Source organism: Streptomyces sp. NPDC058985 (assembly GCF_042740985.1).
Lineage (GTDB): Bacteria > Actinomycetota > Actinomycetes > Streptomycetales > Streptomycetaceae > Streptomyces.
Genome location: NZ_JBHYJX010000029.1, coordinates 1 through 56,496 on the forward strand (window position 1 = coordinate 1; position 56,496 = coordinate 56,496).

Here is a 56,496-nt window from a genome sequence, read left to right on the forward strand (position 1 = left end):
CATCACGGTGACGCAGTGAGTTTTTCCAGCCCGACCGGCGTCTGAGGACGAGGCCGTTCAGGCCGAAGCGGGGGTCTGGGGGCGGCAGCCCCCAGCCGGCCCGCACGCACGCACGCCGGACGCCTACACAGGAACGTGCACCGTCTCCACCCGACTCGCGACCAACCGCTCGCGCTCCCGCCGCGCCGCCCGCTTCCGCAGCCGCAGGATCTGCGTGATCCCGAGCGCCTGCAAGACGAACACCGACGAGAACGCGATGCCGTAGTCGTCCCCCGTCGCGTCCAGCAGCACCCCCACCGCGAACAACGTGGTCATCGACGCCACGAAGCCCCCCATGTTCGTGATCCCGGACGCCGTCCCCTGCCGCTCCGGCGGATTGGCCGGCCGCGCGAAGTCGAAGCCGATCATCGACGCCGGCCCGCACGCCCCGAGCACGGTGCAGAGCACGACCAGCAGCCACATCGGCGCGTGGTCGGCCGGGTAGGCCAGCGTCACCGCCCACAGGACCGACGTCGCGCCCACCGTGCCGAGCGCCAGCGGCAGCCGCGCCGTGTGGTGCCGGGCGATGATCTGGCCGTAGACCAGGCCGACGGTCATGTTGGACACCACGACCAGGGTGAGCAGCGTGCCGGCCGTGGCCTGGGACAGCCCCTGCGCCTCGACCAGGAACGGCATGCCCCACAGCAGCAGGAAGACCATCGCCGGGAACTGGGTGGTGAAGTGCACCCACAGCCCCAGCCGCGTCCCCGGCTCCCGCCAGGACTGCGCGATCTGCCGCCGGACGTACGCGGCCCCCTGATGCGGCACCGGCTCCGGCTCGTGCCCCTCGGGATGGTCCTTCAGGAAGAGCAGCAGCAGGACGAAGACCACCCCACCGGCGAGCGCACTGCCCGCGAACGCGGCCGTCCAGCCGACGCCGTGCAGCAGCCGGGCGAGGACGAGGGTGGAGACCAGGTTGCCCGCCATGCCGACGAGACCGGCGAGCTGGGCGACCATCGGCCCCCGGCGGGCGGGGAACCAGCGGGTGCCCAGCCGCAGCACGCTGATGAAGGTCATCGCGTCGCCGCAGCCCAGCAGTGCCCGCGAGGCGAGCGCCATCCCGTACGACGGTGAGAAGGCGAAGCCGAGCTGACCGGCCGTGAACAGCACCACGCCGATCCCCAGCACCCGCTTGGTGCCGAGCCGGTCGACCAGCAGGCCGACGGGTATCTGCATACCGGCGTAGACCAGCAGCTGGAGGATGGAGAAGGTGGACAGCGCCGAGGCGTTGACGTGGAAGCGGTCGGCGGCGTCGAGGCCCGCGACGCCCAGCGACGTGCGGAAGATGACGGCGACGAAGTAGACGGAGACGCCGATGCCCCAGACGGCCAGCGCGCGCCGGCCGCCCGGCGGATCGCCCGGCAGTGCGGGCCCGGCCCGCCCGGCCGAGGTGGCCGTGCTCATCGGACCTCCCCCCGCGCCAGGTTCGAGAACCAGCCCACGTGGCGGCCGACGACACCGACCGCCGCCTCCGCGTCCCCCGCCCGCAGCGCGTCGAGGATCTCCTTGTGCTCGGTGAGGGTCTTGGCGATCCGGTCGGGATGCGAGTGCATGACGGCGACGCCCATGCGCAGCTGGCGGTCGCGGAGCTGGTCGTAGAGGCGGGAGAGGATCTCGTTGCCGCCGCTGCGGACGATCTCGGCGTGGAAGCAGCGGTCGGTGACGGAGGCGGCGACGAAGTCCCCGGCGGCGGCCTGCTCCTTCTGCCGGGCGAGCAGTTCCTCCAGCCGTTCGACGAGGCCCGGCGGTGCGGGTACGGCCTTCCTGGCCGCGTGCTCCTCGACCAGCAGCCGGGTCTCCACCACATCCGCGATCTCCTGGGCGGACACGGGCAGGACCAGGGCGCCCTTCTTCGGGTAGAGCCGGATCAGGCCCTCGACCTCCAGCCGGAGCAGGGCCTCGCGCACCGGCGTGCGGGAGACGCCCACGGCCTCGGCCAGCTCGCCCTCGGTGAGCAGCGTCCCGCCCTCGTAGTGGCGCTCCAGGACACCCTGCTTGACGTGGGTGTAGACGCGGTCCGCCGCGGGGGGTTGCTTCACTGCCGTGGTCATGCCGACAGGATAGATACAACAGGGACGCAAGACGGGGGCGGTCCAGCATGCGGACGTGCGGTCACCTATCAGGGGGACCCTTCACCCCACCCCTGCCGCAGAGCAACCTTCCGTGCTATTCACGAGTCGCACAGGCGCGGCCCCATCCGTACCGACCGCAACCCGGCCGCACCTCAGGGGAATTCACCACAATCGGGGTACTTGACTTGATAAACAGCATTCTGGGCAGCCGTTCCCGCAGAACCGTCGCCGTCACGCTGACCGGCGGCGTCGTCCTCGCGACCGGCGCCCTCGCCTCCGCACCCGCCCAGGCCGCCGAGCACGGGTGGAAGGCCGGCGGCGTGCGCACCGTTTCCCAGCCCACTCACTCGTGGAAGGCCAACGGCGTCCGCGCCGCCGCCCCGGCGCCGTCGATCGCCGCCAAGGGCGGCTTCGTGATGAACGACGCGAACGGCGCCTCGCTGTACACCAAAGCCGCCGACACCAAGCGCTCCACCGGCTCCACGACCAAGATCATGACCGCCAAGGTCGTGCTCGCGCAGCCGAATCTGAACCTGGACGCCAAGGTCACGATCCAGATGGCGTACAGCGACTACATCGTGTCGAAGAACGCCTCCTCCGCCCGCCTGATCGTCGGCGACAAGGTGACGGTCCGGCAGCTGCTCTACGGGCTGATGCTGCCGTCCGGCTGCGACGCGGCGTACGCGCTGGCCGACAAGTTCGGCACGGGCAGTACGCGAGCGGCCCGGGTGAAGTCGTTCATCGGCAAGATGAACTCCACCGCCAAGAGCCTCGGCCTGAAGAACACGCACTTCGACTCGTTCGACGGCATCGGCAACGGCAAGAACTACTCCACGCCGCGCGACCTGACGAAGCTCGCGAGCAGCGCGATGAAGAGTTCGGCCTTCCGCACGATCGTGAAGACCAAGAAGTACACGGCGAAGACGGTCACCAAGACGGGCGGCACCCGCACCATGGCGGCCTGGACCAACACCAACACGCTGCTGAGCAGTTACAGCGGCGCGATCGGCCTGAAGACGGGCTCGGGCCCGGAGGCCAAGTACTGCCTGGTCTTCGCGGCGACCCGGAAGGGCAAGACCGTCATCGGCACGGTGCTGGCGTCCACGTCGTCCAGCCAGCGTGCGGCCGACGCCACCAAGCTCATGAACTACGGCTTCGGCAAGCTCTGACCGGACCGGGCCGCGCGTCCCGGGCGGGGACGCGCGGCCCGGTGCTTCCCGGCTATGCCCAGCTGATCAGCCGCTTCGGCTGCTCCAGGACCGCCGCCACGTCGGCGAGGACCTTGGAGCCCAGTTCGCCGTCGACCAGGCGGTGGTCGAAGCTCAGGGCCAGGGTGGTCACCTGACGCGGCTTCACCTTGCCCTTGTGCACCCACGGCTGGAGCTTGATCGCGCCGACCGCAAGGATCGCGGACTCGCCGGGGTTGAGGATCGGCGTGCCGGTGTCGACGCCGAAGACGCCGACGTTGGTGATGGTCACCGTGCCGCCCTGCATGGCACCCGGGCTGGTCCTGCCCTCGCGGGCCGTCGAGACCAGGTCGCCCAGGGACCCCGCCAGCTGCGGCAGCGTCTGGGCGTGGGCGTCCTTGATGTTCGGGACGATCAGGCCCCGCGGGGTCGCGGCGGCGATGCCCAGGTTGACGTAGTGCTTGACCACGATCTCCTGCGCCGCCTCGTCCCAGGAGGCGTTGACGTCCGGATTGCGCTTGATCGCGACCAGCAGGGCCTTGGCGATCAGGAGGAGCGGGTTCACGCGCAGGCCCGCGTACTCCTTGTCCTGCTTCAGCTCCTCGACCAGCTTCATCGTGCGCGTCACGTCGACCGTCACGAACTCGGTGACGTGCGGCGCGGTGAACGCCGAGCCGACCATCGCCGCCGCCGTCGCCTTGCGGACACCCTTGACCGGGATCCGAGTCTCTCGCGCGGTGTCGTGCGACGCCGGCGCCACCGGTGCCGGGGCAGCCGCCACCGGGGCCGCCTGCGGTTCCGGCCGGGCCGGTGCGACGGCCGCGTGCACGTCCTCGCGCGTGATGATGCCGTCCGGGCCGGAGGGCACCACGGTCGCCAGGTCGACACCGAGGTCCTTGGCCAGCTTGCGCACCGGCGGCTTGGCCAGCGGGCGCTCACCGGGGAGCGGCGCGGCGGCCGGTGCCGGGCCGTTCCCATGGCCGTTCATCTCGGCCTGGATCGCGGCCGCCGCCGGGGCCTGCCGGTCGGCCGGGGGCTGTGCGCCCTTGCGGGGGCGGCGGCGGGTCGCGGAGGTGGAGACCCCGTACCCGACCAGGACCGGCTGGCGGCCCTCCGGCTTCTTCTCCTCCGCGTCGGCCGGCGCCTCCTCGGCCGCGGCCGGGGCCGCCTCCTGTACGGGGGCCTCGGCCGCCGCGCCGCCCACGGCGACCGCGATGATCGACGTGCCCACGTCGACGGTGGTGCCCTCGGGGAAGTGCAGCTCGCGGACCACGCCGTCGTAGGGGATGGGCAGCTCGACGGCGGCCTTGGCCGTCTCGACCTCGCACACCACCTGCCCGTCGGTGACCGTGTCACCGGGCTGGACGTACCACTTGAGGATCTCGGCCTCGGTGAGCCCCTCACCCACGTCGGGCATCTTGAACTCACGCACGGAGCTGTCCGTCATCGTCGTCACGCTCCCCTCCTCAGTACGCCAGCGAGCGGTCGACGGCATCCAGCACCCGGTCCAGGTCGGGCAGGTACTCCTCCTCCAGGCGCGCCGGCGGGTACGGGGCGTGGTAGCCGCCGACCCTCAGCACCGGGGCCTCCAGGTGGTAGAAGCAGCGCTCCGTGATCCGGGCGGCGATCTCCGCGCCCGAGCCCAGGAACACCGGTGCCTCGTGGACCACGACCAGGCGGCGGGTCTTCTCCACCGACGCCTGGATCGTGTCGAAGTCGACCGGGGAGATGGACCGCAGGTCCACCACCTCCAGCGACCTGCCCTCCTCGGCCGCCGCGTCGGCGACCTCCTGGCAGAGCTTCACCATCGGGCCGTACGCGGCCAGCGTGAGGTCGCCGCCCTCGCGCACCACGCGCGCGGTGTGCAGCGGGCCCGGGATGGCCTCCCGGTTGACCTCGGCCTTGTCCCAGTAGCGCCGCTTGGGCTCGAAGTAGATCACCGGGTCGTCGCTCTGGATGGCCTGCTGCATCATCCAGTAGGCGTCCGCCGCATTCGACGGGGAGACCACCTTCAGGCCCGCCACGTGCGCGAACAGCGCCTCGGGGGACTCGGAGTGGTGCTCGACCGCGCCGATGCCGCCGCCGTAGGGGATGCGGATGACGATCGGCATCTTGACCTTGCCCAGCGAGCGCGCGTGCATCTTGGCCAGCTGGGTGACGATCTGGTCGTAGGCCGGGAAGACGAAACCGTCGAACTGGATCTCCACCACCGGCCGATAGCCGCGCAGGGCCAGGCCGATGGCGGTGCCGACGATGCCGGACTCGGCCAGCGGGGTGTCGATGACCCGGTCCTCGCCGAAGTCCTTCTGGAGGCCGTCGGTCACCCGGAAGACACCGCCGAGCTTGCCGACGTCCTCGCCCATGATCAGGACCTTGGGGTCCGAGTCCAGTGCGCGGCGCAGCGACTCGTTGATCGCCTTGGCCAGCGCCATCTTTTCCGCTGCCATGTCAGACCCCCTCTGCCTCGGCGAACGACGCCTGGTAGGCGGCGAACTGGGCTCGCTCCTCGTCGACGAGCGCGTGCCCGTCCGCGTACACGTTCTCGAAGATGGCGAACCGGTCCGGGTCCGGCATGGCACGGACCACTTCGCGCACTCGCTTGCCCAACGCCTCGCTCTCCGCCTCCAGTTCCGCGAAGAATCCCTCGTCCGTGTGGTTTGCGGCCTCCAGGAAGCGGCGAAGACGCAGGATCGGGTCCTTCGCCTCCCAGGCGGCACGCTCGTCGTCGTGCCGGTAGCGGGAGGGGTCGTCCGAGGTGGTGTGGGCGCCCATGCGGTACGTGTACGCCTCGATGAGCGCCGGGCCCTCGCCGCGCCGCGCCCGCTCCAGTGCCCAGCGGGTGACCGCGAGGCAGGCCAGCGCGTCGTTGCCGTCGACGCGGACGCCGGGGAAGCCGAAGCCCTGGGCGCGCTGGTAGAGCGGCACCCGGGTCTGCTTCTCGTTGGACTCGGAGATCGCCCACTGGTTGTTCTGGCAGAAGAACACCACGGGGGCGTTGTAGACGGCGGCGAAGTTGAACGCCTCGCTGACGTCGCCCTGGCTGGAGGCGCCGTCGCCGAAGTAGGCGATCACGGCCGAGTCCGCGCCGTCCTTGGTGATGCCCATCGCGTAGCCCGTGGCGTGCAGCGCCTGCGAGCCGATCACGATGGTGTACAGGTGGAAGTTGTTGCCGTTGGGGTCCCAGCCGCCGTTGTTCACACCGCGGAACATCCCGAGGAGGTTGGTCGGGTCGACCCCGCGGCACCAGGCGACACCGTGCTCGCGGTAGGTCGGGAAGACGTAGTCGTCCTCGCGGGTGGCCCGACCGGAGCCGATCTGGGCGGCCTCCTGGCCGAGCAGCGAGGCCCACAGGCCCAGCTCGCCCTGGCGCTGCAGGGAGGTGGCCTCTGCGTCGAAGCGCCGGGTGAGCACCATGTCGCGGTACAGGCCGCGCAGCTCGTCGGGGGTGATGCCGTCGACGAACGAGGCGTACTCGGCGTACGGCGAGTTCTTGGCGGGCTCGACGCGCTCGCCCTCGGGGGTCAGCAGCTGCACCAGCTCCGTCTCGGAGCCCTTCTTCGCAGCGGTGCGGGTGGTGCGAGTGTTGCGTGCGGTGCGCTTGACGCCGGTCATGTCGGCTTGGGCGCCGGTGGTGCCGGCCGCCTTGCTTCCGGCGCTGCGTCGCGGCTTGCGCGCGGCAGTGCTCTCGGTCACGTGTGCTCCTCCGTCGGTCCGACCCCCGGGTTCGCCGGAAGCCAGTGCGGCTCACCTGTTCCCGGCGGTCGCACGAGGGTGGGTGCGGCCCGATCGGGGGACAGGCGTGACAGGTGCCCCGGCGAGCGCCCTGCGAACAGCACGTTACCCAGTGCTCCACATTTCTGTGAAACCCCTCCTGACCTGCGTTTTTACTCGGATTTCCAAGTAAATCGGCGAAGTGCGGAAGTTGTCCTGGTCACAGCCTCGCAGGGGGCCGGAACAACGGCACGTTATCCCGGCCACCCCGGGCACGGGAAGAGTCGGTGTGTGAGACTGACCGCGTGCGCGAAGACGGAAAAATCCGGGTATTCCTCCTCGACGACCACGAGGTGGTGCGCCGGGGGGTGCACGATCTGCTCTCGGGCGAGTCCGACATCGAGGTGGTCGGCGAGGCCGGCACGGTGGCCGACGCCGCGGCCCGGGTCATGGCCACCCGTCCGGACGTGGCGGTGCTGGACGTCCGGCTGCCCGACGGCAGCGGCGTCGAGGTGTGCCGCGACATCCGCTCCCGGGACGAGACCGTCCGCTGCCTCATGCTGACCTCCTTCGCCGACGACGAGGCCCTCTTCGACGCGATCATGGCGGGCGCCTCCGGCTACGTCCTCAAGGACATCCGGGGCGCCGAGCTGCTGAGCGCCGTACGCGGCGTGGCGGCCGGCAAGTCGCTGCTCGACCCCGCGGCCACCGCGCGGGTGCTGGAGCGGCTGCGCGACGGCGGCGCCAAGCCCGACGACCGGCTGGCCCGCCTGACCGACCAGGAGCGCCGCATCCTGGAGCTGATCGGCGAGGGGATGACCAACCGCGCGATCGGCGAGCGGCTGCACCTGGCGGAGAAGACGATCAAGAACTACGTGTCGAGTCTGCTGGCCAAGCTCGGGATGCAGCGGCGTTCCCAGGCGGCGGCCTTCGTGGCCCGCCTCGACGCGGAGAGCCGCTGAGCCGCTGAGCCGCTGAGCCGCTGAGCCGCCCCAATCGGGACTTACGTCCCCCCCTGCCGGGGCGGGCGACTCTGTCGCCGCCGCTTCCGCTCGCGCACAGTGAGTGCATGCCCACCGACGCACAGCACGCCGTAGGCCTGCTCGCCCGCACCGCCTACGGCCGTGCCGCCACGACCATGCGCGCCCTGCCCTTCCTCGCCTTCGCGCGCCACATCGTGGCCGACGCCCGGGTCCTGCTGCGCATGCCGAGGAGCTGCGGCTACCACCAGGTCTGCGCCGGCAGCGTCGTCGCGTACGGCGCCGACAACCTGAGCACCGCCGGGCCCGGCGAGAGCCTGTGGACGGCGCAGGTGGTGGGCCGGTGCGAGGCGCACGAGCCGAGCGCCGCCGAGGTCGAGCGGTTCGGGCCCGCACCGCGCCGGGTGGACGGCGAGCCGTTCGACCCGGTCTATCTGCGGATCGAGCCGCAGTTCGGTTCGGTGCACGTCACGGAGGGCACCGTCGGCACCCTGTGAGCCGGTGCCGCGGTGATCACTCGCCCGGGTTCTCGGGGTCCTCGGTGTTCTCGCCTCCGCCGGAGCCACCCGTGGGACCGCCCGTCGGATCGCTCGTCGGCGTCGTCGGATCCGTGGTCGGGTCACCCGTCGGTGTCGTCGGGTCGCCGGTCGGGTCACCCGTCGGGTCGCCGGTCGGGTCCTGCGTCTCGCTCTGCGACGGGGTGTAGGAAGGCGAGTACGACGGGGTGTAGTCCCCACCCGTGCCGCCCCCGCCGCTGCCCTGGTCCGTGCCCGGGTCGGTGCTCTCCTGCGTCTCCTCGTCGCTGGGCGACGGGCTGGGCGACTCGTCGCCGGTGCTCTCCGAGACGCTGGCGGACGGACTCTTGTCCGTGTCGGTGCCGCCCTTGCCGCCGTCGCCGTTGTTCAGGGCCAGCGCGACGCCGGCCGCGATGGCGATGACCGCGAGGACGGCCAGTATCCACAGCTTGCCGCGGCCGCTGCCCTTGTTGCCGCTGCCCTCGAAGCCTCCGTCGTCGCCCCCGTAGCGGCCGGGCAGGATCGGCTGCGGGATCTGCTGGGTGCCCGACGCGCCGTGGCCGGGGTTCGGCATCACCGACGTGCCGGCGAGACCGGCCGCCGGCGTCTGCCGGCCGTCGTGCGCCGTGACCGGGCCGGTGTTCCAGGTACCGGTGTGGCTGCCCTGCTCGTAGAGCATCTGGAGCCCGTACTGGACCAGCCCGCGCATCTCCTCGGCGGTCTGGAACCGGTCGTCGGGCTCCTTGGCCAGCGAGCGCATCACCAGGCCGTCCAGCTCCGGCGGGGTGGCGTCGGAGACCTCGGACGGCGGCGTCGGGATGTCCTGGACGTGCTGGTAGACCACGGACAGCGGGGTCTCGCCGGTGAACGGCGGGCGCAGCGCGAGCAGTTCGTAGAGCAGGCAGCCCGTCGCGTACAGGTCGGAGCGGTGGTCCACGGCCTTGCCGAGGGCCTGCTCCGGGGAGAGGTACTGCGGGGTGCCCATGACCATGCCGGTCTGCGTCATCGTCGTGGACGCGCCGTGCAGGGCGCGGGCGATGCCGAAGTCCATCACCTTCACCGCGCCGTTGTTGGTGATGATGACGTTGGCGGGCTTGATGTCGCGGTGCACGATGCCGTGCTGGTGCGAGTAGGCGAGCGCCTCCAGGACACCGGAGACGATGATCAGCGCCTGCTCGGGGCCGGGCGCCTCGGCGTTCAGGAGGAGGTCGCGGATGGTGCGGCCCTTGACGATCTCCATCACGATGTACGGCACGGACTGGCCGCCGACGAAATCCTCGCCGGAGTCGTACACGGCGACGATCGCGTGGTGGTTGAGGCCGGCCACCGACTGCGCCTCGCGCGTGAAGCGCGCCTTGGAGACCGGGTCCTCGGCCAGGTCGGCACGGAGCAGCTTGACCGCCACGGTGCGGCCCAGGCGGACGTCCTCGGCGGCGAACACCTCGGCCATGCCGCCCCGCCCGAGTCTGCGGGTCAGCCGGTAACGGCCGTCGCCGACCAGGCCGCCGTTGCCCCAGGTCTCCGGCGCGTCAGCCATACCGCCGCCATTCGCCTCGGGATCGGACGGGCCCTGGGCGCGCTGCTGCTGTGCCATCAGTCCTCGCCGTCGTTTCTGCCCGCGGTGCGCGCGGTGTTGTTACGGTCTCCGTCGGCCACGCTACAGGCTCCGCGGCGGCCTCCGGTCCGGGATGGGGGGCCGGGACCGGACATGAGACGGACCGGTCATGAAACCCTGGTTCCTCACTGTCGTGCAAATTCTGTGTACCGGCGGTACGGCGGCTGTAACGCTTCCGCGACGCTTCTTTCGCGTACGGTCACGGAACGGGCACCGCGCTTGACGTGTCAGTGCCCTCGGGCAGACTTGGCCGGGAATAGCACTTTCGATCACGAGCGCGCGGCCTGCTGCCACCGGCGCCGCGGCGCCTATGGGGGACGCAGAGACATGAGCCAGGACGCCGGACAGGGCCGGTACGCGGGGCGCGCGCTCGCCGGCGGCCGCTACCAGCTGCGCGACTTGCTCGGCGAGGGCGGTATGGCCTCCGTGCACCTGGCGTACGACTCGGTCCTCGACCGCCAGGTCGCGATCAAGACGCTCCACACCGAGCTGGGCCGGGAGCAGGCCTTCCGTGAGCGCTTCCGCCGCGAGGCCCAGGCCGTGGCCAAGCTCACGCACACCAACATCGTCTCGGTCTTCGACACCGGCGAGGACGAGCTGGACTCCATGACGACGCCGTACATCGTCATGGAGTACGTCGAGGGCCGCCCGCTGGGCTCGGTGCTCGACGAGGACGTCCGGCAGCAGGGCGCGATGCCCGCCGACAAGGCGCTGAAGATCACCGCGGACGTGCTGGCGGCCCTGGAGATCAGCCACGAGATGGGCCTGGTCCACCGGGACATCAAGCCGGGCAACGTGATGATGACCAAGCGCGGCGTGGTCAAGGTCATGGACTTCGGCATCGCCCGCGCCATGCAGTCCGGCGTCACCTCGATGACGCAGACCGGCATGGTGGTCGGCACCCCGCAGTACCTCTCGCCGGAACAGGCCCTCGGCCGCGGCGTGGACGCCCGCTCCGACCTGTACTCGGTCGGCATCATGCTGTTCCAACTGGTCACCGGGCGGCTGCCGTTCGACGCGGACTCGCCGCTGGCCATCGCGTACGCGCACGTGCAGGAGGAGCCGGTCGCCCCCTCCTCGGTCAACCGGTCGCTGCCCCCGGCGGTGGACGCGCTGGTGGCCCGCGCCCTGAAGAAGAACCCGAACGAACGCTTCCCGAGCGCCGAGGCCATGCGGGACGAGTGCCTGCGGGTGGCGCAGTCCTTCCACGCCGCCCCGCCGAGCATCGTGCCGGGCGCGGCGGCGGCGAGCGGCGCCGGTGTCGGCTCCGCGGTGTTCCCGCCGGTCGACCAGGGCACCCCGGCCCCCACCGGCCCCGTCCAGACGCCGTACCAGCCGACCCCGGCCCCGAACCCGTACGGCGGCCCGGCACCCGCCACGCACTCGCCCGCCGCCTACGGCTATCCGCAGCAGGGCGGCTACCAGACGCCCGCCCCGTACGGGCAGCACGGGCAGCACGGCCAGCAGGGCGCGTCCACCCCGCCGCCGTACAACCTGACGCCGTCGGCCCCGGCCTCCGGCGGCGCGGGCGGGGGCAGGAACAACAAGCCGGTGATCATCGGCTCGATCGTGGTCGCCGTGGTGGCCGTCGGCGGACTGGTCGGCGCGCTGCTGATGAACGGCGGCGGCGGTGAGGACCCGCAGGGCGGCGACTCCCCCAGCGCCTCCGTCTCGGCGTCGAAGGCGGCGGGATACCGCGGGCCGGACAAGGCGAAGACCATAGAGAAGGACGAGTGCACCGAGCCGGAGGAGTCGTACAACGACCCCGACAAGATCAAGGTGCCGGACTTCACGTTCAAGTACATCGGCTCGGTCAAGGAGTGCTTCAACGCCGCGGGCTGGCAGATGAAGGTCGTCGAGGTCGACGAGAACACGTACGGCGAGGGCTCGATCCGGGACCAGTTCCCGGCGGCCGGCACGGACGTCGACCCGGAGGACATGCCGGAGATCCAGCTCAAGGTCTCGACGGGCAACCCGGCCTCCGAGTGAGCGCCTGAGGCACGCGAGGGGCCCGGCAGCCGTTGCTGCGGGGCCCCTCGCACGATCGGACCAGAGGTGTCGGACCAGAGGTGTCGGACCAGAGGGTGTCGGACTAGAGGTAGGGGCCGCCCGAGCGGCCGCCCGGCTGCGGGGGCTCCTCGCCGTCCGGGGCGACCCCCGGCGGCAGGGCGCGGCGCATCTGCTCCAGCTGGGCCCGCGCGGCCATCTGCTGGGCGAACAGCGTGGTCTGGATGCCGTGGAACAGGCCCTCCAGCCAGCCGACCAGCTGCGCCTGCGCGATCCGCAGCTCCGCGTCGGTGGGGGTCGCGCCGTCCGTGAAGGGCAGCGAGAGCCGCTCCAGCTCCTCGACCAGCTCCGGGGCCAGCCCGTCCTCCAGCTCCTTCACCGAGCTGGCGTGGATCTCCTTGAGCCGGGCCCGGCTCGCCTCGTCCAGGGGCGCGACGCGCACCTCCTCCAGCAGCTGCTTGATCATGCTGCCGATCCGCATGACCTTGGCCGGCTGCTCCACCTGCTCGGTCACCGGGACCTCCCGGGAGTCGTCGTCCCCGCCGCCGCCCAGCGCCATTCCGTCCTGGCCGACGACCAGGATCTGGGGGTTCTCCGGCGACCTGTCGTTCCTCGGCATCTCCATGCCGCCATTGTCGCGCACCGGTGCGTGGCGGCCGGGCGGTGCCCCCGCCCAAAGGTGCCGCACCGCGTTCGGCTCCGCCCGAAATGCCGGAATCGCCGCCCGGTGTGAGGCTTGTTCCGTCGATTTTCCACGACGGGTTACACCGGGAGGGGGTCACGGACGTGACTCCATGGCTGCGCACACTGCGAGCGACGGGACTGGTCGGTGCACTGGGTATCGGCGCGCTGGTGTCGCCGTACGGGGTGGGGCCGGCGCACGGCGTCGCCGGGTTCGCGGCGGTGGGGGCCGCCTTTGCTCCGTCCCCCTCGGGACCGGGGCACGGTGCGGTGCCGGGGGCGGCCGCCGACGGCCCGGACGGCGCCGGGGACCAGGACGGGCGGGGCGGGCACGGACGTCCCGGGCAGTCCGGCGGGCACGAGCGCCCCGGCCGCCCGGAGCGCGCTGAGCGGCCTGAGCGGCCTGAGGCCGGTCCCGCGGCGCCTTCCGCCGGGCAGTCCCGGCCGGGGGACGGCAGGGCGCACGGTTCCGCCACGCCCTCCACCACGGCCTCGCCCTCGAAGTCCGGCGCCTCGGCGCGTTCGGCGGCCCCCGCCGCCTCCACGGCCGAGCCGTCCCGGGCGGGGAGCGTGCCGGGCGAGGGAAGGCAGCGGCCCGGCCGTGCCGGGGAGTGGAGGCCGGGCGAGGGCCGCACCCACGAGGACGCCGGCCGCAGGGCGCGGGGCGACCACGACGGCCCCGCCGAGGACCCGGCCACCGCCGAGCCGCCCGGCGAGGCCGCCCTGGTGCCCTCCGCCTCGCCGTCCGGGTCCCAGGCCGGGACCGGCACGCGTGCCGCCGCCACCGAACCCGTGCTGCGGGTCCTCCCCCTCGGCAGCGGCCTGGTCCTCATCGGCCTCGGCCTGGCCCTCGCCTTCGTGGGCCTGCGCCTGCGCCGGGGGTAGGCCCACGCCATGGCCGATCACGGCCCGTCCGCAGATCACGGCCCGCCCGCGGATCACGGCGCCGCCCGTGCCCCGCGGGCCGGCCCGGCGGATGGTGCCCCGGACGCGGGGCCCAGCGCCCCGACCCGGCGGATGGTGCCCCGGACCCGGGGCCCAGCACGCCCACCGGCGTCTGCGGCATGATCCGGCGCCGACAAGGCGACGTGGCATTCCGGCGACCAGATCCGCCGGAGGCCGCACGCACCGCGCCCGCCCAGCGACCCCACCCGCCGCAGACCCCACGCACCGCGCCCGCCCAGCGACCCCACCCGCCGCAGACCCCACGCACCGCGCCCGCCCAGCGACCCCACCCGCCGCAGACCCCACGCACCGCGCCCGCCCAGCGACCCGACCCGCCGGAAGGCCTACGCCCCGGTGACCAGCAGCACCTTGCCGATGTGGCCGCTCTCCTCCACCACCCGGTGGCCGTCGGCGGCGTCGCTCATCGGCAGTTCGCGGTCGACGACCGGGCGTACGTGGCGTCCGGCGAACAGCGGCCAGACGTGCTCCTGTACGGCGGCCACGATGGCCGCCTTCTCCTCCGGCGGGCGGGCCCGCAGCGAGGTCGCGCTCACGGCGGCGCGCTTGGCGAGGAGCGTGCCGATGTCCAGCTCGCCCTTCCGGCCGCCCTGCATACCGATGATCGCCAGCCGGCCGTTCACCGCGAGGGCCCGGACGTTGCGGTCCAGGTACTTGGCCCCCATGTTGTCGAGGATCACGTCGGCGCCCGCGCCGCCCGTCGCCTCCTTCAGCTCGGCGACGAAGTCCTGCTCCCGGTAGTTGACCAGGATGTCGGCGCCCAGTTCGGCGCAGCGCTCCAGCTTCTCCGGGGTGCCCGCCGTCACGGCGATGCGCGCGCCCACCGCCTTGGCGAGCTGGATCGCCATGGTGCCGATGCCGCTGGAGCCGCCGTGCACGAGGAGGGTCTCGCCGGGCCGCAGGTGGGCGACCATGAAGACGTTCGACCAGACGGTGCAGACCACCTCGGGCAGCGCCGCCGCCTCCTTGAGGCCGACGCCCTCAGGCACCGGCAGCAGCTGGCCGGACGGGACGACGGCCTTTTCCGCGTAGCCGCCGCCCGCGAGCAGCGCGCACACCTCGTCGCCGACGGCCCACCCGGACACGCCGGGCCCGAGCGCGGAGATCCGCCCGGAACACTCCAGGCCGGGGTACGGGGAGGCGCCGGGCGGGGGATCGTAGAACCCCTGGCGCTGCATGATGTCGGCGCGGTTGACGGCGCTGGCCGCCACCTCGACCAGGACCTCGCCGTCGCCGGGCACCGGGTCGGGGACCTCGGTCCAGACCAGCGCCTCGGGGCCGCCGGGTTCGGAAATCGTGATCGCATGCATGGGGCGACGCTACTCCTCTGGTCCCCCGTGCCCAGGTCCCCGGACCGAGCGCCCTGCGACTTTGGGACCGTCCCCGCGGAAATCCCTTCGCGCGACCGATGAGTTTGCGCGACGGTAAAGGTCTCCCCATGCGTAGCCCAAGAAGGCGGAAGGACCACCAGCATGAGCACGCACACGTCCGACCCCGCGATCGAGACCGCGGGACTGGTGAAGACGTTCGGTGAGACCCGGGCCGTGGACGGGGTGGACCTCTCGGTGCCCGCCGGCACGGTCTACGGCGTCCTCGGACCGAACGGCGCGGGAAAGACCACCACGGTGAAGATGCTCGCCACCCTGCTGCGCCCGGACGCCGGCCAGGCCCGGGTCTTCGGCCGTGACGTCGTGCACGAGGCGGACGAGGTACGCAGCCGGGTGAGCCTCACCGGTCAGTACGCCTCCGTGGACGAGGACCTCACCGGCACCGAGAACCTGATCCTGCTGGGCCGCCTCCTCGGTCACGGCAAGGCGGCCGCGCGGGAGCGGGGCGAGCAGCTGCTGGCGGCCTTCGGGCTGACGGACGCGGCGGCGAAGCAGGTCAAGCACTACTCCGGCGGCATGCGGCGGCGCATCGACATCGCCGCGTCCATCCTCAACACCCCCGACCTGCTCTTCCTGGACGAGCCCACCACCGGCCTCGACCCGCGCAGCCGCAACCAGGTGTGGGACATCGTGCGCGCGGTCGTCGCCCAGGGCACCACCGTGCTGCTGACCACGCAGTACCTCGACGAGGCCGACCAGCTGGCGTCCCGGATCGCCGTGATCGACAAGGGCAAGGTGATCGCCGAGGGCACCAAGGGCGAGCTGAAGGCGTCCGTCGGCGCCGGCTCCGTCCATCTGCGGCTGCGGGACGCCGAGGAGCGCCCGGAGGCCGAGCGGCTGCTGCGGAACCTGCTGGTCGCCGAGGTGCAGCCGGAGCCCGACCCGGTGGCCTTGAGCGCGCGCCTCAGCGCGGCGGCCAGCGACACCGCCGCCGACCAGGCCGCCAAGGCGCTCGGTGAGCTGGCACGGGCCGGCATCACCGTCGACAGCTTCTCCCTGGGACAGCCCAGCCTCGACGAGGTCTTCCTGGCGCTGACCGGACACGACACCGGCCAGAGCACCGGCCCCGACGCCGGCTCCGGCACCGACAAGAAGGACGAGGTGGCAGCATGAGCACGGCCACGAGCCCCGAGAGCAAGGAGCTCTCCCCGGTCAGCGCCGAGTCCCTGGCGGCGCTGCTGGTGGCCAAGGAGCGCCCGCCCCGGCCCAGTGCCCTGTCCACGTCCGTGACGTTCGGCTGGCGCGCGATCCTCAAGATCAAGCACGTGCCGGAGCAGCTCTTCGACGTCACCGCCTTCCCGATCATGAACCTGCTGATGTTCACGTACCTCTTCGGCGGTGCGCTGGCGGGTTCGCCCGGCGACTACATCCAGTTCGTCCTGCCGGGCATCCTCGTGATGTCGGTCGTGATGATCACGATGTACACCGGCATCTCGGTGAACGTCGACATCGAGAAGGGCGTCTTCGACCGCTTCCGCTCGCTGCCGATCTGGCGGCCCTCGGCGATGGTCGGCTACCTGCTCGGCGACGCGCTGCGCTACACCATCGCGTCCGTCGTGATGCTCGCGGTGGGCCTGCTGCTCGGCTACCGGCCCGACGGCGGGTTCGTCGGCGTGGTCGCCGGCATCGCGCTGCTGCTGGTCTTCTCGTTCGCCTTCTCGTGGATCTGGACGATGTTCGGGCTGATGCTGCGCACCGAGAAGTCGGTGATGAGCGTCAGCATGATGGTGATCTTCCCGCTCACCTTCCTGTCCAACGTCTTCGTCGACCCGAAGACCATGCCGGGCTGGCTCCAGGCCTTCGTCAACAACAGCCCGATCACCCACCTCGCGTCCGCGGTGCGCGGTCTGATGGCGGGCGAGTGGCCCGGCGTCGAGATCGCCTGGACGCTGGGCTGGGCGGGCGCGCTCCTGCTGGTCTTCGGCCCGGTCACGATGCGGCTCTACAACCGCAAGTAGCGGGTCCGCAAGCGCGAGGGGGCCGCGTCAGTCGCGGGGCCCCCTTCAGTCGCGGGGCAGCGGGCGGGCGTCGGGCGCCACTTGGGTGGACGGCGTCGCCCGCACGATCGTGATCAGCCGGTCCGTCAGCTCCAGCCCGCCGACGGCCGCGTCGTCGTACCCCAGCACCCGGTGCCCCCGCAGGACGCTCACCACCAGGTCGCTCACCTCGCGCAGGTTCTTGCCCACCTCGGACTTTATGACGGGCCGCTCGATGAGGTCGAGTCCGCTGCCCTGGCTGATCAGGTCCTCCATGACCATGCCGGCGGCGGGGCTGAGCACCGAGAGCCCGAGCAGCCGGCCCGCGGCGCTGGCGCTGGTGATCACGGCGTCGGCGCCGGACTGCTTCAGCAGCGGCGCGTTCTCCTCCTCGCGGACCGCGACCACGATCTTCGCGCCCCGGTTCATCTGCCGGGCCGTCAGCGTCACCAGTACGGCCGTGTCGTCCCGCTGGGTGGCGATGATGATCTGCTTCGCGCGGAACAGCTCGGCGCGGTTGAGCACGTCACTGCGCGTCGCGTCGCCTATCACGCCGGCGTAGCCGTGCGCCGTCGCGGCCTCGATGGCCTTCCCGCTCGGGTCGACCACCACCACCTGCTCCTTGCGCAGGCCGGTCGCGCAGACGGTCTGAATCGCCGACCTCCCCTTGGTGCCGAAACCGACGACGACGGTGTGATCGCGCAAGGTGGACCTCCAGCGGTTCAGGCGCCACTCCTCCCGAGTGCGCTCGGTGAGGGCTTCCAGCGTGGTGCCGACCAGGATGATCAGGAACATCACACGCAGGGGCGTGATGACGAAGATGTTGGTCAGCCGGGCGGCGTCGCTGACGGGTGTGATGTCGCCGTACCCGGTGGTGGAGAGGGTGACGGTGGCGTAGTAGAAGGCGTCGAGGAGATCGACCGAGCCGTCCGAGTTGTCGTTGTAGCCGTCGGCATCGGCGTAGACGATGAACGCCGTCGCGACCAGCACCACCAGGGCCAGGGAGAGCCGCTTGCCGACCTGGCGGATCGGGTGTTCCACCAGTTTCCTGGGGAGCTTCACCCGGTGGGTCACGAGATGCTCGTCCGCCTGGCGGGCGATCGCGTCCTGGCCCGGAAGTTTCACGTGAAACACACTCCGATTCCGGCGGTGGCCCAGGGCAGGTCCAGCAACTCCGCCTCCTGACCCGGCCGCGCTCCGCCCGGGGGTACGACGGCCAGCGCGCCGGCGGCCGCGATGCCGCGCAGCATGGCCGGGCCGTTGTAGTGCAGCGGCGCGGCGCCGTCCTCGCGCAGCACGACGGGGACGAGCCGGGTGTCGTAGGGGTGCCCGTGCACCGCGTCCCGCAACGGCAGCGTGTACCGCTCGGGCGCCGGGCGGGCGGCGAGCGTGCGCAGCAGCGGCTCGGCGAGGGTGAGCAGTCCGGAGACGGCGGCCAGGGGATTGCCGGGCAGCCCGACGAGGTGCTGGTCGTCCTTGAGGCGGGCCAGCAGCATCGGGTGTCCCGGGCGCACCTTGACGCCGTCCACGAGGAGGTCGGCGCCGATCCGGCTCAGGGTCGGGTGGACGTGGTCGACGGGCCCGGCGGCGGTACCGCCGGTCGTGACGATCAGGTCGGCGTCGGAGGTCGTGACGGCACGTTCCAGCGCCTCGGCGTCGTCGCCGATGCGGCGGACGGTGCGGACCTCGGCGCCCAGCGCGCGCAGCCAGTGCGGCAGCATCGGGCCGAGCGCGTCCCGGATCAGGCCGTCGTGCGGGAGGCCCCCGGTGAGCAGTTCGTCGCCGAGGACGAGGACGTCGACGCGGGGGCGGGGGACCGTGGTGAGGGTGTCGTACCCGGCGGCCGCCGCGAGGCCCAGCACGGGCGGGGTCGCGAGGGTGCCGACGGGCAGCAACTGGTCGCCGCTGCGGCACTCCTGGCCTCGCGGGCGGATGTCCTGGCCGTGGACGACCTCGCGGGTGGGGTGGAGCCGGCCCCGGTCGTCGGTGCGGCCGTGCTCGGTGCGCAGTACGGCGGTGGTGTCCGGGGGGACGCGGGCGCCGGTGGCGATCCCAGCGGCCTCGCCGTCGGTCAGGGGCGGGGCCTCCGCGTGTCCGGCCAGGACGCCCTCGTCGCGCACGGTCCAGGGGCCCGGACCGGCGACCACCCAGCCGTCCATCGCGGAGGTGTCGAAGGACGGCAGGTCGGTGAGGGCGGTCAGGGGTGCGGCCAGCGTGAGGCCGAGGGCCGCGTCGAGCGGCACGGAGACCGGGGTGCGGCGGGCGGCACGGGCGGCGGAGCGGGCGGCGCGCTCGGCGGCCGACCGGGCCTCGGGCCAGGGTGTCGCGTGGTGCTGGGACGTGGGGGAGTCGGGGGGCCCAGTGTGCCCGCCGGGGCCGTTCGAGGCGTCGTGCCGGCTGCCGGGTGTGGCGCGAGCCGCCGTCTGGCCGGGGTCGCCGTGGGAATGTGCGGGACGGCCGGGCGGATGGCCGGGATCGCCGTGCGGAGGGCCGGGGTGGCCGTGCGGGCGGCCGGGGTTCTCCTTCACGAGGGCGAGCGCCTCCTCGACGTCGAGGTCTTCCTCGTCGGCCCATGTGCCGGGGGAGGCCATCAGGCCTCCGGGCGGGCGTCGTTGGCCTCGTCCGCCCAGCGCTGGGCGAGGGCCGCGGCCTTGCGGGCGGCCTCGGCGACCGCCTCGGGACCTCCCCCGGCCCGTCCGGCGACGTAGCCGACGAGGAAGGTGGTCAGCGGGGCCGCGGGCCGGGCCACTCCGTGGGCGGCGTCACGCGCGAGGTCGAGCAGGAGGCCGGTGTCGACGTCGAGGTCGATGCCCAGCTCGTCCTTGGCTGCGGAGATCCATTCATCCAACACGTGACCATGCTCCCTGATGCGTGCCCTTGCGGTGGCGATGTCGTCCCAGGTGTCGCAGTCGAAGGAGGCGACGGCGTCGGGGACCCGGTCGAGCCGGAGGGCGCCGGTGAGGCGGCGCAGGGGCATCCCCGTGAGATCCGGAAGGCCGCCGGGGTCCTCCCGGCCTTCGCGGCCCGCCGAAGCTGCCCGGCCTTCACGGCTCGCGGGGTCTGCCCGGCCGGACCGGTCCTCGCGGCCCACGACGTCTTCCCCGCCGGACCGGTTCTCGCGATCGGCCCGGTTCTCGCGATCCGCCGGTTCCTCGCGCGCCCCCCGGCCTGCCCGGTCCCCTGCCAGTGCGGCGAGTTCGCGGCGTACCGCGGCGGCGCGATAGGCCGCCACCAAGGGCTGGTCGCGGCCGTCGGCGTCGGTGAGCAGCACACCGTCCGCCTCGCTCGCGGCGAGCGCCGACAGCAGCCGGGCGACGGTGGGTTCGCCCAGGAACGGCAGGTCGGCGGAGAGCACGACGACGTACTCGGCCGTGGTGTGCCGCAGTCCGGCCGCGAGGGCGGCGAGCGGTCCGCCACCCGGCGGGTCCTCGCGGGCCCAGGTCACCGGGCGTGCGGTGGGCCGGGGGTCGGCGACGACGACGGTGGTGCGCGCTCCGGCACAGGCGGCGAGCACCCGGTCGAGGAGCGCGCGCCCGCCCACGCGCAGGCCGGGTTTGTCGGCACCGCCGAGCCGCCGGGCGGCCCCGCCCGCGAGCACGACGGCGTCGTACCCGGCGGGGCCGGCGCCCGGCGCGGGGTCGGTGCCGGCGCCGGGATCGCCGGGGGGCTCGTAGGCGGTCACCCCCCGAGTATGGGGCCCTGCGCGATCACAGGGAACGTGGGGGAGGCCGCGCAATCAGCGGCCGCGCGGCCGCACCCGCGTCACAGGGTGCGCAGCAGCACCGCCGGCTGTTCCACGCAGTCCGCCACGTACCGCAGGAAACCGCCCGCCGTACCGCCGTCGCAGACCCGGTGGTCGAAGGTGAGCGACAGCTGGACGACCTGACGCACCGCCAACTCACCCTCGTGCACCCACGGCTTGGGGACGATGCGGCCGACGCCGAGCATCGCCGCCTCGGGGTGGTTGATGATCGGCGTGGAGCCGTCGACGCCGAACACGCCGTAGTTGTTCAGCGTGAAGGTGCCACCGGTCAGCTCACCGGGCGTCAGCCGGCCCGCGCGGGCCGCCTCGGTCAGCCGGGCGAACTCCGCGGTGAGCCCCTCGGCGTCCCGCGCGTGCGCGTCCCGGACGACCGGCACGACCAGCCCCCGGTCCGTCTGGGCGGCGAAGCCGAGGTGGACGTGGTCGAGCTGGACGACCTCCCGGGCCTGGGTGTCGACCGTGGAGTTCAGCTCCGGGAAGCGGGCCAGGGCGGCCGCGCAGATCCGGGCCAGCAGCGCGACGAGGGAGATCTTCGGACCGCCCGCGGCGTTCATCGCGGTGCGCGCCCGCATCAGCTCGGTCGCGTCGGCGTCGACCCAGCAGGTCGCGTCGGGGATCTCGCGCCGGCTGCGGGAGAGCTTGTCGGCGACGGCGCCGCGCACGCCCTTGAGGGGGGTGCGGATGCCGCCGGGGCGCGGCGCGGAGGACACGGGGGACCCGGCGAGCGGGGCGCTCGTCCCTTGGTCCGCCACGCCCGGCTGGATTGCCGTACGGCCGCCCTGGGCGGTGGCGGCGCGCAGCGCGTACTCCACGTCCGCCCGCAGGATCAGCCCGTCGGGGCCCGAGCCGGTCAGTTCGCGCAGGTCCAGGTCGTTCTGCCGGGCCAGCCTGCGGACCAGCGGGGAGATGACCGGGACGGGACCCTCCGGCTCGGCGGTGCGGACGGGCCGACCGTTCGCCGCCGCGCCTTCCCGCGGGGCGGCGGGCTCCGGAGGCACCGGACGCACCCGGCGCCGCCGCGCCGGTGCCTCCGTGGTGCCGTAGCCGACCAGGACGTTGCCGGAACCCTCGGCCTTGGGCCGCTCGGTCCCGGTCGCCGCGGACTCGGCCGTCCCGGCCCCCGCCTCCTCGCCGGCGCCGCCCGTGCCCGGGTGCCGCTCCGGACCGCCGGGGGCGGCTCCCTCGCCCACCGCGACCGTCAGCAGCGGCGCGCCGACGGGCAGCTCCGAGCCCTCGTCGCCGAAGCGGGCGGTGACCACGCCGCCGTAGGGGCAGGGCACCTCGACCATCGCCTTGGCCGTCTCGACCTCGACGACCGGCTGGTCGACGGCGACGACCTCGCCGACCTCGACCAGCCAGCGCACGATCTCCGCCTCGGTGAGCCCCTCACCGAGGTCCGGGAGCTTGAACTCCAGCACCTGTGCCATCAGCTTTCGGCCTCCCACTGCAGGCGCCCCACGGCGTCCAGGATCCGGTCCACACCGGGCAGGTGGTGGCGCTCCAGCATCGGCGGCGGGTACGGGATGTCGAACCCGGCCACACGCAGCACCGGCGCCTCCAGGTGGTGGAAGCAGCGCTCCGTGACCCGGGCCGCGATCTCCCCGCCCGGGCCCCCGAAGGAGCCCGACTCGTGGACGACGACCGCGCGTCCCGTCCGCCGCACCGAAGCGCACACCGTCTCGTCGTCGAACGGCACCAGGGAGCGCAGATCGACGACTTCGAGGTCCCAGCCCTCGGCCCGGGCCGCCTCGGCCGCCTCCATGCAGACGGCCAGCGACGGCCCGTACGTGATGAGTGTGGCGCTCCGGCCGGAACGCCGCACCACCGCGCGGCCCACCGGTTCAACGGGTGCGGGCTCCTCGGGGTTCCAGGCGTCCTTCGACCAGTACAGGCGCTTGGGTTCGAGGAAGACCACCGGGTCGTCGGAGGCGATGGACGCGCGCAGCAGCCCGTAGGCGTCGGCGACGGTCGCGGGCGTGACGACATGGAGCCCCGGAGTCGCCATGTAGTACGCCTCGGACGAGTCGCTGTGGTGCTCGACGCCGCCGATGCCGCCGCCGTAGGGGACGCGGATGGTCAGCGGCAGGGGCATCTTGCCGCGCGTGCGGTTGCGCATCTTGGTGACGTGGCTGACGACCTGCTCGAACGCCGGGTAGGCGAAGGCGTCGAACTGCATCTCCACGACCGGGCGCAGCCCGTACATCGCCATGCCGACCGCGGTGCCGAGGATGCCGGCCTCGGCGAGCGGGGTGTCCGTGCAGCGGTCCTCGCCGAACTCCTTCGCGAGGCCGTCGGTGACGCGGAAGACGCCGCCGAGGGTGCCCACGTCCTCGCCGAGGACGTGCACGGCCGGGTCGGCGGCCATGGCGTCGCGCAGCGCGCGGGTGAGGGCCTGCGCCATGGTGGCCGGCTTGGCGGCGACGGTGGTCATCGGTGCGTCCCTTCCGGGCCGGTGCCGGTCTCCGCCTCGGCGGCGGCCTCCAGCTCCGCGCGCAGCAGCGCCCGCTGCTCGCGCAGCTGCGGGGTGGGCTCGGCGTAGACGTGGGCGAACAGGTCCACCGGGTCCAGCTCCGGGTCCCGGTTCATCCGGGCGCGCAGGTCCGCGGCCATGGCCTCGGCGTCCTCGCGGGCCGCCAGGACGGCGTCCTCGTCGAGCAGGCCGCGGCCGGTCAGCTCCCGCTCCAGCAGCTCGATCGGGTCGTGCCGGCGCCAGGTCTCGACCTCGGCGTCGCCCCGGTAGCGCGTGGCGTCGTCGGCGTTGGTGTGCGCCTCCACGCGGTACGTCACCGCCTCCACCAGCGTGGGACCGCCGCCCTCGCGCGCGCGGCGCACGGCGTCGGAGAGGACCTCGTGCACGGCGGCCGCGTCGTTGCCGTCGACCAGGCGGCCCGGCATCCCGTAGCCGACGGCCTTGTGGGCCAGCGACGGGGCGGCGGTCTGCTTGGCGAGCGGGACGGAGATCGCGAAGCCGTTGTTCTGCACCAGGAAGACGACGGGCGCCTGCCAGACGGCGGCGAAGTTCAGCGCCTCGTGGAAGTCGCCCTCGCTGGTGCCGCCGTCGCCGACCATGGCGAGCGCGACCACGTCGTCGCCCTTGAGCCGGGCGGCGTGCGCGAGGCCCACGGCGTGCGGCAGCTGAGTGGCCAGCGGCGTGGACAGCGGGGCCACCCGGTGCTCGTAGGGGTCGTAACCGGTGTGCCAGTCGCCGCGCAGCAGGGTGAGCGCCTCGACGGGGTCGACGCCCCGGGCGACGACGGCGAGCGTGTCCCGGTAGCTCGGGAAGAGCCAGTCCCGCTCCTTCAGGGCCAGCGCGACGGCGATCTCGCACGCCTCCTGACCTGTGCTGGAGGGATAGACGGCCAGTCGGCCCTGCTTGGTCAGCGCCGTCGCCTGCGCGTTGTACCGCCGGCCGTGGACCAGCCGGGCGTAGAGCGTGCGCAGCAGCTCGGGGTCGGCGTGCTCCGCCGCCTCCGTGCCGAGCACGCGGTAAGGCTCGGCGTCGGGCAGCAGCGGCGCGGGGTCGGTACGGGGCTGCCAGGCGGGCGGCGGTGTGGGCCGGTACGCGCCCCGCTGCTCCATGACCGTCATGACGGCACCTCCTCGTGGGAGCGGCTGTCGGCTCGCCACGGGTGTGACGGGCCTCACCTACCGATTGTTCGGTCAGCGGCACATTTTGGCTACAGGCGGCCCCAGGCTGTGGACAAACGGTTCTCCACAGCCTGAGATGGACGCAGGACGTCCACGACAGGGAGGCGGGGGCAGGTGGCATCTGAACGAATGGCCGAGCGCCCGGAGGACGGCGGCCCCGAAGAGCCCGCTCCCCCGCCGCCCCCGCGCCCGCTGGACGCGATCGACCAGGACATCCTGCGCATGCTCCAGGCGGACGGCCGCGCATCGATACGGTCGGTCGCCGAGCGGGTGCACGTCTCGCGCGCGAACGCCTACGCCCGCATCAACCGGCTCGTCGAGGACGGCGTCATCCGCGGCTTCGGAGCCCGCGTCGACCACGAACGCGCGGGGCACGGGACTTCGGCGTACATCACCCTGAAGATCGTGCAGAACTCCTGGCGCACGGTCCGGGCGCAGCTGCGACAGCTGCCCGGGGCCTCGCACATCGCCCTGGTGGGCGGTGACTTCGACGTCCTCCTGCTGGTGCACACGCCGGACAACCGGGCCCTGCGCGAACTGGTGCTCAGCCGCCTCCAGGCCATCCCGGAGGTGCTCAGCACCCGCACCCTGCTGGTGTTCGAGACCGAGGACCTGGAACCGCAGAGCTGACCGCGCGGGCGCCGGGACGGCGCTGGGCGCCTCGCGCCGGGCACCGCGCGCCGGGCGGCTACGACGCCTTGCGCAGCCCGCCGAAGACCAGCCGCGCCACGGCATCGGCCACCTCGCGCTCGCCCGCGCCCGCGCCCGCCCGGCCGTCGGGGCCCTCGGGCCGGTACCACTCCACGATCGAGTTGATCATGCCGAAGACCAGGCGGGTCGCGAGCCGCACCTCCACGTCCGCGCGGACGTCCCCCTCGGCCGCCGCGGCCTTCAGCAGGGCGGCGACCCGGTGGTCGAACTCCCGCCGCCGCTCCAGCGCCCACCGCTCGGTGGCCGTGTTGCCGCGCACCCGCAGCAGCAGTGTCACGTAGGGCAGTTCGGCCATCAGCACCTCGACCATGCGGCGCACGACGTACTCCAGGCGCCCGGCGGCGGGCCCCACGCGCGCGTGCTCCTCGTCGAGGATGCCGAAGAGCTCGTCCAGCGCCCGGCTCACCGCCCGGCGCAGCAGCTCCTCCTTGCCCGTGACGTGGTGGTAGATCGACGACTTGGAGATCCCGGCGGCCTTGGAGAGGTGCTCCATGGAGGTGCCGTCGTAGCCGCGCTCGATGAAGACCTGCACGGCGACGGAGAGCAGCGTCTCGGGCGTGTACGTGTCGCGCCTGGCGGTGGTCATGAGGGGGTGCCCTCCTGCTTGTCGGCGGCGTACGCGTGGCGGTACAGCGCGAGGGACGGCGCGTACCGGCCCGTGGGCGCGCACTCGTGCAGGTTGCCGAGGACCGAGCAGGCCCAGTCGCCGCCGAGCCGGCGGCTCCACTCCAGGGGGCCCAGCGGGTAGTTCACGCCGAGGCGCATCGCGGTGTCGACGTCCTCCTCGGTCGCCACGCCCTTGGCGACCGCCTCCACCGCCAGGTCGACGAGGCGCGCGACCGTGCGGGCGACGATCATGCCGGGGACGTCTCCGATGACGCTGACCTTCTTGCCGAGCGCCTGGAACAGGCCCGTGGCCTCGGCGACCGTGCGCGGGGAGGTGCTCTGCGCGGCGGAGAGCGCGACACGCGTCGCCGCGCGGTAGTCGAGCGCGAGGTCGAAGTAGACGACGTCCTGGAACTCCACCGAGGTCTGGCCGTCGGCGAGCACGAGCTGCCCACCGCTGGGCAGGACCAGCCGCGTGCCGTTGTCCTCGGCCTCCTCGCGCACCTCGACGCCCGCCTCGCGGATCAGCGCGAGCACCTCGGCGGCCGGCCCCAGGTCGCCCTCGGCGACGACGTACGCGGGCGGGTCGGCCGGCTCGGCGGTGTGCGGCTCGGGCCGCTCGGCGCCGTCCCGGTAGTCGTACCAGCCCTGTCCGCTCTTGCGGCCGAGGCGCCCGGACTCGACCAGGCGGCGCTGGGCCAGCGACGGCGTGAACCGCACGTCCTGGAAGAACGCCTGCCACACGGAGTGCGTGACGGACTCGTTGACGTCCTGCCCGATGAGGTCGGTCAGCTCGAAGGCGCCCATCCTGAAGCCGCCCGACTCGCGCAGCACGGCGTCGATGGTGGCCGGGTCGGCGCCCTGGTCCTCGTAGACGGCGAGGGCCTCGGCGTAGAAGGGCCGGGCGATGCGGTTGACGATGAAGCCCGGGGTGTCGGCGCAGGCGACCGGCGTCTTGCCCCAGGCGCGCGCCGTCTCGTACGCGCGCGTGGCCGACGAGACGTCGGTGGCGAAGCCGGAGACGACCTCCACCAGCGGCAGCAGCGGCGCGGGGTTGAAGAAGTGCAGGCCGACGAAGCGGCCGGGGCTGCCGAGCCCGCCGGCGATGGCGGTGACGGACAGGGAGGAGGTGTTGGTGGCGAGCAGGCAGTCGTCGCCGACGACGTCCTCCAGCGCCCGGAACAGCTCCTGCTTGGCGTCCAGCCGCTCCACGACGGCCTCGACGACCAGGGCGCAGTCGGCCAGGTCGGAGAGGGCCCCGGCGGGCTTCAGCCGGGCGCGGGCGGCGTCCCGCTCGGGGCCGGTGAGCCGTTCCTTCTCGACGAGCCGGTCGAGCCGGGCGCCGATCGCGTCGGCCGCTTCCCGGGCCCGGCCGGGGACGGCGTCGTACAGCCGCACGGGGTGGCCCGCGACCAGCGCCACCTGGGCGATGCCCTGGCCCATGGTGCCGGTGCCGACTACGGCCACGGGGCTGCTGAGGTCGAGTGCTGTCATGTGCGCGATCCTCCCGCACGGGGTTTTCCACAGATGCGGCGGTCCCCCTTGTCCCGACCGATCGTTCGGTTACTCTAGCCGTGTCCGCCCGCCCGCCGCCCACCACCACCCTGCCTGAGGCGCTGCGCGCCGCACCTTTTGATATTCCTGCCCAGGTTTCCCCCCAGGTCCACGAACTCGACGGCGAGTCCGTGGGAGACGAGGAGTTGGTCCCGCATGGCCGCCGAACTCACCGCACACCAGCTGATCGCCCAGCACCGGCCGACCCTGGACCTGGCGCTGGAGACGATCCGCACGCGCGCGTACTGGTCCCCCCACCCCGAGCACCCCAAGGCCTACGGGGAGAACGGCAGCCTGGACATGGCCGCCGGCAAGGCCGCCTTCGACGCCCTGCTCGGCACCCGCCTCGACCTCGGCCAGCCCGGCACCGACGACTGGGTCGGCGGCGAGGTCTCCCCGTACGGCGTCGAGCTGGGCGTCCAGTACCCGCACGCGGACCTCGACGTGCTGCTGCCCGCCATGAAGGCCGGCCAGAAGGCGTGGCGGGACGCGGGCGCCGAGCTGCGCGCGATGGTCTGCCTGGAGATCCTCCGCCGGATCGGCGCGCGGACCATGGAGTTCGCCCAGGCGGTCATGCACACCTCCGGACAGGCCTTCATGATGGCCTTCCAGGCGGGCGGCCCGCACGCCCAGGACCGCGGCATGGAGGCCGTGGCCTACGCGTACGTGGAGCAGGCCCGCACCCCCGACACGGCGGAGTGGACCAAGCCCCAGGGCAAGCGCGACCCGCTCGCGCTCACCAAGGGGTTCACGCCGGTGCCCCGGGGCATCGGCCTGGTCATCGGCTGCAACACCTTCCCGACGTGGAACGGCTACCCGGGCCTGTTCGCCTCCCTCGCCACCGGCAACGCGGTCCTGGTCAAGCCCCACCCCCGCGCGGTGCTGCCGCTCGCCCTCACCGTGCGGGTCGCCCGCGACGTGCTCGCCGAGGCCGGCTTCGACCCGAACCTGGTCGCGCTGGCCGCCGAGCGCCCCGGCGAGGGCATCGCCAAGACCCTGGCGACCCGCCCCGAGATCCGGATCATCGACTACACCGGCTCCACCGCCTTCGGCGACTGGCTGGAGGCCAACGCCGGCCAGGCCCAGGTCTTCACCGAGAAGGCCGGCGTCAACACGGTGCTCGTCGAGTCGACCGACGACTACCAGGGGATGCTCGCCAACCTGGCCTTCTCGCTGTCCCTGTACAGCGGCCAGATGTGCACCACCCCGCAGAACCTGCTGATCCCCCGCGACGGCATCCGCACCGACCAGGGCCCCAAGTCCTACGACGAGGTGACCGCCGACCTGGCGCGCGCCGTCGACGGCCTCCTCGGCGACGACGCCCGCGCCAACGCGCTGCTCGGCGCCATCGTCAACCCGGACGTCAAGGCCCGCCTGGAGGCCGCCGCCGGACTCGGCGAGGTCGCCCTGGCCTCCCGCGAGATCACCCACCCGGAGTTCCCGGACGCGGTCGTGCGCACCCCGGTGATCGTCAAGCTGGACGGCGCCAAGCCCGGCGACGAGGCCGTCTACACCAGCGAGTGCTTCGGCCCGGTCTCCTTCGCCGTCGCCGTCGACTCCGCCGCCGACGCCGTGGAGCTGCTGCGGCACAGTGTCCGGGACAAGGGCGCGATGACGGTCGGCGCGTACACCACCGACCCGGAGTTCGAGGAGGCCGTCACGGAGGTCTGCCTGGACGAGGCCGCCCAGCTCTCCCTCAACCTCACGGGCGGGGTGTACGTCAACCAGACGGCCGCCTTCTCCGACTTCCACGGCTCCGGCGGCAACCCGGCGGCCAACGCGGCCCTGTGCGACGGCGCGTTCGTCGCCAATCGCTTCCGCGTGGTCGAGGTCCGCCGGCCCGCCTAGGGCACGTGCGGTGCGCCCCCGGTGGCGCTCCAGTGGTACAGCGTCATGGCCACACTGGTCGCGAGGTTGTAGCTGGAGACCTGGGGGCGCATCGGCAGCGCCACCAGATGGTCGGCCCGCGCGCGCAGCTCCCGCGAGAGACCGCTGCGCTCGGAGCCGAACGCGAGCAGCGCGTCGTCCGGCGGCTTCAGCCCGCGGATGTCCTCGCCCTCGGGGTCCAGCGCGAAGACCGGCCCCGGCGGCAGCTCCGCCACCTCCAGCCGCTCCACGACCGTCGCGAAGTGCAGCCCGGCCCCGCCCCGCACCACCGTGGGGTGCCAGGGGTCGAGCGTGCCGGTGGTGACCACCCCGGTCGCCCCGAAGCCGGCGGCCAGCCGGATCACCGCGCCCGCGTTGCCGAGGTTGCGCGGCTGGTCGAGGACCACCACCGGGGCCCGGCGGGGCCTGCGTGCCAGCGCCTGAAGACCGGCAGCCCGCGAGGGCCGTACCGCCAGGGCGGCCACCGCCGTGGGGTGCGGCCGCGCCACCAGCGACGCGTACGCCTCCTGCGGCACCTCGGCCAGCAGGCCGTCCAGCGTGTCGCGCACATCGGGCGCCAGCTCGTCGGCTAGGGCGAGGGCGGCCCCGCGGTCGGTGGTGACGGCCACCGGCACCCGGGCGCCGAACCGCAGCGCGTGCTTGAGCGCGTGGAAGCCGTCCAGCAGGACACACGGCCCGGCGTGCCGGCGCCAGGCGGCCAACGGGTCGGGCTCGGTCATGCCCTGAAGCCTACGTGGGTCTGCTCGGAGCCCTCCGGCCCCTCGGGCCCCTCCCCGGATCGCTTGTCCCCCTCGGCCCCCTCCCCTGGACCCTCCTCACCGGATCCGGCCCGCGGGCCCGGCACCGTGGCCGCACGGCCCGCCCCGCCCTTGCTCCCGCCCGCGCCGGGGAACCCGGCCGGCATCCGGCCCAGCAGCCGTGCACGCGCGCGTGCCGCCCCGTCGCCCACGCGGCGCAGGAACGAGGTCGGCAGGAACACGGCGTCGGCGGCGATCATCGCCAGTGAGAAGAACGGCAGCCCGAGCGTCACGGCGATCACCGCGTGCTCGGTCATCATGGCGGCCAGCAGCACGTTCTTGACCCGCCGGTTGAACAGGGTGAACGGGAAGGCGACCTGTACGGCGACCGTGCCGTAGGTGATGAGCATGACCATGGTGCCGTTGCCGGCGAGGGCGTCGGAGAGCGCGGGCCAGGGCGAGAAGTAGTCCAGGTGCAGCGGGTAGTAGACGGCCGTACCGTCCTGCCAGCGCGAGCCCTGGATCTTGTACCAGCCGGCGGTCGCGTAGATCAGACAGGCCTCGGCCATGATCACGAAGAGCGCGCCGTTGTGCACGACGTTGGTGACCACGTCCAGCAGGATCCGCGGCTGGCTGCCCTCGGCCGCACGCCCGACGGCCCAGCCGATGCCCAGCGCCACCCACACCGCCCACAGCAGCGCGGGGACGAACCAGTCGCCGTCCATTCCGCTCGCGAGCGTCACGGTGAGCAGCAGGAAACCGAACACGGACCACAGCAGCGGCCCGACCCGGTCCCGGACACGCTCTCCACGCGCGCGTGCCTCGTCGCCGCGCCGCGCCCGGCGGGCGTCCAGCGACCAGACGCGGCCGCAGCGGGTGAGGACCAGGTAGATGCTCATCAGGTGCAGGACGTTGTCGCCGCCGTCACCCATGAAGACGCTGCGGTTCTGCAGCGAGAGCACCCCGACCATGAACAGCACGGACATGGTCCGGGTGCGCCAGCCCAGCAGGAGCAGCACGCTGCTCAGCACGGCCAGGGCGTAGACGATCTCGAACCAGGCGGACGAGTCGGACCACATCAGCACCGTGAAGGCACCGTTGTCCGCGATCAGTTGCTCGGCGAGGTCGTGACTCCAGGGGCTCTCGGGGCCGTACAGCTCGCTCCGGTGGGGGAGTTCGCGCAGCAGGAAGAGCAACCAGGTGGCGCTGAAGCCGATGCGGATCACGGCGGTCTGGTACGGGCCGAGCGCGGCGCCGGTGACGCGGGCGATGGAGCGGGAGACCGAGAGGGCGATGCCGTTCACGCGGCGCCCCCGGTCCTCGCGGCGCCGTCGCCCGCGCCGCCCTCCTCCGGGTTCGTGCCGACGGGCACCGTCCACCAGGGCAGCTCGCGGTACTCCGGCCGGTCGGAGACCTTCTCACCGGTCCACGGCGGCGGCTCCACGTTGGTGGTCCGCGACCGGTACTGGACGCGCTCGACGGTCCCGCCCTCTCCGGCGGCTCCGTTCCGGTCCAGCCGCTGGACGGCGATGTGCCGCAGGTAGGTCTCGGAGAGGGTGCCCCGCATGCCCACCGGCCGGTTGTCGGAGTCATGGCTGGAGACGAAGAAGTCCCAGGCCCGGCGGAGTTCGTTCTGCTGCGTGTGGCTCGGCAGCGGATTGCCGTCGATGGCCCGGCCGTCCTCCGCGGACAGGTCGTACCAGCCGGTCGTGCGTATCTCGCCGTCCGCCGTGCTCACGTCGGCGCGGACCTGGACCGAGATGTTCTGCTGGAGCGGGTTGGGCGCGAAGAGCTTCCAGTTCTGTTCGAACTCGGGGAAGACCCACTCGTCCACCACCTCGCCGTGCTGCTTGGTGAAGGTGTTGGACGGGGCCACGTGCAGGAACACCAGGCCTATGTGGGCGCAGACGGCGACCGCGACGACCGCGAGGGCGACCACGGCACCGACCTGGTAGCGCGGGGAGAGCGCGGCGACCCCGGTACGGGGTGCCGGGGCCTCCGAGGCACCGGTGGTCCCGTCCGCCCCGCCGGACCGTTCTGCCGCCTCTCCGGACTGTTCCGCCGCCCCGCCGGGCCTGCCCGGGTCCTCCTGCCCGTCCCGCCCCTGCCGGGCGTCCGAGCCCGTGTCGTACGCTTCCATTCCGCCCCGTTCGGTCCCGATCCGTCCATCCGCCCGCGCACCGCGGAGCGCCCGCGCGGCACAGCCCGGCCGCCCGGCCATGTTCGAACGGGAACGGTACTCAGGACCGGCCTCCCGCACATCCCCCGGCGGACCGGCCGCACCGTGGCCGTCACCACATCCGCGGGACGTCCACGGGACATCCGGGGACAGCTTAGAGAACGTGCCCCGGCTCGCCCTTCTCGTCCACGACCGCCCGGCCGGCCGCGGCCCACTCCTGCATGCCGCCGTCGACGTTCACGGCGTCGACGCCCTGCTGGACCAGGTACATGGTGACCTGCGCCGAACGCCCGCCGACGCGGCAGAGCACGTGGATCCTGCCGTCCTGCGGCGCGGCCTCGGCCAGCTCGCCGTACCGGGCCACGAACTCGCTGAGGGGAATGTGCAGCGCCCCGGCGGCGTGACCCGCCTGCCACTCGTCGTCCTCGCGGACGTCCAGCAGGAAGTCGCCGTCCTTGAGGTCTGCGACCCCGACCGTGGGCACACCAGCTCCGAAACTCATGCCCCAGACGCTACCCGAGCCGCCGCCCGGCCCCGTGCCGTGCCGCTCAGTCCCGCCCGAGCGCCGCCGCCAGCTCCGCCTCGCGCTCCCGCACCTGGGTGGCGAGCTGCTCGGCGATCTCCTCAAGGAGCCGGTCGGGGTCGTCGGGGGCCAGCCGCAGCATGGCGCCGATCGCGCTCTCCTCCAGCTCCTTGGCGAGCAGCGTCAGCATCTCCTTGCGCCGGTCCAGCCACTCCAGGCGGGCGTACAGCTCCTCACCCCGGCTCGGGCGCCGCTCGGGCACCGGCCCGGCGGCCCACTCCTCGGCCAGCTCACGCAGCTGTGCCGCGTCGCCGCGCGCGTAGGCGGCGTTGACGCGGGTGATGAACTCCTCGCGCCGGACCCGCTCGTCCTCCTCCTGGGCCAGGTCGGGGTGGGCCTTGCGGGCCAGCTCGCGGTAGAGCTTGCGGGCCTCCTCGCTCGGCCGCACCCGCTGCGGGGGCCGTACCGCCTGGTCCGTGAGCATCGCCGTGGCCTCCGGGAACAGCCCGTCCCCGTCCATCCAGCCGTTCAGCAGCTCCTCGACCCCGGGGATCGGCATCAGCCGGGCCCGGGCCTCGTCGGCCCGCTCCCGGTCGGCGGCGTCGCCGGTGCGCGCCGCCCTGGCCTCCAGGATCTGCGCCTCCAGCTCCTCCAGACGCGCGTACACCGGGCCGAGCCGCTGTTCGTGCAGCCGCGAGAAGTTCTCGACCTCCACGCGGAAGGTCTCCAGCGCGATCTCGTACTCGATGAGTGCCTGCTCGGCGGCCCGTACGGCCTGTTCCAGCCGTTCCTCGGGACGCGGCGCACCCCCCTGCTCGGGCTCAGCTTCCGGCGTCGTCACCCGTCCAGCCTAGGTCCTGTCGTCAACCTCCCGTCGTCCGCCCGGAGCGCGAGGCAGACGGGAGGTTGACGACAGGAGCTGGGCCACGATCGGGTCCGCCCCGGCGGGCCGCGACGGCCCCTCACACCCCCAGCTCGGCCGCCACCCGCCCGCTGCGTACCGCCGCGGCCAGTACGGCGTGGTCGGCCTCCGTCCGATCGGCGTAGGCCACGGCGAAGGCCGCCACCGCCTCGTCCAGCTCCGCGTTCTTGCCGCAGTAGCCCGCGACGGTCCGCGGGTCGGCGCTGTGCGCGTGGGCGCGGGCCAGCAGGGCGCCCGTCATGCGGCCGTAGTCGTCCAGCTGGTCGGCGGCCAGGGCCGTGGCGTCGACGCTGCCCTTGCGGTTGCGGAACTGCCGCACCTGGAACGGCCGCCCGTCGACCGTCGTCCAGCCCAGCAGCATGTCGCTGACCACCTGCATCCGCTTCTGCCCCATGACCACCCGGCGGCCCTCGTGCCCGGGCTCGGGAACGTCGAAGCCTGCCGTCGCCAGGTGGGGCAGGAGCACGGACGGCCGGGCCTCCTTGACCTGGAGGACGAGCGGTTCGCCCCGGTGGTCCAGGAGCAGCGCGACGTACGACCGCGTGCCCACGCTGCCGGTGCCCACGACGCGGAACGCGACGTCGTGCACCGCGTACCGGGCGAGCAGCGGCAGCCGGTCCTCGGAGAGCGTGGCCAGGTACGGCTCCAGCGCGGCCGCGACCGTCGCCGCCTCCGCGTCCGGCACCCGGCGCAGCACCGGCGGCGCCTCCACGAAGCGCCGCCCGCCCTCCTCGGTGGCCTCGGTCGACTTGGCCGCGAAACGCCCGCTGGTGTTGGCCCGCGCCTTCTCGGAGACCCGCTCCAGGGTGCCGAGCAGGTCGTGGGCGTCGGTGTGGGAGACCAGTTCCTCGTCCGCGATGGCGTTCCAGGCGTCCAGCGCCGGAAGCCTGGCCAGCAGCCGCATGGTGCGCCGGTAGGCACCCGCCGCGCCGTGGGCGGCCTCACGGCAGGTGTCCTCGTCGGCGCCGGCCTCCCGGCCCGCGAGGACGAGCGACGCGGCGAGCCGCTTGAGGTCCCACTCCCAGGGGCCGTGGACCGTCTCGTCGAAGTCGTTGAGGTCGATGACCAGGCCGCCGCGGGCGTCACCGTAGAGACCGAAGTTCGCCGCGTGCGCGTCGCCGCAGATCTGCGCGCCGATCCCGGTCACCGGGGTACGCGCCAGGTCGTACGCCATCAGCCCGGCCGACCCGCGCAGGAAGGCGAACGGCGTGGCCGCCATCCGCCCGGCCCGCAGCGGGGCGAGCCCGGGGATCCGGCCCCGGTTCGACTCCTCGACCGCGACGAGCACGTCCGGGCGGCCGGCGTCCAGGTCGAGCGCGGCGTGCGCGGAGCGCGGGACGCGGGCGCGCACGGCCTTGCCCTCCGCCTTCGGCGAGCCCGGTGCGGGCCACCGCGCGAATCCCGGCACGGCCGGCACCCGCACGCCCCCGTCCGGCCCCTCCGCGTCCCCGCGCGCCCCCGGCACCACCCGGGTCGCCGACTCCGTGACCGCCCCCGCCGTCGCCCCGCTCATCCGGGCCGCCTTCCCCGTACTCGTCCGTCGTGCTCACGCCTGCCGATTCGCGCCCCGACCGTACCTCCGCCCGAACCGCCCGTACACGCGCTCCGGCCCGCCGCCCGCATAACGCCGGGCAGAGGGCGGAACAGGAGGTGCCCGCGGCCCCGGGTGCGCGCCTACGGTTTCCAGCGCTCCCTGCCCCCCGGTCCCCGACGTCCCGGACGCCGCACCTCCCGTCCGGCCGCCCGGGGACCACCCACCGAGGAGACCGAGGAACCCCATGGCCCCCGACGCCCCCACACCCCCCGACAACCCCGGCACCGGCAGCGGTACCGACCGCGCCGCCCTCAGCCGCAAGGCGCTCCTCAGGGCCGCGGTCGCCGCCGGCGCCGCCGTCCCCCTGCTGGCCACCGGCTCCATCGCGCTCGCCCGGGACGCCGCCCGCTCCTCCACCGGCCGCACGCTGACGCCGACCCCGTACTGCGACGACGGCGACGACCCGACGCCGGACCAGATGGAGGGCCCGTACTTCAAGCCGAACTCCCCGCGGCGCACCAGCCTGGTGACACCCGGCACCGTCGGCACCCCGCTGACCGTCGCCGGCTACGTCTTCGGACGGAACTGCGCCCCGCTGCCCGGTGTGCTCCTCGACTTCTGGCAGGCGGACAACGCCGGCGCCTACGACATGGCCGGATACGCCTTCCGCGGCCACCAGTTCACCGACGCCACCGGCGCCTTCACCCTGCGCACGATCGTCCCGGGCCTCTACCCGGGCCGTACCCGGCACCTCCACGTCAAGGCGCAGGCACCCGGCCGGCCCGTGCTGACCACCCAGCTCTACTTCCCCGGCGAACCCCGCAACGCCACGGACGCGCTCTTCGACCCGGCGCTCCTGATGAACGTCCGCGCCGGGGGCGGCGGCAGGGAGGCCACCTTCGACTTCGTCCTGGACGTGGACGGCGGTCCCGGCCCCAGCCCCACCGACCCGCCCACCGACCCGCCGAACGGCACCTGGGCACCCGGCCGCTCCTACACCGCGGGCGACCGCGTGACCTACGGCGGCCGCGCCTACCGCTGCCTGCAGGGGCACACCGCGACGACGGGCTGGGAGCCGCCCCACGTGCCGGCCCTGTGGCGGCCCGAGTCCTGAGACCTTCCTCACAGCCGCCCGCTCGCGGACACTCCCCGCGTCCCGCGTCCGGGCATGCGGAAGCCCCCCAGGTCCGAGACCTGGGGGGCTTCCGGCTGGTGCGCGAGGGGGGAGTTGAACCCCCACGCCCTTGCGGGCACTGGAACCTGAATCCAGCGCGTCTGCCTATTCCGCCACCCGCGCATTGGGTGTGTCTTCCGGGTCCTTGCCTCGCCTTGCCTGCGGCCTGGCCCCTTCCGACACGAGAACATTAGCACGCTGCCAGGGGTGGATTCACATCCCTTACGGCCGGGAGCAGGGCGCCCGCCCCGCTCCCGGGCACTCGTCTCGACCCGTGGCCGTTCACGTATCAACCTCGTACCGGTACGGCCCGTCTCCCCAGGAGCCGGTAGGGGTCCGCGGCCAGGTGCGGGACACTGGTCTGCGGCCGCCTCTACGATCCTGGGCATGAGTACCCGAGGGAGCGCATCCCGAAGGTCCCCGGGAGTTCGAAGGACGGCTCCAGCGGGAACTCCGAGAGGCGTCGACACCCGTCGACCGGGCCGACAGGGGGAACCAGCCGATCGAGCGGCGCGTGGATACGATCAGTAAGCAGTACCAGGTGGACAGTGCACGGACGAGCGGTGCGCACACCGGCAGGACGCAAGGCAGCAGTACGCAAGGCAGCGGACAGGACGGCAGCGACGGAGGAGGTGCCCCATGGGAGTCCTGAAGAAGTTCGAGCAGCGTCTCGAAGGTCTGGTCAACGGCACCTTCGCGAAGGTGTTCAAGTCCGAGGTGCAGCCCGTGGAGATCGCGGGAGCGCTCCAGCGCGAATGCGACAACAACGCGACCATCTGGAACCGCGACCGCACCGTCGTACCCAATGACTTCATCGTGGAGCTGAGCACACCCGACTTCGAGCGGCTCAGCCCCTACTCGGGCCAGCTCGGCGACGAGCTGGCCGGCATGGTCCGCGACTACGCCAAGCAGCAGCGCTACACCTTCATGGGACCCATCAAGGTCCACCTGGAGAAGGCGGACGACCTCGACACCGGCCTGTACCGGGTGCGCAGCCGTACGCTCGCCTCCTCCAGCAGCCAGCAGGGCGGCGGCCCGGCCCCGGCGGGCCCCGCCGCTCCCCCGGCACCCGGCGCACGGCCCGGCGCCCCGGGCGGCGGCTACGGCTACCCGCCGGCCGGAGCACCCGCCGGCGCCCCGCCCATGCCCGCCGCGCCGCCGCCCGGCGCACGCCCCGGCGGATACGGCTACCCGCAGCCCGCGGGCGGCCAGCAGCCACCGGCGGCGCCCGCGTCCGGCGGACGCACCCGCCACTGGGTCGAGATCAACGGCAACCGCCACCAGATCTCCCGCGGAACCCTGGTCCTCGGCCGCAGCACCGAGGCCGATGTGCGCATCGACGACCCCGGCGTCTCCCGCCGGCACTGCGAGATCCGGACCGGAACGCCCTCGACGATCCAGGACCTCGGGTCCACGAACGGCATCGTGGTGGACGGGCAGCACACAACCCGCGCTACGCTCCGCGACGGCTCCCGCGTCGTCGTGGGCAGCACCACCGTTATCTACAGGCAAGCCGAAGGGTGATCCGGGGGCAATGTCAGAGCTGACCCTCACGGTCATGCGGCTGGGTTTTCTCGCCGTACTGTGGCTGTTCGTGATCGTGGCCGTGCAGGTCATCCGCAGCGACCTGTTCGGTACGCGGGTCACCCAGCGCGGAGCGCGGCGCGAAGCCGCCCGACCGCAGCAGGCCGCCGCGCGCCAGAACCAGGCGCCTCCGCCGCAGCGCCAGCAGTCCGGCGGCGGCCGCGGCCGCCGCGGCGCGCCCACCAAGCTGGTCGTGACGGAAGGCACCCTCACCGGCACCACCGTTGCCCTCCAGGGGCAGACCATCACGCTCGGCCGGGCACACGACTCGACGATCGTGCTGGACGACGACTACGCCTCCAGCCGCCATGCCAGGATCTACCCGGACCAGAACGGACAGTGGATCGTCGAGGACCTGGGCTCCACCAACGGCACCTACCTGGACCGGTCCCGGCTGACGACGCCGACACCGATCGGGCCGGGTTCGCCGATCCGCATCGGCAAGACCGTCATCGAGCTGCGGAAGTAGTGCTACACCAATGAAAGAGCGCGAGCGGAGCGAGCACGCGGCGGCGGCCGGCACCCCGGGCCCCGGCGCGCTCCCGACCGGAGGGTGGGCAGTGTGGCTCGACACGACCGGCTGTACCCGGAGCCGACGGGCGAGGTGCGCATGAGTCTGTCACTGCGCTTCGCCGCCGGTTCGCACAAGGGCATGATCCGGGAGGGCAACGAGGACTCCGGCTACGCCGGTCCGCGCCTGCTCGCCATCGCCGACGGCATGGGCGGCCAGGCCGCCGGTGAGGTCGCCTCCTCCGAGGTGATCTCCACCATCGTCGCCCTCGACGACGACGTGCCCGGCTCCGACCTCCTCACCTCCCTCGGCGCCGCCGTGCAGCGCGCCAACGACCAGCTGCGGCAGATGGTCGAGGAGGACCCCGCCCTGGAGGGCATGGGCACCACGCTGACCGCGCTGCTGTGGACCGGCCAGCGCCTCGGCATGGTGCACGTCGGCGACTCCCGCGCCTACCTGCTGCGCGACGGCGTCCTCACCCAGATCACGCAGGACCACACCTGGGTGCAGCGCCTCGTCGACGAGGGACGGATCACCGAGGAGGAGGCGGGCACCCACCCGCAGCGCTCCCTGCTGATGCGCGCCCTCGGCAGCGGCGACCACGTCGAACCCGACCTGTCCATCCGCGAGGTACGGGCCGGCGACCGCTACCTCATCTGCTCCGACGGGCTCTCCGGCGTCGTCTCCCACCAGACGATGGAGGACACCCTCGCCAGCTACCAGGGCCCCCAGGAGACCGTCCAGGAGCTGATCCAGCTCGCCCTGCGCGGCGGCGGCCCGGACAACATCACCGTCATCGTCGCCGACGTCCTCGACCTCGACACCGGCGACACCCTCGCCGGGCAGCTCTCCGACACCCCCGTGGTCGTCGGCGCCGTCGCCGAGAACCAGGCCCAGATGGGCGACAACGGCATCATGCAGACCCCGGCCGGCCGCGCCGCCGGCCTCGGCCGCCAGGGCGGGCAGCACGGCGGGGGCGGCGAGTTCGGCCCGCCCGGCAGCGGCGACACCACCGGGTACGTCCCGGCAGGCGGCTTCGACGACTACGGCCCCGACGACTTCGTCAAACCCCGCAAGGGCCGCAAGTGGCTGAAGAGATCCCTCTACACGGTGCTCGCCCTCGCCGTCATCGGCGGCGGCACCTACGGCGGCTGGCGCTGGACCCAGACCCAGTACTACGTCGGCACCAACGACGACCACGTCGCCCTGTACCGCGGCATCAGCCAGGACCTCGCCTGGGTCTCGCTCTCCAAGGTCCAGAAGGACCACCCCGAGATCGAACTCAAGTACCTGCCGCCCTACCAGCAGAAGCTCGTCGAGGCCACCATCGCCGAAGGCGACCTGGCCGACGCCCGGGCGAAGATCGAGGAGCTGGCGGTGCAGGCCTCCGCCTGCAAGAAGCAGGCCGACCGGCGCTCCGCGGAGACCGAGGAGAACGCCAAGACGGGCGAGGGCGAGGCCGGAGGCACCACGGGAACCACCCCCGCCTCCTTCACGTCCAAGGCCTCACCGACACCCACCCCGTCGCCGGACGCGTCCCAGTCGCAGAAGGCACCCGAGTCGTCCCAGTCCCCGACCGCACCCACCCCAGGTTCCGGCCCGACCCTCTCGGAGGAAGAGCAGAAGGTCGTCTCGCTGTGCGGTAAGCAGTAGGCAAGCCGTGAGAGGCCCCGACACACGATGAGCAGTACTACCAACCCGTCGACGCACCACACGTCCACGATCGGCGCCATCGGCGCCCCGAGCCGGCGCAACACCGAGCTGGCTCTGCTCGTGTTCGCCGTCCTCATCCCGGTCTTCGCCTACGCCAACGTAGGTCTGGCCATCAACGACGAGGTGCCCGCCGGGCTGCTGAGCTACGGCCTCGGCCTCGGCCTGCTGGCCGGCGTCGGGCACATCGTCGTACGCAAGTTCGCGCCGTACTCGGACCCGCTGCTCCTGCCACTGGCCACCCTGCTCAACGGCCTCGGCCTCGTCGCCATCTGGCGCCTGGACCAGTCCGAACTCCTCCAGGACATCGAGCAGGCCGGCACCGCCGCGCCGCGCCAGCTCATGTACACCGCCATGGGCATCGCCCTCTTCGTCGCCGTGATGATCTTCCTGAAGGACCACCGCGTCCTGCAGCGCTACACCTACATCTCCATGCTCGGCGCCCTGTTCCTGCTGCTGCTCCCGCTCGTCCCGGGCCTCGGCAAGAACATCTACGGCGCCAAGATCTGGATCCAGGTCGGCTCCTTCTCCATCCAGCCCGGTGAGTTCGCCAAGATCGTGCTGGCGATCTTCTTCGCCGGCTACCTGATGGTGAAACGGGACGCCCTCGCGCTCGCCAGCCGCCGCTTCATGGGCCTCTACCTGCCGCGCGGCCGCGACCTCGGCCCCATCCTCGTGGTGTGGATGGTCTCGATCCTCATCCTGGTCTTCGAGACCGACCTCGGCACCTCGCTGCTCTTCTTCGGCATGTTCGTGATCATGCTGTACGTCGCCACCGAGCGGACCAGCTGGATCGTCTTCGGCCTGCTGATGTCCGCCGTCGGCGCCGTCGGCGTCGCCAGCTTCGAGCCGCACATCCAGCAGCGCGTGGACGCCTGGCTCGACCCGATGAAGGAGTACACGCTCTCCCGCGCGGGCGTCGGCGGCCACTCCGAGCAGGCCATGCAGGCCCTGTGGGCCTTCGGCTCCGGCGGCACCCTCGGCACCGGCTGGGGCCAGGGCCACTCCGAGCTGATCCGCTTCGCCGCCAACTCCGACTTCATCCTCGCCACCTTCGGCGAGGAACTGGGCCTCGCCGGCCTCATGGCGCTGCTCCTGCTCTACGCGTTGATCGTCGAACGCGGCGTGCGCACCGCCCTCGCCGCCCGCGACCCCTTCGGCAAGCTCCTCGCCATCGGCCTCTCCGGCGCCTTCGCCCTCCAGGTCTTCGTCGTCGCCGGCGGCGTCATGGGCCTCATCCCGCTCACCGGAATGACCATGCCCTTCCTGGCCTACGGCGGCTCCTCCGTCATCGCCAACTGGGCACTGATCGGCATCCTGCTGCGCATCAGCGACACCGCCCGCAGACCGGCACCCGCCGCTCCCGCCAGCCCCGACGCCGAGATGACCCAGGTGGTCCGACCGTGAACAAGCCACTGCGCCGGATCGCGATCTTCTGCGGCCTGCTCGTCCTCACCCTGCTCATCCGCGACAACTGGCTCCAGTACGTCCAGGCGGACGACCTCAAGGAGGACGAGCACAACCGCCGGGTCGCCATCGAGCGGTACGCCAGCCCCCGCGGCGACATCATCGTCGACGGCAAGGCCATCACCGGACACGCCACCACCAAGGGCGACTTCAAGTACAAGCGGACCTACAAGGACGGCGCCATGTGGGCGCCCGTCACCGGCTACGTCTCCCAGGCCTACGGCGCCACCCAGCTCGAGTCCATCGACGACGGCATCCTCACCGGCAACGACGACCGGCTGTTCTTCCGCAACACCCTCGACATGGTCACCGGCAAGAAGCGCGAGGGCGGCAACGTCGTCACCACCCTCAACAGCGCCGCCCAGAAGGCCGCCTACGACGGCCTCAAGAAGCAGGGCGCCAAGGGCGCCGTCGTCGCCCTCGAACCGTCCACCGGCAAGATCCTGTCGATGGCCTCCTACCCGTCGTACGACCCCACCTCCATCGCCGGCAGCAACGAGGCGGCCGGGGAGGCCTGGAACAAGCTCCAGAAGAAGAACAGCCCCGACGACCCGATGCTCAACCGCGCGCTGCGCGAGGTCTACCCGCCCGGCTCCACCTTCAAGGTGGTCACCGCGGCGGCCGCCCTGGAGAACGAGAAGTACACCTCGGCGGACGACAAGACCGAGACCCCGCTGCCCTGGACCATGCCGGGCACCACGACCGAGCTGAAGAACGAGGGCGACCTCCCCTGCGAGAACGCCACGCTCCGCGAGGCGCTGCGCGTGTCCTGCAACACCGTCTTCGGCAAGATCGGCTCCGACCTCGGCAACGAGAAGATGCTGGAGCAGGCCAAGAAGTTCGGCTTCACCGAGGAGCAGTTCGTCCCGGTCCGCTCCAACCCCTCCGTCTTCTCCGCCGACATGGCGCCCTCCGAGGTCGCGCTCTCCTCCATCGGCCAGTTCAACACCGCCGCGACCCCGCTGCAGATGGCCATGGTCACCTCGGCGATCGCCAACAACGGCACCCTGATGAAGCCGTACATGGTCGACGAACTCCAGGCCCCGAACCTCGACACCATCGAGAAGACGGACCCCGAGGAGATGAGCAAGCCGCTCTCCGCCGACAACGCCCAGATCCTCCAGGACATGATGGAGACCGTCGTCCAGGACGGCACGGGAACCAACGCACAGATCGACGGCGTCACCGTGGGCGGCAAGACCGGTACCGCACAGCACGGCGTCGACAACAAGGAGAACCCCTACGCCTGGTTCATCTCGTACGCCAAGGGCGAGGACGGCAGCGCGCCGGTCGCCGTGGCCGTGGTGATCGAGGACGAGAACGCCGTACGCGACGACATCTCCGGCGGCGGCCTCGCGGCACCGATCGCGAAGAACGTCATGGAGGCCGTCATCGACAGCAAGAGGTGACCACACCATGAACGGGACGTGACTCCGGTCACGTCCCCTTCACATCGGCGCACGTTGCGATACCGGTCCTGTATCGGCTGCCAGGCTTGGCCAAGGCACACAGAGCGAGCCGGGTACCGTAGGCCGGACGGCAGCCTCCGACCGTACAAGCATGCCGGTCGGGACCGACGGAGAGGGCTGGTAGGTAGTTATGGAAGAGCCGCGTCGCCTCGGCGGCCGGTACGAGCTGGGCCCGGTGCTCGGCCGTGGTGGCATGGCGGAGGTTTACCACGCTCATGACACCCGGCTCGGACGCCAGGTGGCGGTGAAGACGCTGCGCGCGGACCTCGCGCGCGACCCGTCCTTCCAGGCCCGCTTCCGCCGGGAGGCCCAGTCGGCCGCCTCGCTCAACCATCCCGCGATCGTGGCGGTCTACGACACGGGCGAGGACTACATCGACGGGGTCTCCATCCCGTACATCGTCATGGAGTACGTCGACGGCTCCACACTCCGTGAGCTGCTCCACTCCGGCCGCAAGCTGCTGCCGGAGCGGACGCTGGAGATGACCATCGGCATCCTCCAGGCCCTGGAGTACTCGCACCGGGCCGGCATCGTCCACCGCGACATCAAGCCCGCCAACGTCATGCTCACCCGCAACGGCCAGGTCAAGGTCATGGACTTCGGCATCGCCCGCGCGATGGGCGACTCCGGCATGACCATGACGCAGACCGCCGCGGTGATCGGCACCGCCCAGTACCTCTCCCCGGAGCAGGCCAAGGGCGAGCAGGTCGACGCGCGGTCCGACCTGTACTCCACGGGCTGTCTGCTCTACGAGCTGCTGACCGTGCGGCCGCCCTTCGTCGGCGACTCCCCGGTCGCCGTCGCGTACCAGCACGTGCGTGAGGAACCGCAGGCGCCGAGCGTCTTCGACCCCGAGATCACGCCCGAGATGGACGCGATCGTGCTGAAAGCCCTGGTCAAGGACCCCGACTACCGCTACCAGTCGGCCGACGAGATGCGGGCCGACATCGAGGCCTGCCTCGACGGCCAGCCCGTCGGCGCGACCGCCGCGATGGGCGCCATGGCCGCGGGGGGCTACGGCGCCTACCCCGACGAGCAGCCGACCACCGCGCTGCGCTCGGACGGGGGCGGCGGCGCCACGACCATGCTGCCGCCCATGAACCCGGACGACGGCGGCTACGGCTACGACGAACGCCCCGACCGGCGCCGGCAGCAGCCGCGCAAGTCGAACACGTCCACGATCTTCCTGGTCCTGGCGGGCGTCCTCGTCCTCGTCGGCGCGATCCTGATCGGGAAGTACGCGTTCAGCGGGGACGGGGGGCCCAGTAACGACAAGGTCGACGTGCCCACGTTCGTCGGCCTCACCAAGGAGGACGCGCAGCAGCAGGCCACCAACGCCGACCTGGAACTGGCCTTCTCGCAGAAGCCCTGCGAGGACCAGAAGAAGGGCAACATCTGCTCACAGGACCCCAGGCAGGGGACCTCGGTCGACAAGCAGTCCACCGTCAACCTGGTCGTCTCGACCGGCGCCCCGAAGGTCGCCGTGCCGAACGTCATCGACAAGGACGTCGACACGGCCACCGAGCAACTCGAGAACAAGGGCTTCAAGGTCGAGACCAAGCAGACCGAGTCCTCCCAGGACGAGGGCACCGTCCTCAGCCAGGACCCGGACCCCGGCAGCGAGCTGGAGAAGGGCTCCACGGTGACCTTGGAGGTCGCCAAGGCCGAGGAGAAGGCCACCGTGCCGGACGTGGTCGGCCGCAGCTGCGACGAGGCCAAGGCACAGATCGAAAGCAGCGGTGACCTGGAAGCCACCTGCACCGACCAGCCGACCCAGGACCCGAACCAGGTCGGCAAGGTGATCTCCACCACGCCCGCGGCGAACCAGCAGGTCGACAAGGGCTCCAAGGTCACGGTCGTCGTCGGCAAGGCCGTGGAGAAGAAGAAGGTGCCGGAGATCAAGCTCGGCACCCCGTTGCCCCAGGCCCAGCAGACGCTTCGGCAGGCCGGCTTCACCAACATCCAGGTGACCGGACCCAACGACGGCAACGCCGTGGTCATACAGCAGAACCCGCCGGCGAACACCGAGGTCGACGACCCCGCCGCCACCCCGATCACCCTCACCACGGTGGGCGGCAACGGCGGCAACAACGGCGGTAACAACGGAGGCATCATCGGCGGCCTCCGCGGCGACGACTGACCCGCGCCGCACCCGGCGACAGGAAGAGCCCCGGCCCCTCGACGGAGGGACCGGGGCTCTCGTCGGCCCGGAGCGGAACCGGGCGCTCTGCTAAGCCGAGCGCCGGGCGAAGGCGCGGGCCTTCTCGCGGCGTGCGGGGTCGAACGCGTCGGTCGCCCCGGCGCCCTCGTCCCCGGGGCCCTTCCGCCAGCCCTCGATCTTGCGGGCGACACCCTTGAGCCGCGGATGTCCGGGCTTCACGGCGATCTCGAAGTGGGACTCCTTGACCGGCGTGAGATCGCCGCCCCAGACGACGACGCCGTCCAGTTCGGCGAGGATGTCCCGGACCACGACCAGCTCGTTCGGATACAGGCCGTCCCGCGCCCCGGCCGGATACGAGAGGGGCCGCACGGCGATCGCCGTACCGGACAGGTAGTTCGACTCGTACTCCCGCGCGACCCGGCGGCCGGACGTCCACCCGTGGATCTCGCCGGCCCGCAGCTCTCCGATCTCGTAGTGGAAGCGGCGCGCGACGTGCAGCAGGACCACGGCGGCGTCACCGCCGGCGAGTCTCACCTCCTGGTCGCTGCCCTCGACGCCGAACGACTCCGGAGCCTCCAGGAGCGGCCAGCCGTTGCTGCTGCGCTCCCCGGCCCAGGAACCGGCCGCACCGGCCGCACCGGCCGTCTCGGCCGCGGCGGCCGCCGCGGCGGGCAGCAGCGAGGTCAGGGCCGCCGCACCCGCCACACCGGCCGTCGCCCCCACGAAACGGCGCCTCGTCAGTTCGCCCATCATCATCTGTCTCTCCTTGGTCTCAGAGCGGTCACCACCGCGGCGGCGAGGCAGAGCACACCGGCCGCCGCCAGCAGGACGAAGAACACAATGGCCGGATTGACCCAGGAGGGAACGAGGTCGAAGCTCTCGTTGCACTTGCTGTGCAGCGGGAACCAGCGGCTGAACTCTTCCGCGTGCGCTTCCCGGTAGGCGTCGTCGTAGCGGACGCCGTGACCGTGGACACAGGCCTCCTCGACGTCGAGGCCTCCGGAGAGGATCCCGGTCAGGTAGGCGGCCGCGAACCCGACGACACCGGCCGACACTGCGGCCACGCCCAGCGACAGCCAGGTACGGGGCCGCGCCCACGCACCCTCGCGCACGGCCCGGACGCCGCCACGGCCTCCGGCGACCATCCCGACGCAGAGGATCCCCAGCACGACGGCGACAACGATGCCGCCGGTGCCGAGCAGGAACAGCAGCGCGACGCCCATCACCGCCAGCCCGCCCAGATAGGCGAGCCGCTCGGGCCGGACGGTCTTGTTCCCCGGGGTCATCCGTCAGCCCTTGGCGGAACGCGCGGCAGCCCGGCCGCGGGCCGCCTTGAGGAACGCCTCGTGATTGGCCCGGTACTGCGCCGCCTTCTTCTTCTCCATGCCCATGCGGGCGAGAAGGGCGTCCACGAATCCCTGCTCGAAGTTCTGCAGCTTGTCGAAACCACCCGGCGCATTCTGGTACACCGCCGGCAGCACGGCGCCCTTGAGGCTGATCAGCTGCTTGCGGGCCGGGCCCAGGACGGTGTCGGAGGCGGTCAGGGCGTTGTGCGCGGACTGTTTGCAGTCGGTGGCGTTGCCCCAGCGCTGCGTGAAGTAGTCGTTGAAGCGGGTCAGACCGCCGCCACCCTGCTGGTACAGCGCCTTGACGGCCTCCACGACCGTCTTGTTGCCCCGGACCGCGCGGGCGATCAGATAGCCGTCGGCGTCCTCGATGAGGTCGTTGAAGCCGAACGAGGACGACACCCCGGGGACGGCGAGCCTGGCGTGGCAGAAGGCGAGCGGGTCGGCGTACTCCGTCTCGGAGTTGCGCCAGTCCGACCAGAACGTCATCAGGTCGCCAGCCCAGCCGCCGACGTCACCGCCGTTGGCACCCTGGCGGTCGGACGGCTGGTCCGTCAGCAGGTGCGCGTTGGCCGTGGCCATCATGTGCTCGGCGCCCAGGTCATAGCCGGTGAAGGGGTCCTTGAAGGATTTCCTGACGGACATGCCCCGCGCGTTGCAGTAATCGACGAACCCCTGGTCGAACCCGCCGATCAGGTACCACCAGCCGAGCTTGTTCAGGGTGTCCTTGTCGCCGTACTCGTAGTGACGGATGTACTCCATCACGAGCCGGCTGCGCTTCTGGCCGGTCGCCCCGTAGGAACCGGCCAGGTCGTACAGCTTCTGGACGTACGCGATGAAGTCGTCGGCCGGTCCGGCCTGGTCGTTGACCGAGCCCACGCCGCGGTCGAGACCCGAGATCACGTCACGGTCGAGGTCGAAGGTGTCCGACCCGTTCTGGACCTTGAACTCCTTGATCTGGTTGAACGACCAGTTGCGCGGGATCGGGAAGCCGAGGTTGCCGGAGAAACCCCAGGACATGCCGGACACGAAGGAGTACCGGGCGAACGTCTTGTTGGTGACGTTGATGCAGACGTTGCGGGAGCCGTAGACGCCGTGGTTGTACTTCTTGCCCTTGCTGGCGAGCGCGGCCTGTACGCCGTGGAAGTAGACGATGATGCCCTTCGGAGAGCCGTCGATGGCCTCCTGGGTGGCGTCGTAGTCGACGGCGAAGTAGATCGTGGTACCGGGGTTGAAGCCGTAACCGCTGGCCAGCTCGTGGGCGTTCAGGCCGTGCTGGTAGCCGTTGGCGTACGTGAAGTCGTCCAGCTCACGGGCGTTGTCCTGGTAGATCGGGAAGACGCGCAGCCCGTGCGAGAAGATCGTGTCCAGCTCGCCCGGCTTGATCTCCTTGTCCAGGGTGGAACCCGGCGGATCGTAGATGTAGCGGCCCACGATCTCGTACTTGTTGTCCTTGAGCCACTTCGCACGCGACGGGGTGATCTCGTAGCGGGTGTCCGAACCGGTGGCCGGACGGTCCGGGTCCCCCATGGAGACCAGCAGCTGCGACCAGGTCTGGAAGTCGCCGTCGCCGTTGACCGCCAGCTTGTTGAACTTCTGGAAGGCGCTGACCCATTCGGCGAGCTTGCCGTCGAAGGTGGAACGCCAGGTGGTGGGGACCTCGTTGAGTTCGCCGTCGTAGGTGGGGGAGTTGAACACGCAGGCGGCGGAGAATATCTGCACCAGCGTGCCGGACGCGCCCTGGGCGACCGGGTGGGACCGCAGCCCCGCCTGCGTCGCGGGTCCGTAGTTCCCGTTCGGCGCGGCGATGCCCAGCTCGTACTGGAGGGCGATCATCAGCGACTTCTGCACGTCACGGGAGTAGATCCCGTCCGCGGGACCGATGCTGTAGGCGCTCCGGTCCCAGTAGCGCCCGTTGAGCCACCGCTGGATGCCCCGGACCTCGTCACTGCCGCCCGCGACGACGACGTAGGCGTCCATGTTGAGGATCGCCTTGATGATCTTGACGTTGAGGACACCGTCGCCCTCCGGGAGGCCCATGTTGGAGCGGAGCTCCTTGACGGCCTCCCGGGTGACGCCGGTGAACCAGCCCTCGCTCTCCGGCTCGACCGCCCAGTAGCCCTTGCACCACATGCCGAACTGGATGCAGGCCAGCAGGTCGCGGTTCTCCTCCCAGCCGAACCCGATCTCACCCAGGGCCTCGACGCGGGCGTACGTTCCCGGGCCGAAGCTCGCGACGACCGGGCTGATGCCCAGCTCGTGCTGGAGCCCCATCGTGAGGCTGTACATGGTCGACCAGCCGGTACGGCCGTCTTCGGGACAGCGCTGGTAACCGGCGACGCTGCCGTACTTCTCGTTGACCCACTTCTGGGCTCTGAGGACTTGCTGATCCATGCGGGATCCTCTCTGCGGGACGGGGAGGAGCTGGGAGGTGCGGGTGGTCCGGGGACGGATCAGCAGCGCGGGCCGTAGCTGCGCTTGCCGTTGATGAGCCAGGTCGTGTCCTTCTCGTTCCGCAACATGTACGCGGCGGTGAAGCACCCGGTGTCGGTGATGCGTATCGGCCCCGCGTAGGAGGCGTAGTCGCCGTGGTCGGTACCGCACCCGGACCCACTGGTCTTGCCGGGACAGACGTTGAAGTACATCTCGTTCGCCCCGCCGGGCGTGCCGTTGTAGAAGACGACGCACAGGTAGCCGGTGCCGCCGGCGTACGCGACCATGTCGCCGTCGTCATTGCCGCTGTCGCCCGGCAGCCGGCCGTCGACGTAGGCGATGGTCTGGTACGGCCCGCCGCAGGGGTTCGACGCGGCCTGGGCGGGCGCCGCGCTGAGCGGCAGGAGGGCGGCGGCGAGGGCGAAGACGCCGGCGACCACGGACTTCTTGTTCATGCGGGAGTTCCTCTTGACATCGTTTTCGAGCATGGTCAGGGCATGACGAAGCGGCTCCGGAAGACCGGAGCGGCTGCTTCTGCGTGACTGGGCGGAAACCGGCGCGGCCGGACGGCGGGAGCGGGACGCTGCGAAGTACCGCTTCAGCGGCACGAGTCCGGCGAGGCCCGTGAGAAACGGGCACACAACAGCACGGAATCCATGGACAACACTTCCCCCCAGGTGGTCAGCCCGGAAAGCACCCTATCCGACGCGCGGGACATGACAAGCAACGAAGCGGTGCAGCTCAGCGCGACGCCGCGGAGATCGTGTCTTCATATGTCATGACTCGTTGACCCTGGTTGACCACACCTCCCGAGAGGGGAAGAACGACCATGATCAACGAGACGGCCCTACTGGAATCCCCGGCCCTGCGCGGCAGCGTCCTGGAACGCACGGACGCACTCGACCGCGTGAAAGCACTGTCCCTGCTGCCGGACGGCATGCACGTGACTACGGCGATGGTGGCGGCGTACTTCCAAGTCACCGCCGAAGCCGTTCGCCAACTGACCAAGCGCCACCGTGCGGAACTCGAAGCCAACGGAATGACCGTGCTCCGAGGAGCTGACCTGCGGGAATTCGAGAGTGACAACCTGTCACTCTCGCTGGCCAGCTATCCACAGGCCCGCCGGAGCCTCACCATCTACTCCAGGCGAGCCGTCCTCAACATCGCCATGCTGCTCCGCGACAGCGAAGTCGCACGTCAAGTGCGGGTCTACCTCCTGGACGTGGAGTACCTGGCACGCACACAGCCTGTGGAAAACCCTGCCCCGACAGACCCCGCCGCCCTCGACACTCACATCGACCAGCGCATCACCCACATCCTCGGCCGCACCGTCGTACCGATGTTCAACGCCCTCATCGCCACGTCCGGCGAACACCGCCGCGAGCTCATCGAACTCCGCGCGGACATCGAGAACGTCGAGCGCAAGCTGTGCTGGCACCACAAGCGCCTCGCCACCCTGGAAGGAGACACCCCCGCCGACGACGTCAGGGCGAAACTCAATGCGATGACCTGGCGGGCGTTCGAACACCACGTCGCCGACCTGCTGCGCCGGGACGGCTGCGTCGACGTCGTCGTACGACAGGCCCGCACCGACCGCGGTATCGACATCACCGGCCGCACCGCCGACGGACGCACCGTGGCCGTCCAGTGCAAGAACAGGTCCGGCCGCTGGACCGTACCCAGCGCCGACATGCAGAAGTTCGCGGGCGCGGCACGCGCCATCGACCAGGCGGACGTCGCCCTGTTCGTCGCCACGTCCAACTTCAGCCACGAATCGGAGGCGATCGCCAAACTCAGCGGAGTCATCACCGTGAACCGCGAGGAGCTGGAGGCCTGGAGCGCCGGAGTGCTGCTCAAGGCGCTGCGGTAGGCAGCATGGCAAGAGGCCCGAAGCCGCAAGAGAAAGTTGCGGCTTCGGGCCTCCGTCATGTTAGGGGACTGACCTCCCGCATGGAGGTCAGTCAGCGCAGTTCCGCCGGCGGCGTCCGATCCCCGTCCACCTTCTCCGTCCGGACCAGTTCGCCCCAGACCACGTACCGGTACTTGCTCGTGTACACCGGGGTGCAGGTCGTCAGGGTGATGTAGTGGCCGGGCTTCTTCTTGCCGGACTCCAGAGGAACCTCGTCGAGGACCTTGACGTTGAACTTCGAGGTCTCGCGAAGGACGGCGTAGGTCTTGTAGACGTACCAGGTGTCCTTCGTCTCGAAGACGATCGGGTCGCCCTCGTCGATCTTGTCGATCTTGTGGAACTTCGCCCCGTGCCCGTCGCGGTGGGCCGCGAGCGAGAAGTTGCCCTCCTTGCCCGAAGTCGGCAGCGTCGCCTTCACCGGGTCCGTGTAGTAGCCGGCCACGCCGTCGTTGAGGATCTTCATCGACGTGCCCTTCTCCACCAGGATGTCGCCCTTGCCCATGGCCGGGACGTGCAGGAATCCGATCCCCGCCCGGGTGTCCAGCGCCCCGGGGCCGTCCGGCCCGACCCTGTCCTCGGCCCAGTTGTCCCGGACCTTGTCGGCCTGCTTGTCCGCCGCGCGGTCGGCGACCACGTTCGTCCACCACAGGGAGTAGACGACGAACAGGCCCAGCACCAGGCCCGCGGTGATGAGGAGTTCACCGAAGACGCTCACCGCGCGCGCGACGATCCGCCCGGGACCCCGCCCGCGCCCGCGCGCGGCGGCCCGCTCCCGCTGCTCCGAGTCGTGCTCCGTGTCGGTGGTCGCTGCCACTGGTCATCCGCCCTTAACTGACGAGCGCATCCGGCTTGCCCTTGCTGCGCGGCCGTTCCTCGACCATCTTGCCCCACACGATCATGCGGTACTTGCTGGTGAACTCCGGCGTGCAGGTCGTCAGGGTGATGTAGCGGCCGGGCTCCTTGAACCCCGACTGCTTCGGGACCGGGTCCAGCACGCTGACGTTGCTCGGCGACGTCACCGGCAGGATCGACGCCATCTTGTAGACGAAGTACTTGTCCTGCGTCTCCACGACGATCGGATCGCCCGGCTTGAGCTTGTTGATGTACCGGAACGGCTCGCCGTGCGTGTTGCGGTGCCCCGCCAGCCCGAAGTTGCCCGTCTTCGCGTCCGGCATCGCCGTCTTCAGCGCGTCCTCCGCGTAGTGCCCGACCATGCCGCGGTCCAGCACCTTCTTGCTGTTGATGCCCTCGGCGATCGGCACCACGACGTCCAGGTCGGGGATGTGCAGCAGCGCGAAGCCCTGGCCCGGCTCGAAGGTCCCCGGGTTGCGCTTGCCGCTCGCCCAGTCGTTCTGGAGGTTGCTGGCCGCCTTGTCCGCCTGCGCGTGCGCCCGCACGTTCGTCCACCACAGCTGGTAGGTGACGAAGAGCAGCATCAGCACGCCGGTGGTGATGAAGACCTCACCGATCGCCCGGCTGGCGATCACCGCGGCGCCGGGCTTGCGGGCCCGGGCCTGACGGCGGGCCTCCACGCGCGACAGCGGCGCTTTCGGCTCCTCGGCCGACTCGGAGTCCACCGACGCCCCGCGCGGCGCTCCACGGCGCCCGTGGCGCCGTTTCGCGGCCTTCCTGCGGGCCGCACGGCCGCCGGTCGGGGGCGCGGTAGCGGCCGTCCGCTCCGGCGGCGGCTCCGGGATCCGCAGCGCCACCGTCTCGTCATCGACGGGGCCTGTGGGGCCTGTGGGGCCTGTGGGGCCTGTGGGGCCTGTGGGACCCGCCGAGGTGAAGTCCTCCTCCCACCCGCCCCCGAACGCACCGGAATCCCCGTACGGCCGTCCGTACGAGGATCCCTGGTCACCGGCCGTGCCGGAGTCGCGCTCGGGGCGCAGGGCGGTCACGCCGTGGCCCTGCCCACCACCGGGGCGAGCCCCGCCGACCTCGCCACCGCGTCCTGGTCGCCGCACTCCACCAGCCAGTTGGCCAGCATCCGGTGCCCGTGCTCGGTCAGCACCGACTCCGGATGGAACTGCACGCCCTCGACACGCAGTTCACGGTGGCGCAGGCCCATCACGATGCCGTCGTGGGTGCGGGCCGTCACCTCCAGCGCGGCCGGCACCGTGCCCGGCTCCGCCGCCAGCGAGTGGTACCGGGTCGCGATGAAGGGGGAGGGCAGACCCGCGAAGACGCCCGCGCCCGTGTGCTCGACCGGCGAGGTCTTGCCGTGCAGCAGCTCCGGCGCCCGGTCCACCACACCGCCGTACGCCACCTGCATCGACTGCATGCCGAGGCAGACGCCGAAGACCGGGACACCCGTGACGGCACAGTGCCGGACCATGTCCACGCAGACACCCGCCTGCTCCGGCGCCCCCGGCCCGGGAGAGAGCAGCACGCCGTCGAAGCCGTCCTGGGCGTGCGCCGTCGACACCTCGTCGTTGCGCAGCACCTCGCACTCGGCGCCCAGCTGGTACAGGTACTGGACCAGGTTGAAGACGAAGCTGTCGTAGTTGTCGACGACGAGGATGCGCGCGCTCACTGGTTGTCCACCGTCACATCGTTGAAGGGAAGCAGCGGTTCGGCCCACGGGAAGACGTACTGGAAGAGGACGTAGACCACGGCCACGACCAGCACGAGCGAGAGCAGCGCCCTCACCCACGCGTTCCCCGGCAGATGCCGCCAGATCCAGCCGTACATGCCGTCCCTTCCGTCGCACCGCGGCGCCAGACTCACGCCGCACCGCACCAGACTAGCGGCGCGGGGCCCTCCGGAACGGCCTCACTCCACAGGCCGGGCGTAGTGCAGGTCCGCCGTGCCCGAGTAGCCGGGCAGCGTCGCCCTCCCGTCCTCCTCGACCTTCCAGCCGAGTCCGTAGACGTTGACGTACACCATGTAGTTCTGGATCGCCGGCGACGCCGCCAGCGTCTCCTTGAGCCGCTCCGGATCACCGACCGCCTGGATCTTGTACGGCGGTGAGTAGACGCGGCCCTGCAGGATCAGGGTGTTGCCCACGCAGCGGACCGCGCTGGTGGAGATCAGCCGCTGGTCCATGACCTTGATGCCCTTGGCGCCGCCCTGCCACAGCGCGTTCACCACGGCCTGGAGGTCCTGCTGGTGGATCACCAGGTAGTCGGGCTGCGGCTCGGGGTAGCCCGGGAGCTTGGCGGTGGCGTCCGGCGGGGCGTCGTCGAGTGTGACGGAGATCGCCTCGCCCGTCAGCTTCTGCGTGCCGGCCTCCTCCTCCAGCGCCGCGAGTTCGTCGTCCTCCGACTTCGACCGTCCGTCGTCGCGCTCGGCGAGCGACTCTATGTCGTGGCGCAGGCTCGCGTTCGCCTCCTCCTGCTGCCCGTTCTCCAGGCTCCGCTCGTGGATGAGGTCGGACAGCTTGAGCAACGAGGCGTCCGTCCGGATATTGGTGCCCTTCGCGGTGTTGAAGCTGGTGAAGAAAATGAGTCCCGCGAGAGCGAAGACGGCTGCCGTGAGTACGCGCACGGGCCGGAAACGGCGCCGGCGGGCAGGGCTGGATCCCGTCCCGGGGGAGTCGGCAGAATTGCTCAACGTACCCTTATCTCCTTCGGCGCCACGGAAGGACTACGCTAACGGACGCCCGGGGGAGCGCTCAGAGTCCCCTTGTAGCGCATCGACAGGAGAGACCCTCGTGCCGAAGTCACGTATCCGCAAGAAGGCCGATTACACGCCGCCGCCCGCCAAGCAGTCGACCAGCATCAAGCTGACCAGCCGCGGCTGGGTGGCACCCGTCATGCTGGCCATGTTCGTCATCGGCCTCGCCTGGATCGTCGTCTTCTACGTCACCGACGGTTCACTGCCGATCGACTCCCTGGGCAACTGGAACATCGTCGTGGGCTTCGGCTTCATCGCCGCCGGCTTCGGCGTCTCCACGCAGTGGAAGTAGCGCCCCAGTAGCTCTGCCCAGGGCTATCCACGGAGTTATCCACAGGCGTTATCCACATGGGGAAAAGAAAGACGATCTGTGGATAACCCCTAGGACGTTGACGCCGGTGTGACGGAAGTACCGGCATCCGAAAGCATGTTCGCCCCCTGCCTGACCTGCGGAAACACTCGTCAGTGACAGGGGGCACATCTGTTCCCGCACACTGTGCACAAGATCCGACACCCACTGTGGAAAACGGATGCTCAGGTGAGCTGTGCGCTCCTCAACAGGGTCAGCCCCACGACGACCAGCAGGACCAGCGCACAGGTGCCGTACTGCACGAGGGTCCGGCGCTCGCGCGGTGCGTGGAGCATGGCGTAGCCGATCACGGCGCCCGCGACGAGACCGCCGACATGGGCCTGCCAGGAGATGTTGCTTCGAGTGAAGGTGAAGACCAGGCTGATCACCAGCAGGATGACGACCGGCCGCATGTCCGCGTTGAGGCGGCGGACGAGCGCGGCGGTGGCGCCGAAGAGCCCGAAGATCGCGCCGGAGGCGCCGAGCGTGGCCGTCGTGGGTGACCCGATCAGATAGGCGAGGGCGCTGCCGGCCAGTCCGGAGACGAGGTAGAGCGTGAGGTAGCGGGCTCTGCCCAGCGCGGCTTCCAGCGGGCCGCCGAGGAACCAGAGGCTGATCATGTTGAAGCCGATGTGCCAGATTTCCTCGTGGGTGAACATCGTGGTCACCAGGCGGTACCACTCGCCCTCCGCGACGCCCTCGGTCGGGACGAAGGGGGCGGGGGGCCAGCGTCCGATGAGCACCATGTCGCTGAGGAAGGACGACGGGAGCGCCTGTACGGCGATGAACACCGCCGCGTTGATCCCGATCAGGATCTTGGTGAGCAGGTGCGGGTCGGCGGCGATCGTGCCTCCGGCCAGGGTGCGGGGCCGGGAGGCGGCGGGTGCGGGGCCACCGCCCGTGCGGCCGGCTGCGCAGTCGGGGCAGTGGAAGCCGACGGACGCGTTGATCATGCAGTCCGTGCAGATGGGGCGTTCGCAGCGGGTGCAGCGGATGCCGGTCTCGCGGTCCGGGTGGCGATAGCAGCCGGGCAGGCTCTGGGCGTCCGGCGGGCCTGCTGCCGCGTGGTCCATGACTTCCCCTCGGTCGTCCCTGCGGGCGGTGTGCGCGCGTGCGCCGCCTCGTCCTTTTTTACGGATGGGCGGAGCGTTTGGTTCCTGCCCAGTGCGGGGGGAGGTCAGCCCTGGCGGGTTTCGACGACGACGGTCTCGATGACGACGTCGTTGAGCGGGCGGTGCGTGCGCGGGTTGGTCTGCGTCGCGGCGATGGTGTCCACGATCTTCTGACTGGCCGGGTCGGTGACCTCGCCGAAGATGGTGTGCTTGCGGTTCAGCCAGGTCGTCGGGGAGACGGTGACGAAGAACTGCGAGCCGTTGGTGCCGGGGCCGGCGTTGGCCATGGCGAGCAGGTAGGGCTTGTCGAAGGCGAGGTCGGGGTGGAACTCGTCGGCGAACTGGTAGCCGGGGTCGCCGGTGCCGTTGCCGAGCGGGTCGCCGCCCTGGATCATGAAGCCGCTGAGGACCCGGTGGAAGACGGTGCCGTCGTAGAGCCTGTCCGTGGTCTTCTCGCC

51 protein-coding genes and 1 tRNA gene (1 of these 52 only partly in view) are annotated in these 56,496 nt (G+C 71.7%); 18 read left to right on the forward strand and 34 right to left on the reverse strand.

All coding sequences use genetic code 11. From position 1 onward, the window contains the following. Positions 1-123: 123 nt before the first annotated feature. Both ACFW01_RS23690 and ACFW01_RS23695 read right to left on the reverse strand, forming a co-directional pair. Positions 124-1,443, reverse strand: coding sequence for a nitrate/nitrite transporter (locus ACFW01_RS23690; RefSeq protein ID WP_384506358.1), 1,320 nt, complete (start codon positions 1,441-1,443; stop codon positions 124-126). Continuing rightward, a complete protein-coding gene (locus tag ACFW01_RS23695) occupies positions 1,440-2,090 on the reverse strand; it encodes a GntR family transcriptional regulator (protein WP_234956528.1) in 651 nt (216 codons plus the stop codon). Before ACFW01_RS23695 ends, ACFW01_RS23690 begins: the two co-directional genes overlap by 4 nt. Before the next feature lie 206 nt (positions 2,091-2,296). On the opposite strand from ACFW01_RS23695, the gene ACFW01_RS23700 reads away from it, so the two are divergent. Then, positions 2,297-3,280, forward strand: coding sequence for a D-alanyl-D-alanine carboxypeptidase family protein (locus ACFW01_RS23700; RefSeq protein ID WP_234956527.1), 984 nt, complete (start codon positions 2,297-2,299; stop codon positions 3,278-3,280). Positions 3,281-3,332: 52 nt separating this feature from the next. Here ACFW01_RS23700 and ACFW01_RS23705 read toward each other — a convergent pair whose 3' ends face one another. From ACFW01_RS23705 to pdhA (ACFW01_RS23715), 3 genes are read right to left on the reverse strand one after another with little or no spacing between them, the layout of a single operon-like run. After that, positions 3,333-4,745, reverse strand: coding sequence for a dihydrolipoamide acetyltransferase family protein (locus ACFW01_RS23705; RefSeq protein WP_384506474.1), 1,413 nt, complete (start codon positions 4,743-4,745; stop codon positions 3,333-3,335). Between the two features lie 19 nt (positions 4,746-4,764). Then, positions 4,765-5,745 (reverse strand): alpha-ketoacid dehydrogenase subunit beta, encoded by a 981-nt coding sequence (locus tag ACFW01_RS23710; RefSeq protein WP_234956526.1) that lies wholly within the window; start codon positions 5,743-5,745, stop codon positions 4,765-4,767. A 1-nt stretch (position 5,746) separates the two neighbouring features. Beyond that, positions 5,747-6,991, reverse strand: coding sequence for a pyruvate dehydrogenase (acetyl-transferring) E1 component subunit alpha (gene pdhA / locus ACFW01_RS23715; RefSeq protein WP_384506363.1), 1,245 nt, complete (start codon positions 6,989-6,991; stop codon positions 5,747-5,749). 323 nt (positions 6,992-7,314) lie between these two features. On the opposite strand from pdhA (ACFW01_RS23715), the gene ACFW01_RS23720 reads away from it, so the two are divergent. Then, positions 7,315-7,971 (forward strand): response regulator transcription factor, encoded by a 657-nt coding sequence (locus ACFW01_RS23720; RefSeq protein ID WP_234956524.1) that lies wholly within the window; start codon positions 7,315-7,317, stop codon positions 7,969-7,971. Positions 7,972-8,078: 107 nt separating this feature from the next. Next, the gene (locus ACFW01_RS23725) at positions 8,079-8,486 is read left to right on the forward strand and encodes a pyridoxamine 5'-phosphate oxidase family protein (RefSeq protein ID WP_234956523.1); all 408 of its coding nucleotides are present in this window, start codon (positions 8,079-8,081) and stop codon (positions 8,484-8,486) included. Between the two features lie 16 nt (positions 8,487-8,502). Here ACFW01_RS23725 and ACFW01_RS23730 read toward each other — a convergent pair whose 3' ends face one another. Next, the gene (locus ACFW01_RS23730; protein ID WP_384506367.1) at positions 8,503-10,098 is read right to left on the reverse strand and encodes a protein kinase; all 1,596 of its coding nucleotides are present in this window, start codon (positions 10,096-10,098) and stop codon (positions 8,503-8,505) included. Positions 10,099-10,446: 348 nt separating this feature from the next. Between ACFW01_RS23730 and ACFW01_RS23735 the strand changes: the two genes are divergently transcribed. After that, positions 10,447-12,108 (forward strand): protein kinase, encoded by a 1,662-nt coding sequence (locus tag ACFW01_RS23735; protein ID WP_384506370.1) that lies wholly within the window; start codon positions 10,447-10,449, stop codon positions 12,106-12,108. A 103-nt stretch (positions 12,109-12,211) separates the two neighbouring features. On the opposite strand, the gene ACFW01_RS23740 is transcribed toward ACFW01_RS23735, so the two are convergent. Then, a complete protein-coding gene (locus tag ACFW01_RS23740) occupies positions 12,212-12,751 on the reverse strand; it encodes a bacterial proteasome activator family protein (protein WP_234956520.1) in 540 nt (179 codons plus the stop codon). Between the two features lie 161 nt (positions 12,752-12,912). Between ACFW01_RS23740 and ACFW01_RS23745 the strand changes: the two genes are divergently transcribed. Next, positions 12,913-13,692: a hypothetical protein gene (locus tag ACFW01_RS23745; protein ID WP_384506373.1), complete on the forward strand. Its 780-nt coding sequence runs from the start codon at positions 12,913-12,915 to the stop codon at positions 13,690-13,692. Positions 13,693-14,096: 404 nt separating this feature from the next. Here ACFW01_RS23745 and ACFW01_RS23750 read toward each other — a convergent pair whose 3' ends face one another. Beyond that, entirely contained in the window at positions 14,097-15,080 is a 984-nt protein-coding gene (locus tag ACFW01_RS23750; RefSeq protein ID WP_384506375.1) for an NAD(P)H-quinone oxidoreductase, read from the reverse strand. A 162-nt stretch (positions 15,081-15,242) separates the two neighbouring features. On the opposite strand from ACFW01_RS23750, the gene ACFW01_RS23755 reads away from it, so the two are divergent. Both ACFW01_RS23755 and ACFW01_RS23760 read left to right on the forward strand, forming a co-directional pair. Then, positions 15,243-16,271, forward strand: coding sequence for an ATP-binding cassette domain-containing protein (locus tag ACFW01_RS23755; protein WP_234956517.1), 1,029 nt, complete (start codon positions 15,243-15,245; stop codon positions 16,269-16,271). After that, complete coding sequence (locus ACFW01_RS23760) at positions 16,268-17,116, forward strand: ABC transporter permease (protein ID WP_234956516.1); 849 nt, start codon at positions 16,268-16,270, stop codon at positions 17,114-17,116. The genes ACFW01_RS23755 and ACFW01_RS23760 overlap by 4 nt, the downstream gene beginning before the upstream one ends. Before the next feature lie 45 nt (positions 17,117-17,161). On the opposite strand, the gene ACFW01_RS23765 is transcribed toward ACFW01_RS23760, so the two are convergent. The 6 genes from ACFW01_RS23765 to pdhA (ACFW01_RS23790) form a co-directional block, all read right to left on the reverse strand. Continuing rightward, entirely contained in the window at positions 17,162-18,259 is a 1,098-nt protein-coding gene (locus tag ACFW01_RS23765) for a potassium channel family protein (RefSeq protein WP_384506379.1), read from the reverse strand. Next, positions 18,256-19,725 carry a molybdopterin molybdotransferase MoeA gene (locus ACFW01_RS23770; protein WP_384506382.1) on the reverse strand — a complete coding sequence of 490 codons (1,470 nt, stop codon included), beginning with the start codon at positions 19,723-19,725 and terminating at the stop codon, positions 18,256-18,258. Before ACFW01_RS23770 ends, ACFW01_RS23765 begins: the two co-directional genes overlap by 4 nt. After that, the gene (locus ACFW01_RS23775) at positions 19,725-20,732 is read right to left on the reverse strand and encodes an NTP transferase domain-containing protein (protein WP_234956667.1); all 1,008 of its coding nucleotides are present in this window, start codon (positions 20,730-20,732) and stop codon (positions 19,725-19,727) included. The genes ACFW01_RS23770 and ACFW01_RS23775 overlap by 1 nt, the downstream gene beginning before the upstream one ends. A 164-nt stretch (positions 20,733-20,896) precedes the next feature. Then, the gene (locus ACFW01_RS23780) at positions 20,897-22,324 is read right to left on the reverse strand and encodes a dihydrolipoamide acetyltransferase family protein (RefSeq protein WP_384506385.1); all 1,428 of its coding nucleotides are present in this window, start codon (positions 22,322-22,324) and stop codon (positions 20,897-20,899) included. Then, a complete protein-coding gene (locus ACFW01_RS23785) occupies positions 22,324-23,328 on the reverse strand; it encodes an alpha-ketoacid dehydrogenase subunit beta (protein WP_161332042.1) in 1,005 nt (334 codons plus the stop codon). The genes ACFW01_RS23780 and ACFW01_RS23785 overlap by 1 nt, the downstream gene beginning before the upstream one ends. Then, a complete protein-coding gene (gene pdhA, locus ACFW01_RS23790; RefSeq protein ID WP_384506388.1) occupies positions 23,325-24,485 on the reverse strand; it encodes a pyruvate dehydrogenase (acetyl-transferring) E1 component subunit alpha in 1,161 nt (386 codons plus the stop codon). Before pdhA (ACFW01_RS23790) ends, ACFW01_RS23785 begins: the two co-directional genes overlap by 4 nt. 189 nt (positions 24,486-24,674) lie before the next feature. Here pdhA (ACFW01_RS23790) and ACFW01_RS23795 point away from each other — a divergent pair, with 189 nt between their 5' ends. Continuing rightward, on the forward strand, positions 24,675-25,175 hold the full coding sequence (locus ACFW01_RS23795) for an Lrp/AsnC family transcriptional regulator (RefSeq protein ID WP_122616609.1): 501 nt from the start codon (positions 24,675-24,677) through the stop codon (positions 25,173-25,175). Positions 25,176-25,233: 58 nt separating this feature from the next. Here the strand turns inward: ACFW01_RS23795 and ACFW01_RS23800 are convergent, their stop codons facing one another. Beyond that, complete coding sequence (locus tag ACFW01_RS23800) at positions 25,234-25,842, reverse strand: TetR/AcrR family transcriptional regulator (RefSeq protein ID WP_384506391.1); 609 nt, start codon at positions 25,840-25,842, stop codon at positions 25,234-25,236. Continuing rightward, on the reverse strand, positions 25,839-27,356 hold the full coding sequence (locus ACFW01_RS23805) for a 3-hydroxyacyl-CoA dehydrogenase (protein WP_234956510.1): 1,518 nt from the start codon (positions 27,354-27,356) through the stop codon (positions 25,839-25,841). Before ACFW01_RS23805 ends, ACFW01_RS23800 begins: the two co-directional genes overlap by 4 nt. 216 nt (positions 27,357-27,572) lie before the next feature. Between ACFW01_RS23805 and paaN the strand changes: the two genes are divergently transcribed. Continuing rightward, positions 27,573-29,264, forward strand: coding sequence for a phenylacetic acid degradation protein PaaN (gene paaN / locus ACFW01_RS23810; protein WP_384506394.1), 1,692 nt, complete (start codon positions 27,573-27,575; stop codon positions 29,262-29,264). Here paaN and ACFW01_RS23815 read toward each other — a convergent pair. The 6 genes from ACFW01_RS23815 to ACFW01_RS23840 form a co-directional block, all read right to left on the reverse strand. Then, a complete protein-coding gene (locus ACFW01_RS23815; RefSeq protein ID WP_384506397.1) occupies positions 29,261-30,022 on the reverse strand; it encodes a TrmH family RNA methyltransferase in 762 nt (253 codons plus the stop codon). The genes paaN and ACFW01_RS23815 overlap by 4 nt on opposite strands. Then, positions 30,019-31,344, reverse strand: a complete 1,326-nt coding sequence (locus ACFW01_RS23820; RefSeq protein WP_384506400.1) for an HTTM domain-containing protein — start codon at positions 31,342-31,344, stop codon at positions 30,019-30,021. Before ACFW01_RS23820 ends, ACFW01_RS23815 begins: the two co-directional genes overlap by 4 nt. Next, positions 31,341-32,180: a DUF5819 family protein gene (locus ACFW01_RS23825; RefSeq protein WP_384506403.1), complete on the reverse strand. Its 840-nt coding sequence runs from the start codon at positions 32,178-32,180 to the stop codon at positions 31,341-31,343. Before ACFW01_RS23825 ends, ACFW01_RS23820 begins: the two co-directional genes overlap by 4 nt. A gap of 193 nt (positions 32,181-32,373) precedes the next feature. Beyond that, entirely contained in the window at positions 32,374-32,703 is a 330-nt protein-coding gene (locus tag ACFW01_RS23830) for a rhodanese-like domain-containing protein (RefSeq protein ID WP_384506478.1), read from the reverse strand. Between the two features lie 64 nt (positions 32,704-32,767). Next, positions 32,768-33,583 (reverse strand): hypothetical protein, encoded by an 816-nt coding sequence (locus ACFW01_RS23835; protein WP_161332034.1) that lies wholly within the window; start codon positions 33,581-33,583, stop codon positions 32,768-32,770. 121 nt (positions 33,584-33,704) lie between these two features. Further along, entirely contained in the window at positions 33,705-35,177 is a 1,473-nt protein-coding gene (locus tag ACFW01_RS23840; protein ID WP_384506406.1) for a DUF2252 domain-containing protein, read from the reverse strand. Positions 35,178-35,442: 265 nt separating this feature from the next. Here ACFW01_RS23840 and ACFW01_RS23845 point away from each other — a divergent pair, with 265 nt between their 5' ends. Next, a complete protein-coding gene (locus tag ACFW01_RS23845; RefSeq protein WP_234956503.1) occupies positions 35,443-36,312 on the forward strand; it encodes a carbohydrate-binding protein in 870 nt (289 codons plus the stop codon). 96 nt (positions 36,313-36,408) lie between these two features. On the opposite strand, the gene ACFW01_RS23850 is transcribed toward ACFW01_RS23845, so the two are convergent. Beyond that, positions 36,409-36,495, reverse strand: a tRNA-Leu gene (locus ACFW01_RS23850). A 516-nt stretch (positions 36,496-37,011) separates the two neighbouring features. Between ACFW01_RS23850 and ACFW01_RS23855 the strand changes: the two genes are divergently transcribed. The 6 genes from ACFW01_RS23855 (at position 37,012) to pknB (ending at position 45,253) form a co-directional block, all read left to right on the forward strand. Then, positions 37,012-37,896 (forward strand): DUF3662 and FHA domain-containing protein, encoded by an 885-nt coding sequence (locus ACFW01_RS23855; RefSeq protein WP_234956502.1) that lies wholly within the window; start codon positions 37,012-37,014, stop codon positions 37,894-37,896. Between the two features lie 10 nt (positions 37,897-37,906). Then, positions 37,907-38,425 (forward strand): antibiotic biosynthesis regulator FhaB, encoded by a 519-nt coding sequence (gene fhaB / locus ACFW01_RS23860; RefSeq protein ID WP_122616597.1) that lies wholly within the window; start codon positions 37,907-37,909, stop codon positions 38,423-38,425. 141 nt (positions 38,426-38,566) lie between these two features. After that, entirely contained in the window at positions 38,567-40,120 is a 1,554-nt protein-coding gene (locus ACFW01_RS23865; protein ID WP_234956664.1) for a Stp1/IreP family PP2C-type Ser/Thr phosphatase, read from the forward strand. A 27-nt stretch (positions 40,121-40,147) separates the two neighbouring features. Continuing rightward, positions 40,148-41,584, forward strand: a complete 1,437-nt coding sequence (locus ACFW01_RS23870) for an FtsW/RodA/SpoVE family cell cycle protein (protein ID WP_161332030.1) — start codon at positions 40,148-40,150, stop codon at positions 41,582-41,584. After that, positions 41,581-43,053: a penicillin-binding protein 2 gene (locus tag ACFW01_RS23875; protein ID WP_234956501.1), complete on the forward strand. Its 1,473-nt coding sequence runs from the start codon at positions 41,581-41,583 to the stop codon at positions 43,051-43,053. Before ACFW01_RS23870 ends, ACFW01_RS23875 begins: the two co-directional genes overlap by 4 nt. A 190-nt stretch (positions 43,054-43,243) precedes the next feature. Then, complete coding sequence (pknB, locus tag ACFW01_RS23880) at positions 43,244-45,253, forward strand: Stk1 family PASTA domain-containing Ser/Thr kinase (RefSeq protein ID WP_384506411.1); 2,010 nt, start codon at positions 43,244-43,246, stop codon at positions 45,251-45,253. Between the two features lie 90 nt (positions 45,254-45,343). Here pknB and ACFW01_RS23885 read toward each other — a convergent pair whose 3' ends face one another. The 4 genes from ACFW01_RS23885 to ACFW01_RS23900 are packed head-to-tail and all read right to left on the reverse strand — an operon-like array spanning position 45,344 to position 49,508. Further along, positions 45,344-46,024: a hypothetical protein gene (locus ACFW01_RS23885; protein WP_234956663.1), complete on the reverse strand. Its 681-nt coding sequence runs from the start codon at positions 46,022-46,024 to the stop codon at positions 45,344-45,346. A 2-nt stretch (positions 46,025-46,026) separates the two neighbouring features. Continuing rightward, complete coding sequence (locus ACFW01_RS23890) at positions 46,027-46,560, reverse strand: hypothetical protein (RefSeq protein ID WP_384506414.1); 534 nt, start codon at positions 46,558-46,560, stop codon at positions 46,027-46,029. Between the two features lie 3 nt (positions 46,561-46,563). After that, positions 46,564-49,014 (reverse strand): glycoside hydrolase domain-containing protein, encoded by a 2,451-nt coding sequence (locus tag ACFW01_RS23895; RefSeq protein WP_384506417.1) that lies wholly within the window; start codon positions 49,012-49,014, stop codon positions 46,564-46,566. A gap of 59 nt (positions 49,015-49,073) precedes the next feature. Beyond that, a complete protein-coding gene (locus ACFW01_RS23900; protein WP_234956496.1) occupies positions 49,074-49,508 on the reverse strand; it encodes a hypothetical protein in 435 nt (144 codons plus the stop codon). Between the two features lie 374 nt (positions 49,509-49,882). On the opposite strand from ACFW01_RS23900, the gene ACFW01_RS23905 reads away from it, so the two are divergent. Then, entirely contained in the window at positions 49,883-50,923 is a 1,041-nt protein-coding gene (locus ACFW01_RS23905; RefSeq protein WP_384506420.1) for a restriction endonuclease, read from the forward strand. A gap of 91 nt (positions 50,924-51,014) precedes the next feature. Here ACFW01_RS23905 and ACFW01_RS23910 read toward each other — a convergent pair whose 3' ends face one another. From ACFW01_RS23910 to ACFW01_RS23930, 5 genes are all read right to left on the reverse strand, one after another. After that, complete coding sequence (locus ACFW01_RS23910; RefSeq protein ID WP_234956494.1) at positions 51,015-51,776, reverse strand: class E sortase; 762 nt, start codon at positions 51,774-51,776, stop codon at positions 51,015-51,017. A 13-nt stretch (positions 51,777-51,789) separates the two neighbouring features. Then, entirely contained in the window at positions 51,790-52,860 is a 1,071-nt protein-coding gene (locus ACFW01_RS23915; RefSeq protein WP_384506424.1) for a class E sortase, read from the reverse strand. Beyond that, the gene (locus ACFW01_RS23920; protein WP_384506427.1) at positions 52,857-53,495 is read right to left on the reverse strand and encodes an aminodeoxychorismate/anthranilate synthase component II; all 639 of its coding nucleotides are present in this window, start codon (positions 53,493-53,495) and stop codon (positions 52,857-52,859) included. The genes ACFW01_RS23915 and ACFW01_RS23920 overlap by 4 nt, the downstream gene beginning before the upstream one ends. Beyond that, positions 53,492-53,653 (reverse strand): hypothetical protein, encoded by a 162-nt coding sequence (locus tag ACFW01_RS23925; RefSeq protein ID WP_163015848.1) that lies wholly within the window; start codon positions 53,651-53,653, stop codon positions 53,492-53,494. Before ACFW01_RS23925 ends, ACFW01_RS23920 begins: the two co-directional genes overlap by 4 nt. A gap of 81 nt (positions 53,654-53,734) precedes the next feature. Continuing rightward, positions 53,735-54,514, reverse strand: coding sequence for a DUF881 domain-containing protein (locus ACFW01_RS23930; protein WP_234956489.1), 780 nt, complete (start codon positions 54,512-54,514; stop codon positions 53,735-53,737). A 100-nt stretch (positions 54,515-54,614) separates the two neighbouring features. Between ACFW01_RS23930 and crgA the strand changes: the two genes are divergently transcribed. Beyond that, on the forward strand, positions 54,615-54,869 hold the full coding sequence (gene crgA / locus ACFW01_RS23935) for a cell division protein CrgA (protein ID WP_122616583.1): 255 nt from the start codon (positions 54,615-54,617) through the stop codon (positions 54,867-54,869). A gap of 242 nt (positions 54,870-55,111) precedes the next feature. Here crgA and ACFW01_RS23940 read toward each other — a convergent pair whose 3' ends face one another. Beyond that, entirely contained in the window at positions 55,112-55,999 is an 888-nt protein-coding gene (locus ACFW01_RS23940; RefSeq protein WP_384506431.1) for a rhomboid family intramembrane serine protease, read from the reverse strand. Between the two features lie 104 nt (positions 56,000-56,103). Further along, a protein-coding gene (locus tag ACFW01_RS23945) for a peptidylprolyl isomerase (protein WP_384506433.1) crosses the window boundary here: on the reverse strand, positions 56,104-56,496 show its 3' portion. It continues 141 nt past the right edge of the window; the window shows 393 of its 534 coding nt (coding positions 142-534); its start codon lies off the right edge, out of view — the gene reads right to left on this strand; its stop codon occupies positions 56,104-56,106.

Coding starts and splice junctions, on each gene's coding strand:
- ACFW01_RS23690 (WP_384506358.1), bottom strand. CDS start 1,443: ATGAGCACGGCCACCTCGGCCGGGCGGGCCGGGCCCGCACTGCCGGGC.
- ACFW01_RS23695 (WP_234956528.1), bottom strand. CDS start 2,090: ATGACCACGGCAGTGAAGCAACCCCCCGCGGCGGACCGCGTCTACACC.
- ACFW01_RS23705 (WP_384506474.1), bottom strand. CDS start 4,745: ATGACGGACAGCTCCGTGCGTGAGTTCAAGATGCCCGACGTGGGTGAG.
- ACFW01_RS23710 (WP_234956526.1), bottom strand. CDS start 5,745: ATGGCAGCGGAAAAGATGGCGCTGGCCAAGGCGATCAACGAGTCGCTG.
- ACFW01_RS23725 (WP_234956523.1), top strand. CDS start 8,079: ATGCCCACCGACGCACAGCACGCCGTAGGCCTGCTCGCCCGCACCGCC.
- ACFW01_RS23730 (WP_384506367.1), bottom strand. CDS start 10,098: ATGGCACAGCAGCAGCGCGCCCAGGGCCCGTCCGATCCCGAGGCGAAT.
- ACFW01_RS23735 (WP_384506370.1), top strand. CDS start 10,447: ATGAGCCAGGACGCCGGACAGGGCCGGTACGCGGGGCGCGCGCTCGCC.
- ACFW01_RS23740 (WP_234956520.1), bottom strand. CDS start 12,751: ATGGAGATGCCGAGGAACGACAGGTCGCCGGAGAACCCCCAGATCCTG.
- ACFW01_RS23750 (WP_384506375.1), bottom strand. CDS start 15,080: ATGCATGCGATCACGATTTCCGAACCCGGCGGCCCCGAGGCGCTGGTC.
- ACFW01_RS23755 (WP_234956517.1), top strand. CDS start 15,243: ATGAGCACGCACACGTCCGACCCCGCGATCGAGACCGCGGGACTGGTG.
- ACFW01_RS23760 (WP_234956516.1), top strand. CDS start 16,268: ATGAGCACGGCCACGAGCCCCGAGAGCAAGGAGCTCTCCCCGGTCAGC.
- ACFW01_RS23770 (WP_384506382.1), bottom strand. CDS start 19,725: ATGGCCTCCCCCGGCACATGGGCCGACGAGGAAGACCTCGACGTCGAG.
- ACFW01_RS23780 (WP_384506385.1), bottom strand. CDS start 22,324: ATGGCACAGGTGCTGGAGTTCAAGCTCCCGGACCTCGGTGAGGGGCTC.
- ACFW01_RS23785 (WP_161332042.1), bottom strand. CDS start 23,328: ATGACCACCGTCGCCGCCAAGCCGGCCACCATGGCGCAGGCCCTCACC.
- pdhA (WP_384506388.1), bottom strand. CDS start 24,485: ATGACGGTCATGGAGCAGCGGGGCGCGTACCGGCCCACACCGCCGCCC.
- ACFW01_RS23795 (WP_122616609.1), top strand. CDS start 24,675: ATGGCCGAGCGCCCGGAGGACGGCGGCCCCGAAGAGCCCGCTCCCCCG.
- ACFW01_RS23800 (WP_384506391.1), bottom strand. CDS start 25,842: ATGACCACCGCCAGGCGCGACACGTACACGCCCGAGACGCTGCTCTCC.
- ACFW01_RS23805 (WP_234956510.1), bottom strand. CDS start 27,356: ATGACAGCACTCGACCTCAGCAGCCCCGTGGCCGTAGTCGGCACCGGC.
- paaN (WP_384506394.1), top strand. CDS start 27,573: ATGGCCGCCGAACTCACCGCACACCAGCTGATCGCCCAGCACCGGCCG.
- ACFW01_RS23815 (WP_384506397.1), bottom strand. CDS start 30,022: ATGACCGAGCCCGACCCGTTGGCCGCCTGGCGCCGGCACGCCGGGCCG.
- ACFW01_RS23825 (WP_384506403.1), bottom strand. CDS start 32,180: ATGGAAGCGTACGACACGGGCTCGGACGCCCGGCAGGGGCGGGACGGG.
- ACFW01_RS23840 (WP_384506406.1), bottom strand. CDS start 35,177: ATGAGCGGGGCGACGGCGGGGGCGGTCACGGAGTCGGCGACCCGGGTG.
- ACFW01_RS23845 (WP_234956503.1), top strand. CDS start 35,443: ATGGCCCCCGACGCCCCCACACCCCCCGACAACCCCGGCACCGGCAGC.
- ACFW01_RS23855 (WP_234956502.1), top strand. CDS start 37,012: ATGGGAGTCCTGAAGAAGTTCGAGCAGCGTCTCGAAGGTCTGGTCAAC.
- fhaB (WP_122616597.1), top strand. CDS start 37,907: ATGTCAGAGCTGACCCTCACGGTCATGCGGCTGGGTTTTCTCGCCGTA.
- ACFW01_RS23865 (WP_234956664.1), top strand. CDS start 38,567: ATGAGTCTGTCACTGCGCTTCGCCGCCGGTTCGCACAAGGGCATGATC.
- ACFW01_RS23870 (WP_161332030.1), top strand. CDS start 40,148: ATGAGCAGTACTACCAACCCGTCGACGCACCACACGTCCACGATCGGC.
- pknB (WP_384506411.1), top strand. CDS start 43,244: ATGGAAGAGCCGCGTCGCCTCGGCGGCCGGTACGAGCTGGGCCCGGTG.
- ACFW01_RS23885 (WP_234956663.1), bottom strand. CDS start 46,024: ATGGGCGAACTGACGAGGCGCCGTTTCGTGGGGGCGACGGCCGGTGTG.
- ACFW01_RS23890 (WP_384506414.1), bottom strand. CDS start 46,560: ATGACCCCGGGGAACAAGACCGTCCGGCCCGAGCGGCTCGCCTATCTG.
- ACFW01_RS23895 (WP_384506417.1), bottom strand. CDS start 49,014: ATGGATCAGCAAGTCCTCAGAGCCCAGAAGTGGGTCAACGAGAAGTAC.
- ACFW01_RS23900 (WP_234956496.1), bottom strand. CDS start 49,508: ATGAACAAGAAGTCCGTGGTCGCCGGCGTCTTCGCCCTCGCCGCCGCC.
- ACFW01_RS23905 (WP_384506420.1), top strand. CDS start 49,883: ATGATCAACGAGACGGCCCTACTGGAATCCCCGGCCCTGCGCGGCAGC.
- ACFW01_RS23925 (WP_163015848.1), bottom strand. CDS start 53,653: ATGTACGGCTGGATCTGGCGGCATCTGCCGGGGAACGCGTGGGTGAGG.
- ACFW01_RS23940 (WP_384506431.1), bottom strand. CDS start 55,999: ATGGACCACGCGGCAGCAGGCCCGCCGGACGCCCAGAGCCTGCCCGGC.